The sequence below is a fragment of the Paraburkholderia sp. BR10923 genome, assembly GCF_040948765.1.
GTDB classification, from domain to species: Bacteria; Pseudomonadota; Gammaproteobacteria; order Burkholderiales; family Burkholderiaceae; genus Paraburkholderia; species Paraburkholderia youngii.
Window position 1 is genome coordinate 1 of record NZ_JBFPKO010000042.1, and the last position, 42,307, is coordinate 42,307.

Annotated in this window: 37 protein-coding genes and 5 pseudogenes; 28 read left to right on the top strand and 14 right to left on the bottom strand. The window is 62.5% G+C overall.

Annotation, left to right across the window (positions count from 1 at the left end; all coding sequences use genetic code 11):
* The first annotated feature begins 224 nt into the window (after positions 1–224).
* The 3 genes from AB3X94_RS38095 to AB3X94_RS38105 all read left to right on the top strand — a co-directional run bounded on the left by AB3X94_RS38095 (position 225) and on the right by AB3X94_RS38105 (position 1,491).
* Positions 225–608, top strand: coding sequence for a hypothetical protein (locus AB3X94_RS38095; protein ID WP_176110729.1), 384 nt, complete (start codon positions 225–227; stop codon positions 606–608).
* 10 nt (positions 609–618) lie between these two features.
* Complete coding sequence (locus AB3X94_RS38100) at positions 619–960, top strand: cupin domain-containing protein (protein ID WP_176110728.1); 342 nt, start codon at positions 619–621, stop codon at positions 958–960.
* A gap of 63 nt (positions 961–1,023) precedes the next feature.
* Positions 1,024–1,491, top strand: a complete 468-nt coding sequence (locus AB3X94_RS38105) for a PRC-barrel domain-containing protein (RefSeq protein ID WP_368614243.1) — start codon at positions 1,024–1,026, stop codon at positions 1,489–1,491.
* 63 nt (positions 1,492–1,554) lie between these two features.
* Here AB3X94_RS38105 and AB3X94_RS38110 read toward each other — a convergent pair whose 3' ends face one another.
* Complete coding sequence (locus AB3X94_RS38110) at positions 1,555–2,865, bottom strand: NAD(P)/FAD-dependent oxidoreductase (protein WP_368614244.1); 1,311 nt, start codon at positions 2,863–2,865, stop codon at positions 1,555–1,557.
* Between the two features lie 25 nt (positions 2,866–2,890).
* Positions 2,891–4,315 carry a homospermidine synthase gene (locus AB3X94_RS38115; protein ID WP_368614245.1) on the bottom strand — a complete coding sequence of 475 codons (1,425 nt, stop codon included), beginning with the start codon at positions 4,313–4,315 and terminating at the stop codon, positions 2,891–2,893.
* Positions 4,316–4,624: 309 nt separating this feature from the next.
* On the opposite strand from AB3X94_RS38115, the gene AB3X94_RS38120 reads away from it, so the two are divergent.
* The 3 genes from AB3X94_RS38120 to AB3X94_RS38130 all read left to right on the top strand — a co-directional run bounded on the left by AB3X94_RS38120 (position 4,625) and on the right by AB3X94_RS38130 (position 9,145).
* Positions 4,625–4,933: a hypothetical protein gene (locus tag AB3X94_RS38120; protein WP_176110724.1), complete on the top strand. Its 309-nt coding sequence runs from the start codon at positions 4,625–4,627 to the stop codon at positions 4,931–4,933.
* Between the two features lie 259 nt (positions 4,934–5,192).
* On the top strand, positions 5,193–6,326 hold the full coding sequence (locus tag AB3X94_RS38125; protein WP_368614246.1) for a substrate-binding domain-containing protein: 1,134 nt from the start codon (positions 5,193–5,195) through the stop codon (positions 6,324–6,326).
* On the top strand, positions 6,323–9,145 hold the full coding sequence (locus tag AB3X94_RS38130) for an ATP-binding protein (protein WP_176110722.1): 2,823 nt from the start codon (positions 6,323–6,325) through the stop codon (positions 9,143–9,145). Before AB3X94_RS38125 ends, AB3X94_RS38130 begins: the two co-directional genes overlap by 4 nt.
* A gap of 39 nt (positions 9,146–9,184) precedes the next feature.
* Here AB3X94_RS38130 and AB3X94_RS38135 read toward each other — a convergent pair whose 3' ends face one another.
* Both AB3X94_RS38135 and AB3X94_RS38140 read right to left on the bottom strand, forming a co-directional pair.
* Complete coding sequence (locus AB3X94_RS38135; protein WP_176110721.1) at positions 9,185–10,765, bottom strand: response regulator; 1,581 nt, start codon at positions 10,763–10,765, stop codon at positions 9,185–9,187.
* A gap of 213 nt (positions 10,766–10,978) precedes the next feature.
* Positions 10,979–11,296, bottom strand: coding sequence for a hypothetical protein (locus AB3X94_RS38140; protein ID WP_176110720.1), 318 nt, complete (start codon positions 11,294–11,296; stop codon positions 10,979–10,981).
* Positions 11,297–11,553: 257 nt separating this feature from the next.
* Here AB3X94_RS38140 and AB3X94_RS38145 point away from each other — a divergent pair, with 257 nt between their 5' ends.
* Positions 11,554–11,784, top strand: a complete 231-nt coding sequence (locus tag AB3X94_RS38145) for a hypothetical protein (RefSeq protein ID WP_176110719.1) — start codon at positions 11,554–11,556, stop codon at positions 11,782–11,784.
* 108 nt (positions 11,785–11,892) lie between these two features.
* Here the strand turns inward: AB3X94_RS38145 and AB3X94_RS38150 are convergent, their stop codons facing one another.
* Positions 11,893–12,489 carry a TetR/AcrR family transcriptional regulator gene (locus AB3X94_RS38150; protein ID WP_176110718.1) on the bottom strand — a complete coding sequence of 199 codons (597 nt, stop codon included), beginning with the start codon at positions 12,487–12,489 and terminating at the stop codon, positions 11,893–11,895.
* A gap of 293 nt (positions 12,490–12,782) precedes the next feature.
* Here AB3X94_RS38150 and AB3X94_RS38155 point away from each other — a divergent pair, with 293 nt between their 5' ends.
* The 6 genes and pseudogenes from AB3X94_RS38155 to AB3X94_RS38180 all read left to right on the top strand — a co-directional run bounded on the left by AB3X94_RS38155 (position 12,783) and on the right by AB3X94_RS38180 (position 18,174).
* A complete protein-coding gene (locus AB3X94_RS38155) occupies positions 12,783–13,445 on the top strand; it encodes a DUF3313 domain-containing protein (protein ID WP_368614247.1) in 663 nt (220 codons plus the stop codon).
* Between the two features lie 22 nt (positions 13,446–13,467).
* Positions 13,468–13,689 (top strand): hypothetical protein, encoded by a 222-nt coding sequence (locus AB3X94_RS38160; RefSeq protein ID WP_176110716.1) that lies wholly within the window; start codon positions 13,468–13,470, stop codon positions 13,687–13,689.
* A gap of 146 nt (positions 13,690–13,835) precedes the next feature.
* Positions 13,836–15,092 (top strand): paraquat-inducible protein A, encoded by a 1,257-nt coding sequence (locus AB3X94_RS38165; RefSeq protein WP_368614248.1) that lies wholly within the window; start codon positions 13,836–13,838, stop codon positions 15,090–15,092.
* A 76-nt stretch (positions 15,093–15,168) separates the two neighbouring features.
* Positions 15,169–16,709 (top strand): annotated as a pseudogene (locus AB3X94_RS38170) (intermembrane transport protein PqiB).
* A gap of 20 nt (positions 16,710–16,729) precedes the next feature.
* Positions 16,730–17,293 (top strand): membrane integrity-associated transporter subunit PqiC, encoded by a 564-nt coding sequence (locus AB3X94_RS38175; RefSeq protein ID WP_176110714.1) that lies wholly within the window; start codon positions 16,730–16,732, stop codon positions 17,291–17,293.
* A gap of 338 nt (positions 17,294–17,631) precedes the next feature.
* Positions 17,632–18,174 (top strand): hypothetical protein, encoded by a 543-nt coding sequence (locus AB3X94_RS38180; protein ID WP_176110713.1) that lies wholly within the window; start codon positions 17,632–17,634, stop codon positions 18,172–18,174.
* A gap of 86 nt (positions 18,175–18,260) precedes the next feature.
* On the opposite strand, the pseudogene AB3X94_RS38185 reads toward AB3X94_RS38180, so the two are convergent.
* Positions 18,261–19,282: pseudogene (locus AB3X94_RS38185) on the bottom strand (sigma 54-interacting transcriptional regulator).
* Between the two features lie 163 nt (positions 19,283–19,445).
* Here AB3X94_RS38185 and AB3X94_RS38190 point away from each other — a divergent pair.
* The 7 genes and pseudogenes from AB3X94_RS38190 to AB3X94_RS38220 all read left to right on the top strand — a co-directional run.
* Positions 19,446–20,342 (top strand): annotated as a pseudogene (locus tag AB3X94_RS38190) (FAD/NAD(P)-binding oxidoreductase); the annotation flags it as partial.
* Positions 20,342–20,740, top strand: a pseudogene (locus AB3X94_RS38195) (TSUP family transporter); the annotation flags it as partial. The pseudogenes AB3X94_RS38190 and AB3X94_RS38195, both read left to right, overlap by 1 nt.
* Before the next feature lie 40 nt (positions 20,741–20,780).
* Positions 20,781–21,212: a YeeE/YedE family protein gene (locus AB3X94_RS38200; protein WP_368614249.1), complete on the top strand. Its 432-nt coding sequence runs from the start codon at positions 20,781–20,783 to the stop codon at positions 21,210–21,212.
* A 1-nt stretch (position 21,213) separates the two neighbouring features.
* Positions 21,214–21,651: a DUF6691 family protein gene (locus tag AB3X94_RS38205; RefSeq protein WP_368614250.1), complete on the top strand. Its 438-nt coding sequence runs from the start codon at positions 21,214–21,216 to the stop codon at positions 21,649–21,651.
* A 63-nt stretch (positions 21,652–21,714) separates the two neighbouring features.
* Positions 21,715–22,245 carry a cytochrome b gene (locus AB3X94_RS38210; RefSeq protein ID WP_176110710.1) on the top strand — a complete coding sequence of 177 codons (531 nt, stop codon included), beginning with the start codon at positions 21,715–21,717 and terminating at the stop codon, positions 22,243–22,245.
* A 307-nt stretch (positions 22,246–22,552) separates the two neighbouring features.
* Positions 22,553–23,938, top strand: a complete 1,386-nt coding sequence (locus AB3X94_RS38215) for a cytochrome C (RefSeq protein WP_368614251.1) — start codon at positions 22,553–22,555, stop codon at positions 23,936–23,938.
* Between the two features lie 91 nt (positions 23,939–24,029).
* On the top strand, positions 24,030–24,686 hold the full coding sequence (locus AB3X94_RS38220; protein ID WP_368614252.1) for a cytochrome c: 657 nt from the start codon (positions 24,030–24,032) through the stop codon (positions 24,684–24,686).
* Between the two features lie 23 nt (positions 24,687–24,709).
* Here the strand turns inward: AB3X94_RS38220 and AB3X94_RS38225 are convergent, their stop codons facing one another.
* Positions 24,710–25,279 carry a cytochrome b gene (locus AB3X94_RS38225; protein ID WP_368614253.1) on the bottom strand — a complete coding sequence of 190 codons (570 nt, stop codon included), beginning with the start codon at positions 25,277–25,279 and terminating at the stop codon, positions 24,710–24,712.
* Positions 25,280–25,617: 338 nt separating this feature from the next.
* Between AB3X94_RS38225 and AB3X94_RS38230 the strand changes: the two genes are divergently transcribed.
* Positions 25,618–28,371: a putative bifunctional diguanylate cyclase/phosphodiesterase gene (locus AB3X94_RS38230; protein ID WP_368614254.1), complete on the top strand. Its 2,754-nt coding sequence runs from the start codon at positions 25,618–25,620 to the stop codon at positions 28,369–28,371.
* Between the two features lie 39 nt (positions 28,372–28,410).
* Here AB3X94_RS38230 and AB3X94_RS38235 read toward each other — a convergent pair whose 3' ends face one another.
* On the bottom strand, positions 28,411–30,444 hold the full coding sequence (locus AB3X94_RS38235) for a glycoside hydrolase family 28 protein (RefSeq protein ID WP_368614255.1): 2,034 nt from the start codon (positions 30,442–30,444) through the stop codon (positions 28,411–28,413).
* 403 nt (positions 30,445–30,847) lie between these two features.
* On the opposite strand from AB3X94_RS38235, the gene AB3X94_RS38240 reads away from it, so the two are divergent.
* The gene (locus tag AB3X94_RS38240) at positions 30,848–32,569 is read left to right on the top strand and encodes a ShlB/FhaC/HecB family hemolysin secretion/activation protein (protein WP_368614258.1); all 1,722 of its coding nucleotides are present in this window, start codon (positions 30,848–30,850) and stop codon (positions 32,567–32,569) included.
* A gap of 49 nt (positions 32,570–32,618) precedes the next feature.
* Here AB3X94_RS38240 and AB3X94_RS38245 read toward each other — a convergent pair whose 3' ends face one another.
* The 3 genes from AB3X94_RS38245 to AB3X94_RS38255 all read right to left on the bottom strand — a co-directional run bounded on the left by AB3X94_RS38245 (position 32,619) and on the right by AB3X94_RS38255 (position 34,522).
* A complete protein-coding gene (locus AB3X94_RS38245) occupies positions 32,619–33,188 on the bottom strand; it encodes a hypothetical protein (protein ID WP_176110704.1) in 570 nt (189 codons plus the stop codon).
* A 151-nt stretch (positions 33,189–33,339) separates the two neighbouring features.
* Positions 33,340–33,789, bottom strand: coding sequence for a CBS domain-containing protein (locus AB3X94_RS38250; protein ID WP_176110703.1), 450 nt, complete (start codon positions 33,787–33,789; stop codon positions 33,340–33,342).
* A gap of 55 nt (positions 33,790–33,844) precedes the next feature.
* On the bottom strand, positions 33,845–34,522 hold the full coding sequence (locus AB3X94_RS38255) for a phosphoribosyltransferase (RefSeq protein WP_176110702.1): 678 nt from the start codon (positions 34,520–34,522) through the stop codon (positions 33,845–33,847).
* Between the two features lie 161 nt (positions 34,523–34,683).
* Here AB3X94_RS38255 and AB3X94_RS38260 point away from each other — a divergent pair, with 161 nt between their 5' ends.
* Positions 34,684–35,013 (top strand): hypothetical protein, encoded by a 330-nt coding sequence (locus tag AB3X94_RS38260; protein ID WP_176110701.1) that lies wholly within the window; start codon positions 34,684–34,686, stop codon positions 35,011–35,013.
* Between the two features lie 20 nt (positions 35,014–35,033).
* Here AB3X94_RS38260 and AB3X94_RS38265 read toward each other — a convergent pair whose 3' ends face one another.
* The gene (locus AB3X94_RS38265) at positions 35,034–35,723 is read right to left on the bottom strand and encodes a CBS domain-containing protein (protein ID WP_176110700.1); all 690 of its coding nucleotides are present in this window, start codon (positions 35,721–35,723) and stop codon (positions 35,034–35,036) included.
* A 312-nt stretch (positions 35,724–36,035) separates the two neighbouring features.
* Positions 36,036–37,016, bottom strand: a complete 981-nt coding sequence (locus AB3X94_RS38270) for an acetyltransferase (protein WP_368614256.1) — start codon at positions 37,014–37,016, stop codon at positions 36,036–36,038.
* Positions 37,017–37,174: 158 nt separating this feature from the next.
* Here AB3X94_RS38270 and AB3X94_RS38275 point away from each other — a divergent pair, with 158 nt between their 5' ends.
* From AB3X94_RS38275 to AB3X94_RS38290, 4 genes are all read left to right on the top strand, one after another.
* Positions 37,175–37,318 (top strand): hypothetical protein, encoded by a 144-nt coding sequence (locus tag AB3X94_RS38275; protein WP_176110698.1) that lies wholly within the window; start codon positions 37,175–37,177, stop codon positions 37,316–37,318.
* Positions 37,315–39,006 (top strand): bifunctional aminoglycoside phosphotransferase/ATP-binding protein, encoded by a 1,692-nt coding sequence (locus AB3X94_RS38280; RefSeq protein ID WP_176110697.1) that lies wholly within the window; start codon positions 37,315–37,317, stop codon positions 39,004–39,006. The genes AB3X94_RS38275 and AB3X94_RS38280 overlap by 4 nt, the downstream gene beginning before the upstream one ends.
* Positions 39,007–39,217: 211 nt before the next feature.
* A complete protein-coding gene (locus AB3X94_RS38285) occupies positions 39,218–39,865 on the top strand; it encodes a response regulator transcription factor (RefSeq protein ID WP_176111918.1) in 648 nt (215 codons plus the stop codon).
* A gap of 82 nt (positions 39,866–39,947) precedes the next feature.
* Entirely contained in the window at positions 39,948–40,979 is a 1,032-nt protein-coding gene (locus AB3X94_RS38290) for a nitroreductase family protein (RefSeq protein WP_368614257.1), read from the top strand.
* 41 nt (positions 40,980–41,020) lie between these two features.
* On the opposite strand, the gene AB3X94_RS38295 is transcribed toward AB3X94_RS38290, so the two are convergent.
* Positions 41,021–42,010: a zinc-dependent alcohol dehydrogenase family protein gene (locus tag AB3X94_RS38295; RefSeq protein ID WP_176110695.1), complete on the bottom strand. Its 990-nt coding sequence runs from the start codon at positions 42,008–42,010 to the stop codon at positions 41,021–41,023.
* A 170-nt stretch (positions 42,011–42,180) separates the two neighbouring features.
* On the opposite strand from AB3X94_RS38295, the pseudogene AB3X94_RS38300 reads away from it, so the two are divergent.
* Positions 42,181–42,307, top strand: a pseudogene (locus tag AB3X94_RS38300) (1,2-phenylacetyl-CoA epoxidase subunit A); the annotation flags it as partial.

A 42,307-nucleotide genomic window follows, 5' to 3' on the forward strand; every position in this document is an offset into this window, starting at 1 on the left:
GCAGCACGGAAACGAACCGGCCTACGCGCTCCAGTCCGTCTGCCGGGCTGCGGCAAACAAATCGAAACACGCAGCGCGCCGCATGGCCGGCGCGACTGCCTGAGCGGAATTTAGAATAGTATGCACGGAGAAAATTTCAAGGTGGGTAGCGCAAAATTTTGTTCTTGAATTCGGCCCAGTGAGCACTATTTTTACGACACTCCGACGAACCGTGCGAGGTCTTCATGGAATTCGAACATGACTGGCTCACCCTTGGGCGGCACCGAATCCGGTTGCGCTCAACGAAAGGTTTTCCAAGCGAGACGATGCGCTCGGCGGCCGAAGTCATCCGGCTGGCGATCGACAACAATATGAGCGCCCGCGCGCGGCTGGTCGAAGTGGTATTCCGGCAGGAATCGGCTTACGAAATCTCTGTCGGCACCACTTTCCCGGACGATCGGCTTTGCGCGCCGCAGCTGGAAGCGGCGATCGCCACGGTGTTGGGTTTGCAGCTGGACCAGATCAATGTCTTCGTGACGGTGGTGACGCAGGAAGAGGTCGATCTGCACTTCGGCGTCTACGAAAGAATGCTGGCCGAAAAACTCGGCGTCGTGCCGCCGATCCAGTAGGGAGAGATGGATGATCGAACCAGTCGAATTTCTCACCACGATAGATACCGCTTGCGACGGTTACCGAAATGAAGTCCTGACGACCGTCAATGATCACGACGTCCATATTAGCGTGATGAATGCGCCATATTTTTGGCATATCCATCCCGACTCCGACGAAACGTTCATCGCGATCGACGGAACATTGATCATTGACTTCGACGACGGCCAGGTCGAGTTGCGGCGAGGCCAAATGCTCACGGTTCCAGCCGGCATGCGCCACCGTACCCGTCCTGCCACGGAACGCTCGATCAATCTGACGGTAGAAAGAACCAACGCCACGACGGTCCGCTGCGACTCACCTGCCGACTAGCTCGTTTGGGCGGGCATGGCGGTTGCGACCCCGCTGATACCATCAGAAACGAGGGAGGACATCATGACCAGGCTTGATCCACATCGAACGACCGGCGAAGCGGGCGCGCGGATAGTTGGCGGTGGCGTAGGAGAAGGACCGGGGCCGGATGTGATGTCCGCCGACACACTGGACGGCAACAAGGTAATCACCACCGACGGCGAACATGTCGGCAAGATTTCCGACATCATGCTCGACGTCCGGGGTGGTCGCGTCGCCTACGCCGTCCTGTCGGAAGGAGGTTTCCTCGGTATGGGCGACACGCTGCACGCGATTCCGTGGAATGCACTCACTCTCGACACGGCGGAAAAATGCTTCCGTGTCGACATCACCGCGCAACGGATCAAGGACGACCCAGGGTTCGACAAGGATCATTGGCCGTCCATGGCAGATCCAGCATGGGGAACCGAGTTGCATAAGTACTACAACCGGCGACCATACTGGTCGGCGCCTGACACCGGAGACATGCCGCTTGGTCCGATGGACGTATGAGGACATAAGCGGAGGCGGCTGCCCGCGAACATCAGCGGGCACCGGCCCCATCACATGCGCCGGTCAGATGAGTTCACGGAGCTTGTAATACCACATGCCCAGAACCAAAGCCTGTGTGCGTAGCCTCTTGCCGCCCGGGAACCGTCGATGCCTGATGCGGCTGAATACGTCGAAGCGGGACGCATCGCCGCCGATCGCGTCCGCCAGAATCTTGCCGGCCATTCCCGCGAACACCAGCCCATGTCCGGAGAAGCCTTGCACATAGTAGAGGTTGTCGCCGATACGACCGAGATCCGGCGCGCGGTTCATCGTGACGTCGACAAAGCCGCCCCATGCATATTCGATGTTCACGTCGGCGAGTTGCGGAAAAACGCCCGTCATGCGTCTGCGCATACGGTCGATCAGATTGCGCGGTGTGGTGGCGTCATACGTTTCGCCTGCACCGAACAGCAAACGGTGATCCGCGCTCAGCCGGAAGTAATCGAGTATCAGATTGTTGTCGGACGCCGCGGCGCGGCCCGGCATCAGCGCGTCCGCCCGCGCGCTGGTAAGCGGTTCCGTCGCGATCATGTAGGTGCCCACGGGCATGATGCGGGCCTCGATCTCCGGCGCGGGATGATCGCCGAACTCTCCCAGATAAACGTTTCCAGCCATTACCACACGGTCACACGACACCTCTCCCTCGGCTGTCTTCACCACAGGCCGAGCGCCCCGATCTAGCCGCGACACGGCGGAATTCTCGAAAATCCTGACGCCCGCGCGACGCGCCGCCTCGCCCAGACCAAGGCAATAGAGAAGCGGATGAAGATGGCCCGACCCGGCGTCGTACACGCCCGCGGCGAACCGCTGCGACGCTATATGAGCGTCAAGCGCCGTGCGGCCCAGCCATTCGAGCGGGTAGTCGTACCTGTCGCGCGTGCGCCGCACCCAGTTCATCAGTTGTTCCGCCTTCCGATCGCTGACGGCAAGCGTCAGATATCCGCGCCGATAATGGCAATCGATGCCGAAGCGCACAAGCCGATCTTCCAACAGTCGCATACCCTCCAACGACACGTCCCACGCCCTTCGCGCGACCTCGCGGGAACATTGGTGCTCGATTGCATCTTCACCCTCGTCGCCGAAGCCGACAATCGCGTGCCCACCGTTACGCCCAGACGCCCCCCAGCCGATGCGCTGCGCCTCCAGCAATGCCACGTCGAAGCCACGCTCGGCCAGCTCCAGCGCGCACGAAAGCCCCGCATAGCCAGCGCCGATCACGCACACGTCCGCGTTGAGTTTCTCCTGCAATGGAGGATGAGGCTGCGCACGGGTGACGCTCGCCTCGTAATACGAGTCCTCGACAACGCCCTGTTCCTTGTTCAACAGTGACGACATAAGCCGGTCTCCGAAGGTCTGCCCGCTATGGAACGCGTATGTTGAGAAATTGCCAGGGATCGTCGTCGCACGGCGAATCGTAAAGGAGCGAGCGTTGCGCGAGCGGCGTCCATGAATCATAGACGCCAATCATCTCGCCCAGATAGGGTCGCGCGACCCGCATCACGGTTTGATAGTCGATGTCGTCCGGCTCGACTACGCCGGCGTCCGGATTCCCGAGCGCCCATACGATGCCGGCCAGGATGCCGGCCACCACCTGCAGGCTCGTTGCGTCGTTATGCGGCGCGAGTCGACGGGCTTGCGGCGTGGTCAGACGGGAGCCGTACCAGTAGACTCCGTTGTCGTTTCCCATCAACAGCACGCCGAGTTCGTCGGCGCCATCGACGATCTCATCGCGCATGATCCGCTTTTGGTCCTGCAGGCGCCAGCCTCGTCCGGCGAACTCGTCGATCGAAAGAAATGCATCGTCGCAGGGCCGATAAGCATAGTGCACCGTCGGACGGTAGATCACTTCGCCATCCTTGCGAAGTGTCAGATGGTCGGCGATGGAGATCGACTCTCCGTGCGTAATGAGGAACCCATGATAACTACCGGCGAGCGGCGTCCAACTGCGTACGCGGGTCGCGAGTCCCGGGCGTTGCAGGTAGATCGCCGCATCACTGCCGAATCCGTGCCGACGCGCGTCCGCAGGCCAATGCCGTTCATGCGTACCCCATCCAAGTTCCGCCGGCTGCATGCCCTCTTCCACGAAAGCGTCGACGGACCACGTATTGACGAATTCGTTTCGCGCCTTGCGGCATTTGGCGACCTGGAAGTCCCGCTCCGCTACGTGAATCGCCTTGATGTTCAGCCGGTGTGCGAGCGCAGCCCAGTCCTCGTAGCTGCGCAGCGCTGTTGCCTCGATGCCGCTGTTGGAGGCCATATCGAGCAGCGCCTGTTTTACGAACGCCGAAGCCAGTCCGGGGTTCGCGCCTTGCGTGAGAACGGCGGTCGGACCGTCGCGCTTGTCGAGGCGAAAGGCCAGCAAAGCTTCGCGAAGCGCATAGTTGCTGCGCCTGGAGGCGGAACGATCGGGATCGGTCGACTCTCCTTCCCATGGCTCGATGGATGTGTCGAGATACAGCGCGCCACGAGACCAGCAGAAACGCACGAGCGATTCGCTCGACACGTTCACTGACAGATTCAGCACGAGGTCGCCTCTTTTGACGTAGCCAGCGAGCAGCGCCTCGAAGTTGTTCTCCGACAGCGCCTGCTCGACGACGCTCAGCCCGCATTCGCGAGCGATCGCCGTATCGTTGCCGGGCGGGCAAAACACGGTCACGTGTTTCGGGCAAACATCGATGTGCCTGAAAAGTATCGGTAGCAGCGAACTCGCGATGCTTCCTAGTCCAATGATCACGATATTGCCGTGACAAACGGCGTGCTTTGTCCAATTCACCTGCGCGCTCATCTCTGCTCCCAGCCACAGCGCTTCGGTATGCGCCTGTTCTCGGCCCGGTCTTTGTGATCCATCGTGTCGGTCCGTACCAACCCGCCAGCATTCCGCATTCCGTATTCCGCATTCCGCATGCCGCTGCCCGCCTCCGTCGCAACCCTCGCGAGCGGCGAGGCTCGCGTGCGCATACGGCCGCGCCGGTTCGCCGGGAACGCGGGTTGCTAAAGATGCATCGTCAATACGAAACGCATAACGGAGACAGCCATGGGCTGCGCGCTTTTCGCGGCCGAACGGCGCGACCCGTTCAGTTGCGGGAGAAAAGCGATGTCCATTCAGGAATACGCGCTGTATCGCGGCTGCAATATCGAGGTAAACGTCTCGCTATCGAAGACGCATTGGCTCGGCGGTAAATATCGCCGCTATCGCGTGTCATGGACCGTGAGATTGCCCGGCAATCCGCAACAGGAACGGGTCAGCTTTCCTGAGCAGTTCGATTTTCTGACTGAGCGGGAGGCGTTCAAGTATGGAGAAAATCGGGCGCACACCTATGTCGATTCGATGTTGTCGACACCTTCTCAAAGACGCAGGCTGCGCGACGAGGTCGCGCAGCCCGACACGCGCCATGACGTTTGATGGCTCCAGCTGGCGCGGACCCTTTTGCTGAAGGCCGGCGAGCCGTCGCGTGAGGCGTGCAAGGCCTCCGCGCAACTCGGGAAGGTCGATGCCGAGACTTCTCGCCCGTTCGTGCGCATCCAGCGGCAGCGTGATGTTGCGCGCCGGCGCATGACCCATGCCACGCGGGAATCGGGTTGTAATATGCTAACCAGCAAATGCTCCGCGAGCGGCTTGGGCGACACCAATCGAACTCGACGGAGCCCCGTGGAGGGACAGCATGAGAGGCTTCCTTCTGGCATTGGCATGCGCGTGCGAGCTGTCGGCGGCCACGGCGCAGGATTTATTACCTGCCCCTTCGACTTCAGCGCCGGTCGCCGCGACGGACTTTCTGGCCATGGCGAAGCGAGTGGTCGACGCCGCTTCGCGACCCGCTGCGCCCTGGAGCGGGCCGCGCAATGGCCCGCGCGCGCAATCCGGAAAGCATATCGCCGTGGTCGCCGAGGATTTGCGCAACGGCGGCATCCTCGGGGTGGTCGATGGTGTGCTGGAGGCGGCCAAGGTCATAGGCTGGCGCGTCAGGATCTTCGATTCCGGCGGTACGGCCGAGCTCCGTCTGAAGATGCTCGCGAATGCGCTGGCAGGCCACCCCGACGGTCTGATCCTCGCCGGGGGCGACGCACATGCGCTGCTCCCCGCACTGCGGCAGTTTGCCGACAGCAACATCCCGATCGTCGGCTGGCACGTGGCGGCGCGGGCCGGACCCGTGCCAGGCACGCCCGTCGCGATGAACGTCTCGACGGATCCGCTCGAGGTTGCACGGGTGACCGCGCTCGCGGCCGTCGTGCAGTCTGCCGGACATGCGGGCGTCGTCATCTTCTCCGATACCGGTTTCCGGATCGCACAGGAAAAGGCGGACGCAATGGCTGCTGTCGTTCGCAAGTGCAGTGGCTGTACCCTGCTTGAAGTGCGCGACGTGGCGATCTCGCGCAGCGAGAAGCTGGTGCCAGAAGCGACACGTGCCCTGCTCGCGCGTTACGGCCCGCGCTGGACCTGTGCGCTGGGGATAAACGACATCTACTTCGACTACGCCGTGCCGGTATTGACGCAGGCGGGAATACCAAACGCCGCAATGATCATGCTGTCGGCCGGCGACGGCAGCGAGTCCGCCTTCCTGCGCATCCGCACGGGTACGTTCCAGACGGGGACCGTCGCCGAACCCCTGAATCTGCACGGCTGGCAGTTGGTCGACGAACTGAACCGGCTTTTCGCCGGAGAAGGCGTAACGGGTTACGTGAGCCCCGTGCATCTCGTCACGGCGGACAACATCGCCGCTGACGGCGGCGATCACCTGCTCTACGATCCTGACAACGGCTATCGCGACATTTATCGTAGGATCTGGCAACGCCCGTGAAACTGCCATTCCCACAATCGCTGACCGCTCAGTTTGCGCTCGTCGCCTCGTGCCTTGCCGCGCTGGTGGTCGTGATCGGCGCCACGTCGATCTACTCGTTGGCCACTTCGGCCTACTCGATCCGTCAGCTGGCCGAACAGCGGCTCGCCCGCCTCGTGGATGCGCAGGATCTCGTGCAGCACACGCTGACGATCGAACGCCTCGCCTTGCAGCTGTCTAGCGACGATACGGTTGAAGCCGTGCGCGAGACGCATCGGCAGGTGCTCGAACAGTTGGCATCCTTCGACGGCCTGGTTAGCCGGCTGGCCTCGGCGACCACGAGCGAAGACCCAGGTGTCGACCCGCTGACACTTTATCGGTCGAGCCAACGCTTTCGCAACATCGTCAACATCGAGGCGCAGGTGCGCGAGACCGCGCTCGCCCGCCGGGGTGCCTCGGCGTCGGTGCAACCGGCAGGCGTGTCGCTGGCCAGCCTCGACGCGGATCTGCGCGGCGCGGCCGACGCGCTCGCCGCCGCGGCGCACCGGCAGTCGGATGATTTGACGAGCGAATACCGCGAAGCAGTCCAGGATCTGGCCGCTCGCGCAGATCGCACCCGTAAATGGGTGGCAGGCGGACTCGCTGTCAGCCTGTTGCTCACCTGGCTAATCGCCCGCGAATTCCTCGGGCGCCATGTGGTGGCGCGCCTGCGCCGCGTCAGCCATTTTCTGCGACATGGCGATGCCGGGAACGCGCAAGCTGGCGTCCCCGTGCACGGCGGCGACGAGATTGCCGATATGGCGCGTGCTGTCGAGCAGTTCCTCGAAGACCGACGCCAACGCCGCCAGGCCGAGCAGGCGCTAAAAGAGCTCAACGCCGGACTCGAGGCACGCGTCGCCCAGCGGACGGCGGAACTCAGTACGGCGCTCGCGGGTCAGGCCGCCGAAATCGCCGAACGTCAGCACGCCGAAGATGCGCTTCGGGAAAGCGAGAACTTTCTTAACAGCATCATCGAAAACATCCCGGACATGGTCTTCGTCAAGGAGGCCGAGACCTTCCATTTCGTGCGCTTGAACAAGGCGACGGAGCAACTTCTCGGCTACCGGCGCGAGGAGTTCCTCGGCCGCTCCGTCCACGACCTGTTTCCCGTCGACGAGGCCAATTTCTTCGCGCTGAAGGATCGCGAGGTGCTGGAGTCGCGGCAAATGATCGACATACCGGAGGAGCCGGTTCATACGCGCCATGGACTTCGCCTCGTGCACACGATGAAGATCCCGATCGTCGATGTGCGCGGCGAGCCCCGGTTCCTGCTCGGTATCTCGCGTGATATCACGGAGCAAAAGCATGCCGAAGCGGAGTTGCGGCGCTATCGCGAGCACCTCGAAGACATGATTCGCGAGCGGACAGCGGAACTAGCCGTTGCCAAGGAGCGTGCCGATGCGGCCAATCAGGCGAAGAGTCAGTTTCTGGCACACATGAGCCACGAACTGCGCACGCCACTCAACGGAATTCTTGGGTACGCGCAAATCCTCAAGCGCGACACGACCCTCGATCAGCACCAGCTCGACGGACTTGCAGTGATCCAGCGCAGCGGCGAACACCTGCTTACGCTCATCGACGACATCCTGGATATCGCCAAAATCGAGGCCGGGAGAATGGAACTCAATCTGTCCGACGTCCCGCTCGAACAGTTCGTCTCTTTTATCGCCGAGACGATACGGGTGAAGGCTACGGAAAAAGGTCTGGCCTTCGTTTGCGAGATGCCGCCGGATCTGCCCGCGTGTGTGCGGGCGGACGAAATACGGTTGCGCCAGGCGCTGCTCAACCTGCTGTCGAACGCGATCAGATTTACCGAGCAGGGAAGCGTGCGTCTGCGCGTCGCTTTCACACCGCCGACGCGACTATGTTTTGAAGTCCGCGACACCGGCATCGGCATAGATCAAGGGCGTCTGGAGGAAATCTTCAGTCCTTTCGAGCAGGTCAGCGAGGACCATCATCGCTTTGGCGGTACGGGCCTCGGGCTAGCCATTAGCCGGCAACTCGTGCGCCTGATGGGAGGCGAGATCCATGTCGAAAGTCGCCGCGATATAGGCAGCGCCTTTTCGATCGAGCTGGACGTCGAGGTGGTAGCGCCTTGCGCCGCTGTCGCCACGCCCGAACGGATCGTGAGCGGCTACAGAGGGCCGCGCAAGACTATCCTCGTTGTGGATGACGTAGCGGAGAACCGTGCCGTGATGGTCGATATGCTCGGTCCGCTCGGATTCGACATGGCGCAGGCGGGTAATGGATCTGAAGCAATGGAGAAAATCGAATCCCTGCATCCTGCGCTCGTCCTGATGGACGTGGTCATGCCCGGGACGGACGGCCTCGAAGCCACGCGTCGCTTGCGCCAGATGGCCGAGTTCCGGGACCTCCCGATCGTCGCAGTCTCCGCACGCGCGTCGAGAACCGATGCGGCGCAAAGTCTGGAGGCCGGCGCAAATGCCTTTCTGGCCAAACCGATCGACTTCGGCCAGCTATTGTCCGTCGTCGCGGCGCTCCTGAATGTCGAGTGGATCGATGCAGCTTCAGAGGCGCAAGTCACTGAAGCGGGACCATCTGCTGTACCCGCCGTCGCGCCTCTTCCCGACGACTTGAAGGCGCCCCCGCCGGAGGAAATTCAAGCGCTGCATTACCTCGCGCGACTCGGCGATATGCGTGCCATTGCGCAACACGCGCAACACTTGACCGAGCTCGACGAGCGCTATCGACCCTTCGCGGACCACCTCCTCAGGTTGGCGAAGGCTTACCGGTCCAAGTCGATTCTCAATTTCGTCGAGCAATATCTGGAAGGAAGATAAATCCGATGATTTGCGCCGCGGAACGTGAATCGCTTGGCCTTACCTTCCAACAGCATCGAGCGGAATGTGAATCGAAACCATGGTGCCCGCGCCGGGCGCGCTGTCGATTGAAAGCGATCCGCCGATCAGCCGCGCGCGCTCGTTCATGCCGAGCAGGCCATATGAATAGTCGCGCCTCACGACTTGCTGATCGAAGCCTCGGCCGTCGTCACGCACCTGCAGCAGGAGCTCCGCCGCTGTCGAAACAAGCGTCACCTCGACATGTGTGGCGTCGGCGTGCCGCGCGACGTTCGTCAGCGACGCCTGTGCGATGCGAAACAGGGCCGTCGCATGGGCGTCGGACAACGCGGGGTCGCCGCCTTCGATGCGCAATTCACACGCAATCGCATGGCGGCGGTTGAACTCCTCGACAAGCCATTCGAGCGCAGACACGATTCCGAAGTTGAGCGCGGCAGGCCGCAAATGGCTCGCGACATTGCGCACCATCGAGATCGTGCCTTCGACCAGTTGCCGCATATCATCGGCTTTCTTCGACGCTTCCGCGTCGTGCGCTATGCGCATCTTGAGCAACGACACGTCCATCTTGAGCGCAGTCAGCAATTGGCCCAGTTCGTCGTGAATCTCCATCGCAATGCGCTTTCTCTCTTCCTCGCGGATCGCCTCCATATACGCGGACAGTTCGCGCTGCTGCTCGCGCGATTCGACGAGTTCCTGTTCCATCTGCTTGCGACCCGTAATGTCGTTCAGGCCGACATAGATCGCGGGAGCATCGTCATAAGTCGCGACGCGCGCCGTCGCCATCGCCCAGAACCGTGTACCGTCCGCACGCCGGAACTGTATCTCCCTATCGCGCAAGCTGCCCTCCTTGCGCAGATGCTCGATCAGACGCTCGCGCTCCCCGCGGTCGGCGTAGAAATCCGCGATATTGGCGGACAAGCGTTCGTCCATGCCGAAGAGTTCGCGCAGCGGCTGATTCGTGTACAGGATGTGCCCGTCAGGCATCGAGGTGATGCACAGCGGCACCGGGCTCGTTTCGACAATCGCGCGAAAGCGGGCCTCGCTTGCCTGCAAGCACGCGTTCGCGCGCGCCAGTTCTTCCGTACGCAACGCAACACGCCGCTCGAGATCGTCGCGCGCTTGCGATAACGCAGCCTCCGTTTCCTTGCGCATGGCCACTTCCGCCAGCAGTTGCCGGTTTTGCGCGAGAACCCGCTTATGCATCACCCGCAGCTCGAGATGCACGCCGACGCGCGCGACCATCTCGTCGACGCGCAACGGCTTGGTCACATAGTCGACGCCACCTGCAAGAAAACCTTCGACGCGGTCCTCGTTGCCCGTCAGCGACGTCATGAACAGGACGGGAATATCACGCGTGCGCTCATCGAGCTTGAGGCGTCGACAGGTCTCGAAGCCGTCGATGCCCGGCATCTTCACGTCGAGCAGGATCACATCGGGCTGCGAGAAGACCGCGCGCTCCAACGCTTCGATACCGTCGAGCGCCACCAGCACGCGTATGCCTCGCGCTTCGAGACTGTCGACAACTACGCCGAGATTGCCCGGCGTATCGTCGACTATCAGAATAGTGCCGGTCTGCGCGACCGGGGTGGCGAAATGGCTCATGATGCGGTGTTCCCTTTCCGAGACCGCTCAACGAGTTGCAGGCTGTCCTATTCTGCACTCGATGTCAGAGCCTGGTCTATCGCGCGCTCGACGGTTTTGAAACGTCCGATGAAACAGCTGCACCGCGGCCTCACTGCCGCCGCACGCTGCTCGCCTCTCGCCGCTCGCACGCTTTGCTCCGTTCTTCTGCGTTTTTTGCTGCGTTGCGGCTCGCTATTGCGCCGCCTCGCCCACCACGGCCAGCAGCCGGACTGCGCGAGGCTCGGTCAGTTCGTCGATCAGGTCGGCTACTTCGCACAGCGCGCGAAAGTCATACTCGCTGATCTGCTCCGCGTGATTGCGACGCAATTCGCGCATCGTTTCGCCCAGCCGTTTGAGCGCGTTGGGCGTGCTGTCGATCAGCGGCCAGCAGTGCATCAAATATGCGAGCGATTTCACGCTGCGCGCCTCGCACCACGTGTCGAATAGTCGTAGACATATCGAGTCGATTTGTTCGACGACGTTCTCCCGCTCCGACAGATAGCCCATCATGATCCATCAATTCGACATTGCATTTCGATACCTCATCATCTATGAGCAGAAGTCGTATCGCATTCAGTGCAAGCTGGAAAACCAGGGTGACACATCCTGATTCGCGTGTCAGGAAACCCTTAGGCCATGCCGATTCCGATGGAGCAAATCCTGACGGCTAAAACCAGCCCTTCCTGAGACGACATTCCGCCGGTGCCGATAGGACGCACTCGCCGATCGCCATAGCATCGACGCATCGTGCATCGAGGGGGGAAATCATGGTGGGCAACATATCGCTGCGTTCTCAGGTCGAAAAACTCATCGGCCCGCAGGACGTGATCCAACTGCGCCGGTGGCTCAGCGACTGGTACGACTATGTATTCGCCGTGGGCTACATCCACCCGCCGTTCACACTCGACGAGGCGACAGCCGACCGGCTCGAAGGCTACTTCAAGGCGGGCCTGACGCCAGCCGAAGGTGCGATCCTGTTCTTCGGCATCGTGCATTGAGAGGCGAGCGGCGAGGTTCGAAGAGTTCTACGGATCTGCCGGCAAGCCTTGCCTCACAAGCGCCAGGGGAAACCCCCTTTGATCGCATGAGCGGGTCCGACCGCCAGTTCATCCGGCAGATCGTTTGCGACCTTTTCCTTGCGCGCGAGGACCGTGCCATTTTTCTTCGTCAAGAAGCCGATCGAATAGACGATTACGGACCGTATCATCCAGCGGCGACATGCCCAGCAGCGAGTGAAACGCGAGGCCACTGGCGGCAAAGTAGCGCAGCAACGACAAATCCGCGTCTGCCGCCTCGTCGTGCAACGCCTTCATTTTCGCTTCGTCCGACGTCTTCATTCCGTCCAGCAGGTTCGGGCTCTCGATAATCGCCGCAAGCACGGCCCGTGCGACGGAGTGCGGCTGATTGACCGACTCCCGGTAAATGGCGATCTGGGCCGCCAGGGTCGGTTCGGCTTTCGACGCGCCCTCCTTTGCCACATAGTCACGAGCAATCTGCTCGAACTGTTGCCGCTGATACTCGAGTAACGCACCAAGCACGCCTTGCCTGGTGCGGAATTGATGCAACAGTCCGCCCTTGCTGATGCCGCTTTCGCGCGACAAGGAATCGAACGTCAGTCCGCCCACTCCTTCCCGGGTCAGTATGACGAGAGCGGCATCAATTGCTTTCTTGCGGGATATCTCCGAGCGGGTCTGGTTGTCCATTGTCGATATTGATGACGTCGCAACCGAGGCGTTGCTGGCCCGATTGCTGTCGCGTCGCGATGGTATTGGGTGGGCACCCGGCGTGGCGAATGCGTGTCGGCACACCACCCCCAACCCGTTACCGCAAGGGGGCAGTCGCCGTATTTCGGGAATTGTACCGCCGCGGGCGGCATAAAAACAAACCGGGTAGACGGTTTACATTCAGTTTGGACGATGCTACTGTTCGATCCCATCGGTTCTCGCTCATTCAAGGCCCCGCCGCTCAGTCAGGCCACCTCTTCAAGGAACACAACATGTTCACGCACAAGCTCGTCCCGCTTCTTATTTCGGTCACGGCCGCGTTATCTCTCGCGGCGTGCGCTGGTGTGCAGCCTGTCGCCTACACGGCTATTTCATCGTCGTCGCAATTGAAGCAAAACCGCGATGGCGATTCGGGCAAGGTGCCCTACAAATACGCGGCGCCGGTTAACTGGTCGCGGTACACCCAAGTCATTCTGGAACCCGTCGCCGTGTACCAGGGCACCGACAACCAGTTCGGCGACGTGAAGAACGAGGACCGGACCGAGTTGGCCAATTACATGGCGGAGACTTTCGCGAAGAAACTGGCCAAACGGTTCGACACTGCGAAGCAGGCCGGCCCGAACACGCTGCGAATCAAGCTCACGCTGACCGGTGCGGAAAAAACGACACCGATCGTCGGTCAGGTCATGCATTTCGACATTGCCGGCAATCTCTATAACGGTGTTCAGGCGGTCCGTGGGGGACAGGGCGCATTCGGCGGGTCGGTTTCCTATGCTGTGGAAATCTATGACGGCAGCAGCGGGAAACTGCTGAAAGCCTACGTCTCGAAGCAGTACCCGAACGCAATGAATCTCCCGGCCGCTTTCGGTTCTCTCAGCGCCGCCAGGACGGGCCTTGACAAGGGCGCCGATGCGCTCGTGGATCAACTCCACTGAATTTACGACTCCCGATCCCATCATGTCTGCACTTACCGATGTCGATGCTGCATTCGCGTGCCCGCCTTTGATGGTCGCCATCGTCTTCTCTGTGGCGTACCTGCTGGTTGGCATTCCAGTCCATTTCACGCGCGGTGCGCTCGCGAGGGACGTGCTCGGTACGTTGGCAGGCGTTTTCGCTGCACTCGTCTATATCACGTGGGTTCTCGGGTTCCATGCAAACATTCATTCCCCGCTACGGTGAGTCCGCGGTGTGCCGACCTTGCCCACGAGCGACTGCCGCTTCCCCGTAATACCCGGTCTGCTTACCCACGACCCAGACGCCTTGTCTTTTAGGCACGGCCTGCAGGCTCATACGCTGGCAACCGGACACGGAGAACGGATAAAACCATGTTGAGTGCCTGTCGCGAATGCGACTTTCTTCAAGCGGTCACGCGACTCCCGGATGGCGGTGCGGCGCGTTGTGCACGTTGTGGCGCGGTTCTCTACAAAAGCTCGCCTGCCACATCCGGTCGCGCGCTGGCGTTCACGCTCGCTGCCGCCGTCCTGTTTGCGATCGCCAACTGCTTTCCGATATTCGGGTTCCGGCTTCACGAGACGCTCGTTGAAACCACACTTCTCGGAGCCGCTTCGTCGCTCTACGCAGAGGGCATGTGGCCCATCGCAGGCCTGGTTATTGTGACGACGCTGTTGATGCCAGCACTCAACATTGCCGCAATGATCTATCTGCTTCTCCCGTTGCATCTCGGCCGAATTCCGCAACGGCCGGAACAAGCGCTGCGGGTGCTGCGACACGTCGCCCCTTGGGCAATGATCGAGGTGCTCGTGCTTGCCATGCTCGTTGCGCTCGTCAAACTCCAGCACATCGCAGACGTCGTCCCGGGAGTCGGAATCGCTGCATTCGTCGCGCTGATGGTGTTGCTGGCCGCCGCAACCGCTGCTTTCTCCAGCCCTGAGATCTGGGCGAGTAGCGAGTCTTCCCCGGCGCATGTCGGCATTTCACCCGCTGGGTGGAGCACTTCCACCGGGACCACGGCGGCACGGGTCGGTCTGGCCTCCTGTCAACTTTGCGGCCTGCTCTCAAAGCCGCTCGCGCCTGACCACCCCGGAACCTGCCCGCGTTGCGGCTCGGTACTGCATCTGCGCAAGCCCGACAGTCTCGCTCGCACGTGGGCATTTCTATTGGCCGCCATGGTTCTCTACATACCGGCCGTTCTGCTCCCGGTCATGATGACAAGTACTTTGTTCGGCGCTCAATCGGACACGATCCTCAGCGGCGTTGTCTTTCTGTGGAGCTCCGGATCGCGGCTGCTCGCCGTGATCGTATTCATCGCAAGTATCCTGGTGCCCGTGCTCAAAATCCTGTCGTTGGTTTTTCTCGCCTGGACCACCCAGGCAAGATCTCCGCTCATTCCTGGCAGGCGAACCCGGATCTATCGGCTGATCGAGTTCGTGGGCCGCTGGTCAATGCTCGACATCTACGTCATCTCGATTCTGGTGGCTTTCGTGCAATTCGGCGAAATTGCGACGATCGATGCGGGACCCGGTGCGATCGCGTTCGGGGCGGTGGTCGTGCTGACGATGTTTGCCGCATTGTCGTTCGACCCACGACTCATCTGGGACGCCGTGGAGCCCGAAAGTGAATAACCCGTCTGGAGGGAGCGGCGAGCGGAACGCATTCAACCTACCGGTCGCAGTCGTTGCGCAACCGCCGCGTTGGCGCCTGCAGTTCGTCTGGCTCGTGCCGCTTGTCGCACTCCTGATCGCCGGCGGGCGGTGCAGTCCATCATGCAAAGAGGCCCGACCATCACGATCGGTTTCGCCACCGGTGACGGAATCGAGGCCGGCAAGACAAAGATCAAGTTCAAGAACGTCGATATCGGCGTGATCAAAAGCCTCGAACTTTCCGACGATCACAAAACCGTGATAGCTCACGCGGAGATGTCTCCCGATTCCGCTAGCATGCTCGTTGACGACACCCGCTTCTGGGTGGTTCGACCGCGCATATCGGGCGGCACGGTATCGGGGATCACCACCTTGATATCCGGCGCTCACATCGGTATGGACATCGGTACTTCGCAGACAGCGCGTCGCGCTTTCGCCGGTCTCGAGTCGCCCCCGGTCCTCGCATCCGGGACACCCGGACGCGAGTTCGTACTGAAGAGCGGCACCATCGGTTCGCTGGACGTCGGCTCACCGGTTTTCTTCCGGCGGCTCCAGGTCGGCCGGATCGTCTCCTACGCGCTCGACGCCGACGGGGCCGGCATGACCATCCACGTTTTCATCAATGCCCCTTACGACCGGTACGTGACCCATGACACACGTTTCTGGCAGGCGAGCGGCGTCGATGTAACGCTGGACACGACCGGCGTCAAAGTCAACACTGAATCGCTGGTATCGATCCTGATTGGCGGCCTCGCCTTCGAAACCCCGCCCGATTCGTCCGACAAGGTTGAAGCGCAGGCCCAACATGCCTACGAGCTTTTTGGCAGCCGCGGCGAGGCCATGAAGCGACATGACGCCATCGTCGACAAATACGTGCTGACTTTCAACGAGTCCGTGCGCGGCTTGACCGTGGGTGCGCCGGTCGATTTCCGGGGAATCGTCATCGGCGAGGTGTCGGCGATCCGCGTGCACTTCGATCCGGTCAGGAAGGAATTCAGCATTCCGGTCGAGGTCAGCATCTTTCCCGAACGACTGGTCTCGCGAGAAGACTGGCAAAGAGATGCCGGCAGTACGCCGCCGGAGCGAAAAGCGTTTGCGGGCTACCTCGTGTCGAAGGGATTGCGCGCGCAACTGAGAACAGCGAGTCTGCTCACCGGACAACTTTATGTGTCGATCGATTTCTTCCCGGCTGCGCCCAAAGCGGCCGTCGACTGGAATGAAAAGGTACCGCAATTGCCAACCGTGCCAGGCAACCTGCAGGGCTTACAGGAGTCGATCACGACGCTCGTCGCGAAGCTAAACAGGATTCCGTTTGACGGAATCAGCGCAGATCTGCACAAGACGCTCAGCGATGCGGACACATTGCTGAAAATCATCAATACCGATATTGCGCCTGGGGCAAAAGAAACGCTGAGCGCGGCTCGTGAGGCGCTGACCTCCGCGAACAGTGCGCTGCAAAGCGACTCGCCGTTACAGCAGCAGACGGCCGAAACAATGCGTGAATTATCGCGCGCTGCGGCGTCGATCCGCTCGCTCGCGGAATTCCTCGAACGTCATCCGGAATCGCTGATCCGTGGCAAGCGGGAGGATCCGCCATGAACAGACTGATATCGCTATCCTTGTCGATCATCGTAACCGGCTGTCTGGTGGCGTGCACTGCCCCGCCCGCGTCGAAGTTTTACACATTGAGCCCTGTCCGGATTACCCGCACCTCACCGGCCGTCGAACGCGTTGCGATCGCGTTCGATCCGGTTACGCTTCCCGAACTCGTCGATCGACCGCAGATGGTCGTGCGGCTGGAGCCGAACCGGGTGTCGATCGATGAGTTCGCTCGCTGGGCGGAGCCTCTCAAGAACCAGATTCCGCGCGTATTGGCCGCGGATCTTGAGCAGATCATCCCGGGTGCGATCGTATCCACGTACCCGCAACATGCCGACGATACGGCGTACCGAGTTTCGGTTGACGTGCAGACCTTCGATTTGTCGGCGGACGGGACGGTGAAGCTGGCCGTGCTCTGGTCTGTGCGTGCGCCGAAGCTGGGCGATAGAGTAAGCGGACGCTCTGTCGTATCTGGAAATGCTCGAGGTAGGAGGTACGACGCCTTCGTGAGCGCGCACGACAGGGCGCTCGAATGCGTTGCCTGGGACATCGCCTCAGCCACGTATTCGATGATGCATCCGTGAAAACGCAAGATTTCGGGTTCGCAAGGCGATGCGGCCCTGCGTCACGGATCTCATCATCTCTAGATACAGGCACGCTCTATCTGGCGGGTGACTAGCGGTGTAGACGCTGGTCAGTACCGCACGTAATGGCGAGCGTACTGTTCCAGCGAAACGTCGCAATTCTTCTAGCGCCGGGCCGACGCATGTATTCAAATGACGATGCCCCCGCAGCCTCCGACCCGCGAATGCCAGAGCGGGCCTTGCACTGAATGGAGCATTCTTGAAACCGTGGAGCAGTTTGGCTGGACGCTGAGCCGGCCGCGCGCCGCTCGAATAGTTTTCTGCAGATCGGGATTACCGTGCAAACTTACATTGGACCATCTGAATCCGCAGTTGCTAGCAAAGCGGCTCTGTTCAAGGTTGCTACCGATCGCGGTCATATCATCATGAGCGTGGACTCCGATCAAGACAAGAACGAAGAGCGCGCAATCGTTGAAGTCCGGCGCGATGCTTTGCTGGGGCTATGGCGGAACTGGACCACAACTGAAAACGAACTCGTCTGCTCGTCTCGTGCACCATCGACCCCGCTGAGAAGAAAGCTTGCGTTCGCCGACGAAGCTTTCATGCTGGGCAGGATCGCCCCTATACCGCTGGCTGAAGTTCGATGCCGGGTGCGTCCGCAATCGATTGCTCGATCGACCAATGCATCGTCCTTTGTTCAAACGACGACCCAGCCGTATGTGTGTGTGGCCGATGGCATCGACCGCATGCTCTGGCTCACTTCGACCGGGGCACGCTGCTTTCCGGTCGTGTGCCTGGTACCCGAGGCTCCGTTGCTTTCCCGGCTGGCCGGCACGCCTCGCAGCCAATGGGTCCGGGTTTCAGAACTATTGCGACGCTGAATCGGATGCGCGCGCGTGCGGGCAGTCGGTGAGAACCACCTGCGTGAAGGCGAATACGCATACGTTTCGCTACGACGCCTAAAACGTTAGGCACCCTCACCACCCGCGATCGCTTTAAGCCGGCGATAAAGCGTGCGCTCGCTCAAACCGAGCTGCGCGGCAAGCTCACTGCGCTTCCCGCGGAATTGCGCCGCTGCGCTCGCGAGTTCCGCATCGGTGAGCTTGCGCGGCAAGCCCAGACCCACGACCAGCGATTCCTTCGCCGCGCCGGAAGCCTTTTCGCGGACCGCCTCGGGCAAGTGTTCCGGGCGGATCACGCCGCCGTCGGCGAGCAGATTGGCGCTCGAGCACGTTGCGCAATTCGCGGATGTTGCCGGGCCACGCATAGGCGCGCAACAGCGCCAACGCCTCGGTGCTTACGGCTCGTCGCGCCGGTGAACGCGCCTTTCTCGAAGCCGAACAACTCGCTTTCGAACAGCGTCTCGGTGATGCCCGAGCAATCCACCACGACGAACGGCCCCTGGCCGCGGCTGCTCGCTTCGTGCACCGCAGGCGCGAACAGCTCCTTGCCGGTGCCCGATTCGCCGAGCAGCAGCACGGGCAGCATCGAAGGCGCGACGCGCTGCAAAGCGGAAATCGCCTCGTTGAACGCGGGCGCGCGCCCGACCAGACCTTCGGAGCTTGGCCGCGCGGACGCGCTCCTGACCGTGGCGAGACGTTCGACATAGGCGACGATGCGTGCGTGCCGGTCGAAGATCGGCCGCAATTCGACGTCCACGTGCTCCGGGCCTCTCGGGGTGTGATGGATATGCAGCACGCGATCCGCACTGCGATTTTCCGTCGCGCGTTTCATCGGGCAGTGCTCGCCCGCCTGATCGCACGGCACGTCGTAGTGATGGGAAACCTGATAGCAGCGGCGCCCGATGTGCGCCTGGCCTTCGACGCCGAACTGGCGTTGATACGCGCGGTTCGCGGCCAGAATCTGATAGTGCGGATCGAGCACGATCGCCGGTTGCGGATCGTGCTCCAGATACGACACCAACGTGCTCACGTCGGGTACCACTGCGGCCACGCCGTCAGGCGCGCCAAAGGATTGCGACGGAAGCATCTGCCACCGCCCGAAAGCGATGGCGTGTCGTACATCAAGGTACCGGTCGATGCGCTGTAAGCGCGACGGCGTAATACAAACAGGAGGACCCTACATGCGGAACATGAAACTCACGGACCCTTCGAATCCAGCGGCAGACACGCTCGCCGCCGCATCGCAACGGATGCGGCCGACGCACCGGCACGACGTGGTGATCGTCGGCGCCGGCGCGGCAGGTATCGCGACGGCATCGAGCCTGCTCGCGCGCTGTCCCGATCTCGACATCGCGGTCATCGATCCCGCCGACACGCACTATTACCAGCCCGGCTGGACGATGGTCGGCGCCGGCGTGTTCGCCCCGGAAACGACGGCACGTCCGATGACGACCGTGCTGCCCATGAAGGTGAAGCGGATCAAGACCGCCGTCACGCGCTTCGAGCCGGCGCAAAACCTCGTGATTCTCGACGACTCGCGCGCCGTCGAATACCGCCAGCTAGTGGTGCGCCCCGGCCTCAAACTCGACTGGAACGCGATCGACGGCCTCGTCGACACGCTCGGGCGCAACGGCGTCACGTCCAATTACCGCTACGACCTCGCGCCGTACACGTGGAAGCTGACGCAGCAACTCGAAACGGGTCGAGCCATTTTCACGCAGCCGCCGATGCCGATCAAATGCGCCGGCGCGCCGCAAAAAGCGATGTATCTCGCGTGCGATCACTGGCGGCGCAGCGGTCGGCTGCAACATATCGGCGTCGAGTTCCGCAACGCCGGCGCGGCGCTGTTCGGCGTCGCCGACTGCGTGCCTGCGTTGATGCAATACGTCGAGCGTTACGGCATCGCGCTGAACTTCGGCTCCGCGCTGAGTGCGGTCGATGGCGACGCGAAGATGGCGAGATTCACACACACGTTTGCCGATGGCAGCAAGGAAAGCTTCGAGACCGGCTTCGACATGCTGCACGCCGTACCGCCGCAAAAGGCGCCCGACTTCATCCGCGACAGCGCGCTCGCCGATGCGGCCGGCTGGCTCGATGTCGATCATGCCACGCTACGGCACAAGCGCCACGAGAACATCTTCGGCCTCCGGCGACTGGCCGCTTTCGCTGGACCTGGCCGACCGCAGCCGCGCCCGCGGCCACCGGGTCGCTGACCGGATTGATGACGGGTATGCTCGGCGTCGGCGGCGGCTTCATCATGGTGCCGATGATGCGCAAGCTGATCGACGTGTCGATGCACGGCATCGTCGCGACTTCGTTGATGGTGATCGCGCTCGTGGGCAGTGGCGGCGTTCTCGCAACGGCCACCCACGGCGCAACACTTCCACTCGAAGTCGCGTTGTGGTTCACTGGCGCCACCGCCGCCGGGATGCTCAGCGGACGGCTCGCGTCGCATCGCATCGCCGCCCATCATGTGCAGTTGGGCTTTGCGAGCATCCTCGTGTGCGTGGCGCTCGGCCTGCTGGTCAAAGCGGCGCTGATGTAAGCGCTGCCGCAACCCACCCAACAATCAAACGGAGCGAACCATGATCGATCTCGACCATTTCACCCCGATCGCCTCCCTGTGCGGAGGCCTGCTGATCGGCGTCGCGGCTGCGGCGATGGTGCTTTTGCTGGGCCGCATCGCCGGAATCAGCGGGATAGTCGGCGGCCTGCTGCGCTGGACGAAGCGCGACGGCGCATGGCGCGCCGCCTTCGTCGCCGGCCTGGTCGTTGCCGCGCTGATCGCGCGCGCGGTCGATGCGCCCGTCGCAATCACCGTCGACGCGTCGGGGCCCGCCGTGATCGCGGCCGGCTTGCTGGTCGGCATCGGCACCCGCTACGGCAGCGGCTGCACGAGCGGACACGGCGTGTGCGGCATTTCACGCGGCGCCACGCGCTCGCTGGTCGCGACGGCGACGTTCATGGCGGCCGGCTTCGTCACCGTCTATATCATTCGACATCTTCTCGGAGCCTAGGATGGCAACAGCTATTTCATTCGTATGCGGGCTGCTGTTCGGCTTCGGCCTGCTGTTGTCGGGCATGGCGAACCCCGCGAAAGTGCAGGGCTTCCTCGATCTCGCCGGACGCTGGAACCCGTCGCTCGCTTTCGTGATGATGGGCGCGGTGGCCGTCGCGGCAATCGGCTTCGCGATCGCGAAACGCCGCGACAGGTCGCTGCTCGGATTGCCGATGCAAATTCCCGCGTCGACGCACGTCACGGCAAGGCTGGTGCTGGGCAGTGGCGCATTCGGCGTCGGCTGGGGAATTGCAGGGTTCTGTCCCGGCCCCGCGCTCGTCGCGCTCGGGCTCGGGTCGGCCAAAGCGTGGGTATTCGTGGCGGCGATGATCGCGGGAATGGCCATCTTCGAGTTATTCGAACGGCGCAGACAGGCGGCCTTGGCGACCGGTTCTTAACCTGACCTTAAGGTGCCGCCGTGTAAGATCCGTTTCGACAGAAACCAACTCACAGGCGCCCCTATGCAAGTCTCGACTGAACACCGCTATGACATCGTCGCCCGTTTGCTCCATTGGCTCGTCGTCGGGCTGGTAGCCGCGCAGTTCGTGATCGGCTGGACGATGCCGGACGTGCACCGCGATACCCTGCCGGACGGCGAAATCGCCTGGCACCTTGGCGTCGGCACCGCACTGCTCGCGGCGATGGTGTTGCGGGTGCTGTGGCGCGTGACTCACCCGTCGCCGCCGGACAATCTGCCGCCGCTGTTTCGCGTCGCCTCCAAAGTCACCCACCTGGCGCTGTACGTGCTGCTCGTGCTGGTGCCGCTGCTCGGCTGGATCAACGCTTCGTCGCGCACGTGGACGGTACGCCTCGGCGGACTTGTTTCGTTACCCTCACTGTCGGCACCGGGCTCGTCATTCGGACATGCAATGGGCGATGTGCATGGCGTTCTGGCGTGGGTGCTGTTCGGTGTCATCTGCCTGCATATCGCTGCGGCAATGTTTCATCAGTTCGTCTCCGGCGACCGCGTTCTACAGCGCATGAAGATCTAGCGCGACCCCGAATAACCAAAGCCGCGGCAACTCAACAAGGCCCCTCTCGATCTCCCGCCTTGCGCGTTCAAGCGCATGCGCGGGAATAAATCGGCGTGCGCGCTCGTTCTGGAGTCTGGAGAAAGCGCTTCGCGCAGGCAAGCATCAACCCCAACGCGGCATCAGCTTGCCCCACTACGCCGATGTAAATGCGACGCCGGTCATGCCGAGCGCGAAGTGCGATGCTGTCGCCCAGTTTCCGCAGTGGGCAGGGATTCGTGCGCCCTGCGCATGACCGAATGCGGAACTGGCTGTCGGGGAGACGGACATGTCAAAGGCAATTGCAGGCGACGATGCCGCCCATCGGCTGATGGGTCACTTCTGGATGCTGGCGCTCGCCGTGCTTTGCCTGCTGGTTGCTCCAGTCGTTCGAGCGCTGCCTATATTCGCCCGTCAAACAGGGCAAAGCTGCGTCGCGTGTCACGCGGGCGGACAGTTTCCCGAACTGACGCCGTACGGTCGAATGTTCAAGCTCAATGGATATACCTTCGGCGAACGTACGGTCCCGATCGCCGTGATGGCGATGCTCGACATGACCAGGACGAGGCTCAACCATGATGCCAGCGGCAATATCGTCTCGCCCAAAGACAGTCTGCCGATCTTCGATTCAGCCAGCATCTTCCTCGCCGGCAAGATCACCGACAGGATCGGTGCGTTCACGCAATTCACCTACTCGAACTACGATCATCAGGGCAGCGACGGACACTGGATCGGCCACTGGGCATCGGACAACATGGATTTCCGTTATGTGGACAGGATCATAGGGGACGCCAGCGACCTGATTCTCGGCACCACCCTGCACAACAATCCGACCGTTCAGGATGTGTGGAACAGTTCTCCGGCATGGAGTTATCCGTACGTTTCCTCTTCGATCAGCACGGTCGGCTCACCCCAGTTTCTGCCAATCCTCGAAGGCACACTCGCGCAGCAGGTCGTGGGTGCGGGCGGCTACCTCTACTGGAACCGGACCGTCTATGCGGAGGTGTCGCTGTATAGCACCGCTGATGGCATCTGGTCGTTCATGAGCAAGGGTAACAAGGCCGGCGACCCCAACCATCCGCAGATCTATCTGAAGGGTCAAAATCCGTACTGGCGTCTGGCCCTGACTCATGAGTGGGGGCCGCACAACATCATGGTGGGGACCTTTGGCATCAATGCGAACGTCTATCCGAACGACGCGAACTCGATGCCGATCTTTACCCAGGGTGTCACTCGCTATCGCGACATCGGTGTGGATGCGCAGTACCAGTACATCCTCGACCCGAACACCGTCACCGCACAGGCGCGCTACATCCATGAAAACATCAGCGATCCGAGTAACTTCGTGTTTGGCAACAGCCAGTCAGCGAATCTGAATTCCTTACGCCTGAAAGCCTCGTACATCTATCAGGCCAAATATGGCGTGAGTCTTTCGTTCTTCAACGTGACTGGCACCGCGGATAGTGTTGCGTACGCCGGCAGCGCGAACTCGTCGCCGGCCACGCAAGGGTGGATGCCCGAGATCTTCTGGATTCCGGTTCCGAACATTCGCGTCGGTCTTCAATACACGCATTTCACCAAATACCTCGGCGCCCGGTCGAATTACGACGGCCATGGACGCAATGCGAGCGACAACGACACGCTATTTCTATACCTATGGGCCGCGTACTGGTGACGGTATCGGCTCACGTTCTTTAGAAGGCTCATCGATGAAACATCCAGCGAATTCCATTGAGGATTCAACATGCCGATTCCCACGAGCGCGATTGATCCTCGTCGCCCTATCGCTCGGCGCAACCGGCTGCCACAACCTGGAGCAGTCCAGACAGATCGACAATCCCGCCGTCGCCGGAAAGACGATCGCGTTGCAGGTATGCTCGAATTGCCATAGCGTAAATGGCGTTTCGGTATCTCCCACGTTTCCGAAACTCGCGGGCCAACCACGGGAATACCTCGTCAATCAACTGACGGACTTCAAGGCCCATGTGCGAAGCGACCCGAATGCCAGAAGATTCATGTGGGGCTTCACGCATCTGAGTGAAACGCAAATCGAGCAACTCGCCGCGTACTTCTCCAGCCAGCCGCCTCCGGTACCACGAGCGCCAGCCGATCATCGGCTCATCGATTCGGGCAGGACGATTTTTTTGTTGGGCATTCCGGACAAAGGTGTACCGGCGTGCAGTGCCTGTCACGGCCAGCGTGGGGAAGGGACAGGGGGATTTCCTCGCCTCGCCGGGCAGTACGCGGACTACGTTGAAAAACAGATACTGGTGTTCCGGAGTGCCGGGCTACGCCCCCGTGGCGAAGTGATGAAGACTATCTCCGACAATATGTCGGATCGGGACATCCGAGCCGTTGCTGCTTTCATGGAGGCGTTTCCCGCAGAGACAGAAGCGGCGGCCAGTCCCGCTGTGAATCACTAGGCGTGCGGTCTTGCCATTCGGGTTTATCGGCCAGTACGCGCCCGCCCAGTCGGAAACCAGCGCGGAAGCATGCCGACCAGGACGTCGTCCTTAAGAAAGACATGATGAAAAATAGCCGCGAACGCGTGAAACCCCGCAAGCCACATAATGCCGTCGCCGAGCCACGTGTGCAGCGATGCGATGGCTGAGCCTGCTCCATGTGAAGTACCGAGCAACGGCGGGATATCGCGAGCGCCGATCAGCGTCAGCGGATGCCCTTCTAGCCACGCGCCAGAGATGGCCGTCAGCGGTAATGCAAGGAGAAGCAGATACAGCATCCATTGAACGGTTGCTGACATAACAACCATCCAGCGAGAAATTGGCGGTGTCTCGGGACGCGTGTCGACTAGCCGCCACGACAGGCGGATGAGCGTGAGCGCGAATACGCACAAGCCCAAAGTCTCGTGGAGTCGCCGGTCGAACTCGTGGACCGAAGAGTAGACGCGCTGCTCCGATCCACCTGGACCATAAATGAACGTCACGAGCACGAGAATTGCCGTGCACCAGTGAAGGAATTGGGCAATCGAACCGTAGCTAGTGGCAGAGCTTTTCACTGTGGCGTCTCCGATGTGCGACCTTCGACGAACGCCAGGCACAAGCGCTGGCCGGACACTGGCGTATTGGATTCGTGAATGGATTCTACGCGCAAACTCCGAGCGAACTATCAAGCTGACGGCGGCTCACATTTTGAACGTTCTCCGTCGAACCATCGGTCCGCCAGACTGCGGTCGATCCAGATTGATTCTCAAGTTCTTCGCATTGCTGCCGATACCTTCATTGAGGAGACAATAGCCCGGTTACTGCGCGCAATAACCGGTAAAAGATGCTGACGCACAGCCATGCCGCCGTCGAGTATCAATGTTCTGCACTCACGCGCGCTGATTCTGAATCGATGCAATATATTCCGAGCTTAGGCATCGCTGGCGTCATTGGCCGGTGGAGGCGGCGACATGGTGTCGACCGGCAACTGATCATCACCGTCGCACTGGTGTTGACCGGTCTCGTCATTTTTGCTGTCGGCATCGGTTACACGCTGATATGGCACGAGCGGTCCGTTGCAGAGCGCAGTCACGCCCTGCGTGCCCGCGATGACATCGAGACGCTGCAAGCCGTGCACATTCAGGCGAACGCCGACTTCCTGCTGGGGCTCGACAGTGCACGGGTCGCATCTTTCGCGTGGCCGGTGCAGCGTGTAGTGTTGGCCGCCACCTGCTTCGACCGGCTGGAACAAAGTTACGCAAGCGACCCGCGAAGCCAACTGGTGGTACGGCGTCTGCGCGGTGAGACTGCCGGCTGGGCGTGGCTTCTGGCCGACATCGCGGTACGTGCGCACGTCGCGGATGGCCGCGCCTCGGTCGACAGCCCTGATCTGCTCGCAGCGAACCGCATGCTGGCGAACATCGTCACCCAGTTGGTGACCCTCCGCGACGCGCAGACCGCTTCCCTGAGGGCTGCATCCGACAGCGCGACGCGCCACCTCGTGATAGAACGGACTGTGCTTGCAACCACGGCGCTGGCGGCATGTTTGCTTCTTTGCTATGCGCTGATTGCTCACTATCGCGCCCGTCTCGCGCGGCAACGCGCGCGCGTCATCGCAACAGAAAGCGAGCGCCGGTTCCGTCAGTACTTTGATCATCATCCACTGCCGATGTTGATTTTCGACGTCGAGACGCTATCGATCCTCGCTGCGAACCGCGCGGCCGCATCGCAATACGGACGCACGCGCCGCCAGCTATGTTCGTTCGAGATGGCCGCCCTGTATGCGCAAGCCGACTTGCCGTCGTTTCTGCGCGATCTGCACGCGCTGCTGGCCGCGGCCACCACAAGCGGCTCGGCCGGTGTATGCCGGCATCGACACAGCGACGGCACGCCCGTCTACGTCGAACTCTCGTACCACTTCCTGACCTATGGCCGTCATCGAGCGTGCTTCATCACAGCTGTTGACGTCACGGAGCGAAAGAACGCCGAGCTCGCGCTATTGCTGCGAAGCCGTGCCCTCGACGCGATTGGCAACGGCGTGCTCATCACTCGACCCGATCCGAACGGCGACGTGGTCGAATACGCCAACCCGGCATTCGAGAAAATAACCGGCTATGAGCGCCCGCACAATTCAGGCGATCACTCCGCGCGGCCGGAAACACCCGGATTGTGGCAACAGATCGGTGCGGCGATTGCCGAGAAACGCGACGCCACCACGCTGACGAAAAGCCAACGCGCAAACGGAACAGAGTTCTGGTATCAGCTATACGTTGCACAAGTAAGCGACGAGTCGGAAAAGGTTACGCATCACATCAGCGTGGTGAGCGACCTGACGGAGCTCATCGAGTCGCGCGATCTGCTGGTCAGGCAGGCGCGCCGCGATGCGCTGACGGACTTGCCGAACCGCGTGACGCTGCGCGAACTGATCGACACGGCGATCTTCGAGGGTCACGAGTTCGCGCTGCTGTTCATCGACCTCGATCATTTCAAGGACATCAACGACAGCCTGGGCCACGGCGCCGGCGATCGCCTGTTGCAGGAAGTCGCGCGGCGGCTGTCGGCCTCGGTCGGATCGGATGGCGTGGTCACCCGCTATGGCGGCGACGAGTTCGTGACGATGTTGAAGGGTTCAACCGGCGATGCCGAACTCTGCGCGCTGTTGGCGCGCGTGACGCAAACGCTGGACGAGCCGGTGCAAATCGACGACATGCAACTGCGGGTCCGGATGAGCGTTGGGGTCAGCTGCTATCCGCAGGACGGCACGGACTGCGAAACCCTGCTGAAACACGCCGACCTTGCGATGTATCGGGTCAAGGCAGGCGGGCGCAACGGCGTCGAGCGATTTTCGCCTTCGCTCGCACATGAAGCGGCTCAGCGCATCGCGCTATCGCACAAGCTGCGCAACGCCGTCGAGCAGAACGGCTTCGAGCTGGTGTACCAGCCGCAAGTGGACATACGCAGTTACCGGCTGAGCGGGGTCGAGGCGCTGATCCGATGGCACGACGCGGACTTCGGCACGGTCAGCCCGACGACGTTCATACCCTTGGCCGAAGACATCGGTTTGATTGCGCCAATCGGAGAATGGGTGCTGCAAACTGCCTGTGCACAGGCAAAGCGCTGGGAAGAAGCGCTGCCGGGGCTGCGCATGTCGGTCAACGTGTCGCCGAGCCAGCTTACGTCGAGCGATTTCGGCGCCGTCGTGCGCCGTGCTCTTGCCGCGTCGCAATTGGCCGCGGACCGGCTGGAACTGGAGATTACCGAAGGAGGCCTGGTTGCCCCCGGCGCCCTGCCCACGCTGCGCGCGCTGCACGACATTGGCGTGTCCATAGCGATCGACGACTTTGGCGCCGGTTACTCTAGCCTGGCTTATCTGCGCAGCTTTCACGCTGACCGTCTGAAGATCGACATGTCGTTCATCCGCGGCATTGGCAGCAGTCGTGCGGACGAAACGATTATCGGGGCGATCATCGCACTTGCCCGCAACCTGCGTTTCGAAGTCGTCGCGGAAGGCGTGGAACGAGCGGAGCAGCTGGCTTTTCTTGCCGAGGCCGGCTGCGAGATCGTTCAGGGATACTACTTCGCCGCGCCACAGCCAGCGGGGAATATTCCGGCCTACGCGGCGAGTCTGCTCAGCGAGTTGCACGAGTTGCAAAATGCCTCGTCGTGAGAGCCCCGCGCGCGACGACTTCACTTTGGCCCGTCGCCTTTAACGCGGATCAGACAGCGTCTGATTGAGCGTCTGCCCAGCGATGATCACGTTCTGCAACGTGATGTCGTGCACGTTGTAGAGGTAGATCGGTCCCGGCGTGCTGGCGCTAGCAGGCCCCGCAGCCGCGGGTGTGCCGAAATCACAGTTGGAAATCGTCACTCCGGTGATTGCCGGGACGCTCGGCGCAGGCGCCGGACCATTGTAGTCGAACGCAACTGGACCTTGTGCAACGATGGCCTGGAAACACGAGCCGGTTGTACTGCCCAATGTCACGTTCGAGGCATTGACGTTCGTGATGTTGACGTTGTCAATGAGCGCGGGGCGGGTGCGGATGGCATCGGCAGCAGGCTGGTAATCGCAATCGAACGTGATCAGGCCGCCTTGAGACGCGGACGGATTAGCGGCGGTTGCGGTGGCCACACCGATGGGCACGGTGCTGTTGATCGGACTGCCTGTCAGCATCTTGCTGCCGTAGCCGCCGCCGGTGAGGCTCACCCCGTGCGGGAGCGTGACACCGTTCACATAGAAGTTCTTGACGTAGCCTCCGCGGTTCATGTTCGTCTTGATACGGATCGCAATGTTCAGCGAATTCGTTGCCCAGAACTGGTTGAGCATGGTCAGGTTGCGTGCGTAGATGTTCTGCACGCCGCCACCCATCTCGCTGCCGAGCGTAATGCCGCCGTGACCGCTATTCATCATGCAGTTCTGGATCACATGGTTCTGCGCCGGCCCGTACTCCGTGTCGAGATCCTTGCCTGACTTGATGGCGATGCAGTCGTCGCCCGTGTTGAACGTGACGCTGTCGCACAGAACCGTGTTGCAGGCGTCGGGATCGAAACCGTCGTTGTTCGGTCCGATGCTGTCGGCTGTCACGCCACGGATCACGACGTTCGTGCAGTCCGTCGGATGATGCTGCCAGAACGGCGTGTTGTTGGTTCGGTAGTTTTCCATCAGCACGTTCGTGCAACCGAGGAACTCGACCATGCACGGCCGCAAATAGTGGCCGAGACCGAAGATTCGCTGCGCGACTGGCACGCCCGCTTCGGAGAGCGCCGGCAGGTAGTTCTGGTCCTGCTGCCAAGGCGTAGCCGGATTGGTCAACTGCGCGTACAGCGAGGCCGAAATGGTGGGGACGGCCACCATCAGATCGACGTTGTTCGGGTTGGTATAAGCCTGCGACGGCGTGGACGACCCGGCGCAGCCGTATGCGCCACTGGTACCCTTGTAGGTCCACCAGCAAGTGCTGGTGTTTCCGCTTCCGGCGAACGGCGTCATCGCCTGACCGTTCAGCACCGATGTCGGACCTTCGCCGGTCAGCGCGATATTGTTCGCGTTTCGTGCGTACACGGGCGAGCCGAAGTTCAGGCAGTCGTTTGCCTGCCAGCGGCTGTAGTACAGGTTGCCGTTGGCGCCGCAGTTGACGGGGCCGTCCTTCGCGTAGTCGGCGGGATTCGGGCTGAAATAGATCGTGCAGTTCGCGCTCAGATGGAAGTTGACGTTACTCTGCAGCACGATCGGACCCGCGCAATACCACGTGCCGGCCGGCACCACGACCCGGCCGCCACCGGCGGCACTGCACGCCGCGATTGCCGCGAGGAAAGCGGGACGTGAATCGAACGATCCCGGTGCGTTGGTCGCGCCAGCACCGGTACTCACCGGCGATGAACTGCCCGTATAAGGGCTGGCCTGCGCGATGACCGCGCACGGTTGCGCACCGTACTGTTCAACCGGGAAATCGACGGCCGGGAAAGCGCTCTGGGTGATCTTCTGCAGCGCATTGATGATGTTCGTCGCCGAGCCGTCGGGGCCCCAGATCGGGTCGGCCGCGGCCGTTGACGGCGTGCTTCCGGCCGCTGGCGTCGAACTGCCGCCTCCCCCCGCGGCAGCGGAAACGCCGCCGCCGCCGCACGCCTGCAGGAGTGCGCTGCCCGCCAACGCGCCTCCCAGCCCAATGAAGCCACGGCGCGAAATGCGCAAGGTGTCGCCCGTTGCGGGCGCATTTTTATCAAGATCGCACGACAGCCTGGACATCGGGTCTCCTCCGGACAAATTGCATCAGTTGTATGACAAGTCTGGAAGAGTAAAGACAAGATTCGCGGCAGTACACATGGTGGATACCCTTACTGAATGTTTCCTACACACCCCCGGACGCGGCAGGAAGTGACCGGAGCCGTTTAGAGGGTTCAAGTTTCTTTTGGAATTTCACGCGAGACGGTTCGACTAGAATGATTTCGACGCGCGGCTGCGCATTCGATGAACTACATCCGTCATCAGGTATCGCAATGAACAACGGCAGGCTCGTATTACATGCGCGATGGCATCGTTTGCAGCGCGACGCGCGCGCCTGGTCGTCGCTGCCTGCTGCCGGTAGGCTCAGCGCTTTGCATGAAAGCGATCGATGAAACCGCGATCCGCCGACTGCACTGCCGTCCTGATGACCGCGTCGTGCATCGCGGGCCTCATGCAGACCTCACCCGTAGCCGCACAGGCATGGCGCGATGTCGCGCCTCAACCCGCCCCGCAGGCGCCGCGAAGCGCGCCGCCGCCCTCCTCCCCGGAAACGCAGGCCGAGTCCGCACGGATCGCAGTCGAGCGGCTTGCCGGGCTCGTCTTCGAACCGGCCACCGCGTCCGCGACGGCATCACCGACGCAGCAACAACGCATCGTCGCGCAAGGACTGCCCGTACTCGACGACGCGTTCCTGCAGAGCTTCGCCACGGACCTGGACAAGCCGCTGACTTTCGGCCGCCTCGCCGAGATTCGCCGCGCCGTGGTCGCGCGGTATCGGGCAGCGGGAAAGCCGCTCGTCGACGTCTACGTGCCGGAACAGGACGTCAGCTCGGGGGTCGTTCGTATCGCCATTGCCGAGTTCAAGCTCGGGCGGGTTCATGCCAGCGGCAACACCTACTTTTCGAGCAGCCTTCTCGAACGTGAAATGCCGCTCGAACCCGGCGCACCGATCCCGCAAGCGACGGTCTCGAAGGGACTCGCCGTGCTCAACGCGAATCCTTATCGACGGGTCGATGCTGTTTTTGCACCCGGTGAAGCAGCGGACACGACCGACGTCGTGCTGCAAACCGAAGACCGTCTGCCGCTTCGGGTCAGCGCGGGTTACGACAATGAAGGCGTGCCGGACCTCGGCCGTGACCGGTTCTTTGCAGGCATCGGCTACGGCAACCTGTTTGGGCTCGATCAGCAGATCGCCTATCAATTCACGGCCAGCAACGATTTTTTCAGCGGCAATCCGGATATCGAAGGCCGCCCGAACCGCGCCCGCTTCACCGCGCACGCGCTGAACTACACGGCGCCGCTGCCCTGGCTCGACACGATCGAGTTGTTCGGCGTCTACGCGCAGAGCACGCCACGCCTGCCCGACACGTATGGGCAAACGGGCATTTCCGCGCAGCTTAGCGTCCGTTATGACTTGCGTCTGCCGACCATCACGGACACCACCCAGCTCGTCCAGATCGGATACGACTTCAAGCGGAGCAACAACGATCTGGAATTCGGCGGCTCCCAGGTTTTCAACTCGAATACGCACATCCATCAGTTCGTGTTGGCTTACAGCATCAGCAAACCGACCGACGCGGGCGCGGCGCATGCCGCGGCGACACTCGTCGCCAGTCCGGGTGGATGGGATGGCAGCAATCAGGACGCGGCATTCAACGCCGCGCGGCAGGGCGCGACGTCCCGCTACATCTATATGCAGTTGACTGCATCGCGCGCCACCGCGCTTGGGGCGGGCTTCACACTGATCACGAACGGAACGTTTCAGTGGACGCCGAACACGTTATTGCCGAGTGAGGAGATGGGGCTCGGCGGGGAGTCCAGTGTGCGAGGCTACGACCCATACGTGACGCTCGGCGATCGCGGCTGGAACATCCAGACCGAGGTGCGCACGCCTGCGATCGCTCTCGGCGCGAGCAACGCAGTCGTGCAACCTTTTGTGTTTTTCGATGCCGGCCGCGTATGGACCACCATCGATCAGCCCGCGGAGAATAATCCCGGGCTGCTCGCGGGCGTCGGCGCGGGCGTGCGCTTCCAATGGTCGAGATTCGTGGATTTTCGCTGCACCTACGGCGCGCCATTACGCTCGGCGACGCCAAATGGTTCGAAGGCGCCGATCGTGCTCTTGTACGTGTCGCTCGGAACATGAGCCATCGACACGTCATCTCCCGACCGTCAACGACGCCTGAGCGCTAGTCTCACTGCGCGACCCGTTGCTCGTCGGCGCGGCCGTCATCTAGCCGTCTCGCCCCTTCCACGCTTTCGATCGAATGACCCGCGGCGCCGAAGCCGCGCTCGATGTCCGTCGCGATGCCTCGGCCGGCCGGCGCATCGAATGCCGGCGGGCCGTCGTCCGGAAGCGGCGGCGCCACGTCCGCGACGCGACGCGGCGAGCGCCGCTTCGTCGCCTTCGCATCGAACCACGCGACGTCGCGGCGCAAGCCGACCACATAGGCACGCCAGCCTCGCGGATGGTCACTGAACAGAGACGCGCGCACGGATGCGGCCAGCGCGTCCCTGTCGAGAGGGTCGTCGAGCAACCCTTGCGGCCACCTGCAGAACGCGTGAAGCGCACGGGACCTGAACGCGTCCACGGGCATATCGGGGCGCAGCTGCGCGAGCAGCGGCTCGTCACCGAGAATCGGGTATCGCGCGATCAGCTCGCCAATGGTTGCCGCACTCGGCGCCATTTCGTCGAGCCGAACGATCAATTGCATCACGCGCCCCAGATGAAGCAGCAGCGCGCGCCTTTCGAGAGCGTCTTCCATGATTTGCGGTGCCTTCGATCAAGACAGTCGAATTGCATCCGGTCAATCGCGTCGTCTTGCTGGCCGCTGTCTGACCGGCGTTCCACTTACAAGCCTACGGCGCCTCGCGGCGCGGATGTTGATCCGGGTCAATGCATGCACCGGGTCGGCGTCACGCGCGGTTCTTCTCTTCGATGTGGGGCTGGCGATCCGTCACCAGCGATAGCTCCGACAGAAGCCCAGCCACCGCCTCGAGCAGATCGTCGAGCGTCACGATGCCGGTGAGCGCGCCTGTGGTGTCGACGACCGGCAGGCGCCGCACGCCGTTCAGACGCATTCGCGAGGCGGCAAGCCAGAGATCGTCCCCCTCGGCGACGAGCGCCGGCGGCGACGACATCACGTCGTTCACGAAGATCTTCTCGGGGTTGGCCTGTTTGGCCACGATGGCCAACACGATGTCGCGATCGGTCAGCATCCCGACAGGCACGCTGTGCCCGCCGATCGTCTCAACCACCACGAGGTCGCCGACATGCTGTTCGCGCATCAGCTGCGCGGCCTCGAGAATCGTCGCTTGCCGTCGGCAGACGGTGACGTCCCGCGTACAGATGGTTCCTGTATTCACGATACATGCCCCACGTTCGACACGGCCTGCCGCCGTGTATCCGTTCGCTGCGCCGTCACCCGACCGAGTCAGAGCTCTGCTCGGGCTCCCAACCGCGCGCCGCAGCGAGACACGCGCGGACTTCTTCATCGCTCGTCTGGTCGAAATTCACATAGAACCCGCCGATCCCCATCAGCCAGTCCGGCTGCAACACGCTGACGAACGCGTCCGCGATTCCTTCGAATGACATCGGCGCATCGGATTGCGACACCGGGACCGCCACCACGATCCGGGCAGGATGTCTGTCACGGAGTGCGTCGATCGCCGCATGCATCGACGCCCCCGTCGCGATGCCGTCGTCGACCACGATCACCGTCTTGCCCTGCACTGCCGCCGGGGGGCTGTCCCCACGGTACGCGACTTCCCTGCGCGTGAGTTCCGCCCTTTCGCGGGCGATCACATCGGTCAATTGGGTGTCGCTGATCTGCAGTTCGCGAAGTACCGACCTCTCCAGATGGAGGGCGCCCCCGGAAGCGATGGCGCCCATCGCCAGTTCCTCGTCTTGAGGCGCGCCAAGCTTTCTGACGACCAGAACGTCGAGCTTCGCGCGCAACTCCCGCGCCACTTCGAACGCGACAGGAACGCCGCCGCGCGGCAGGGCCAGCACGACCAGATCGCCGCGACCCTGATAGTCGCGCAGCGCGTGGGCTAGCTGTTTGCCCGCGTCGACGCGGTCGCGAAACCGGTTGCCCATTACCTTTTCTCCCCCGCAACGCCCGAGCGCGTTGCCTCGGTCACTATGCCATCGATCGCTAGCATCAAACGTTCCTCGACGCAGCGCAATCTAAGCGCAGTTCGATTGACTTAGGTCAGTAGTTGGCGTTCGAGACAGCGACATGATCCGCAATAGAGACAATGGATGTCGTCATGAATGGAGAGGTTACCGAACTCCGGGTTCATGCATTCGCCTGCGCCGCGGACGCGACTGCGCGGAACGACGCGGAATCGACGGAGCTGTCCGCGGCGATCCGCTACGAAGCCGCCACTCGGGCCCGGGTCGCCATATCCCATCAACGTCTGCTGCGGCAACGGGCGCTTTTGCATGGCCTTGCCGTTGGCGGAGTCGATCAATCCATTGCGCGACACTGCCTGCAGGGACTGGAAGACTCTTTTCATGTATTGAGCCTGATCTGGGAGATGCGCCTTTACAAGCTCGATGCGCTGCTGGACAGCGAGGCCCAGTGACGTGACCGAAGCGCCCCTGTTCACATCGGCGTGAACGGGACCGGATATTCCAGATGATCCTTTACTTCTTTTACGCCTGGAGCGCGCGCGGCCGCGGCGAGGATCGCCTGGCGCTCTTCCTCGGAGCGTATCGGTCCCCAGCAATGAGCGACGCCATCCGTGACGATCAGGTCGTCGGCGTCCAGCGCCCAACGCTGTCCTTCGAGTTCCTTCATGATCGCGGCGCGAATCTGCTCGTCCGACGGTTGCGAATCGAGCTGTGCGGGTGCGCAACTCGCGAGAGCCCGCACCAGATTAGCCCTGCTGACGATGCCGACGAGCTTGCCGTCGCGCAAGACCGGTAGACGCTTGATGTGCTTGCGCCCGAGCAGTTCGGCGACCGCCGTCAGCGGCGCGGATTCGTCGACGGTGACGGCGGGGGCGCTCATCACGTCACGCACCCGAACCGAACGCTCTTTCAGATACTCGACCGCGAGTTGACGCGTAGGCGCGATGAACTGGGCTAGCCACGAGCGCCGCGGCGTTTCGGTGCCGGTTTCGACGCGCCGGAGCAGATCGCCCTCGCTGACGATGCCAATCACGCTGCCTTTGTCGTCGAGAACGGGCATGCCGCTGATCTTGCTGTCGGCGAGCAACTGTGCCGCGTCGTAGACCGAGCTGTCCGGTGCGATCGACACGACCTGGGTCGTCATGATGTCCGAGGCTTGCATAGTGATCTCCGTATTGAGTGCCCTGCGCTGCCGCACATCGATGCAGGCAGGCACGAGGCGACGCAATGGACAGGCGCTGAAGGACGCGTCGCCGTGCTCCCTTCGGCACCCACTTCGAATCCGCTCGCCCGGCGTGTCGACCAGTCGTTGCAACGCGTCGATTCCGCCGTGCGATGCGCCCATCACAAAGAACCGGCCACTGATGATCGGCCCCCGGTTCCAGTACAGCCCAATGATCGATGCGCAGCGGCCGGCGATCGTTGACTTGCATCAAGCCCGTCCCCGCTGACCAAGCGACGATGCAGCAATCGATTACCGGCCACCCGCCCCCCGAGATTCGCCGCAAAACGCGATGCTGAACGCTGCCGCGAATTCGTCGAGCCGCGCGCGATCGAGCCCGTCTATACCGGCGGCGGCGACCCTGCCGTTTCCGCCGAACTTTCTGCAAAGTACGTCGGCGCCACGCGGGTAATCGAGCGGAGCCCGCACGCTGCCCGTGTATCGGCCATCGGCGCCGGCTGTCAGTACAGCGTGCGCTCGCGCCGGGTCGCGCCGCGCAACGAGATTCGCGAAATCGCCTCGCACGCGCCGCGCCCAAGCCGCGTCGGGGAGAATGTGCAGCGTTCCATTGGCGAGCCGCCGGACTTCCACGAGTCCCAAGGCCATCTCGAGGTCTTCAGTGCGCCGCGCCTGCAGTTCGGGCAGCACGCTGGTCGACGCAATGAACTCGAGCGGGTCCGCATAGGGTTGGATTGCGCGATACATGTCGACGGGATCGACGGCAAGATCGCCGACGCTATCCCCGTACGCGTTGTAGTTGATCGCTTCGCCAAGTTCACGCAGCTTGCGCTCGTCGGACGAGTTCATCGCGCACGCGGTGGCGGCCCGGTGCGCTGCCGGATGCAGGTTGTCGCCATAGGCCGCGACCACCGCCCAGCGCGTGTACCGGCCTTGCAGATGGCGGTCCACGAGCAGCGCCGTGCACGTATCTGGTGACGTATCGATATGCGTCGTCAGCAACGCGTTTGCGGGTATCGGTCCCGAGAAATGATGATCGAAATAGTCGATCTTTACCCCAAGAGCCAGCAACGCGACGAGTGGATCGCGGTTCGCATCGAGCGAAATATCCAGCACGGTCACGCTGTCGCCCGGCTGCGCGTTCGCGCGGTGCAGCAGCGTGACCTCGCGCTTGGCCCCGGTGATCAGGATGGTGTCGGCAGGCTCGGCGAGCCGCAACTGATGCAGCGCGCAAATGCCGTCCGCATCGCCATTGAAAATATCGAATCGCTTCATCCGCTGCTCCACCCGCGCGTCGCTGCCACGATCGCACGCGCTTCGACTGGGGTCAAACGGTGCCCCCGCTCCACTTCAAATGGAAGCGTACGCCGGTATCGTCCGCTTGACCGCCTCGTCGATTCAGATCAAGCCGGTTACCATACCCGATGACTTGAATGAGTAGACGATTTTGGCTCGCGCGCAAGGCGGGCGCCGGCCGTCCCACTACGTGGAGGTCAACCGTGTCGAATCAGACGCTCGTTTTTCTCGATCACGCGCGGCCCGGCGCGCCGCTCGTCACGACATGGAGCCTGGCATGAGTGCGCCGCCGAGCCGCAAGCCTTCCGCGCGCCGAGCCGATGCCACACTTCACGGCAGCCTGCATGTCGCCAACCGATTGCGCGCCGCGCGTCGCAGCCTGCGCGGACTCGACGCGACGCTGCGCAGGCCGGGCACCTACCGTCATCCGGCGGGCGGGATCGTCAGAATCGAAACGCATATATCCGTCGTGTATCTCGCCGGGCGCTTCGCGTACAAGATCATCAAACCCGTCGCACCAGGCTTCGCGGACTTTACCTCCGCCTCGACACGCCAGCGCTGCTGCGAAGCCCAGCTCCGCCTGAACCGGCCACTCGCGCGAGGTATCTACGCCGCCGTGATACCGATTGCGCGCCGTGCCGGCGTGCTGGCGCTCGGCGCCGGCGGCGTCGCCGTCGAGCACGTGGTCAAGATGCGCCGCTTCGACGAGGCGATGCTCTTTTCGAGTCTCGCGGCGAACGGAGCACTGACGCCGCGCGACATCGACGGCGCGGCGAAGCGGCTCGCCGACTATCACCTGAGCGCACCCCGCAACGCGCCCTCGTCGCGCTACGGCAGCGCGACGCTGGTGCGAGCCCAGATCGAAACGATCAACGCACCGCTGCTGGCCAATTGCAGCCATCCCGCGCTGCCCGGCATTGCCGCGTGGTGCGCGCGACAGCTCGACGAACTCGCGCCGCTGATCGAGCGGCGCCGCGCCGAGGGTTTCGTGCGCGGCTGCCACGGCGATCTGCATCTCGACAACGTGGTGCGCTGGCGCGGCGCCATCGCGATGTTCGACTGTATCGACTTCGACGATGCGCTACGCTGGATCGACGTCGCGGCGGATGTCGCGTTTCTCGTGATGGACCTGTGCGCGCGAGCGCAACCTCGTCTCGCCAATCGCCTGTTGAACCGTTGGCTGGAAACGTCGGGCGACTATGCGGCGCTGTCTCTGATGCCCTTGTACATCGCGTATCGGGCGCTGGTGCGGGCGTGGGTCGCGTGCCTGAAAGCGGGGCACGTGGCGGGCCGCAACGTCGCGCTCCCGCAACCGGCCCTGCGCTACCTCGAGGTCGCGCGGGCGCAAACGCAGAAGCCGCGACCCGTTCTGCTGCTGTGTCATGGCTTTTCCGGTTCGGGAAAATCGGTCGCGAGCCGCGCTCTGGCGGACCTGTGCGGCGCGGTGCGCGTGTCGAGCGATGCGGAACGCAAGCGCATGCGGCCAGCGTCCGACGCGCAAATGGCGCTCGGCGCCGAACACTACACGCAAGCTGCGCGTCACGCGATCTACGATCACCTGCTTGGACTCACGCACGGCGTGCTGCAAACCGGCCACAGTGTGATCGTCGACGCGACCTTTCTCGAATCGAGTCAGCGCGGCACGTTTTTGGCACTCGCCGAACGGCTTGGCGTACCGGCCCGCATTCTCGACTTTCGTGCCGACCCAGCGGTGCTCGCGCAACGCATCGAAGCGCGCCGGCGTGGTCCGCGCGATCTCTCCGACGCGGACACCGCCACGCTCGCGCGTCAACTCGCGAACGCCGACGTACTGACGCCGGCAGAACAGGCGCTGACCTTGTCGTTCGACACCGCGGTACCGATGGCAGCGTTCGACTCGCCCGCGTTCTGGCGACCGGTGATCGACTTGATGCAGCCGGGTATCGAAACCGTCGCGGCTGCGTCGCGTGTTACGGATACCGCTCGTTAGCCGGGCAAGCGGTCAGTGGATCGCGGATCGTGAACGAGCCGCCGATCGCGAAACCCCTGGAGCCAACGGTCACGAAAAGCCGACTAAAATCGATTTGCGCGAACACGCGTCGATGCCCGGCGATTCCATGCGCATCGACACAGCGCAAAGCGCGACTTCGCGATTGCTTCAGGTTTTCCTGCCAATGGATGCAACCGGAAGAGATCACCCGATGATCAAGGTGTTGCTGGCCGACGACCACACGCTCGTGCGCGACGGACTGCGCCATATCCTGCAGCAAGCGAACGGCTTCGAGGTAGCCGGCGAAGCGTGCGACAGCGCGACGACGATCGCGCTGATCCGCGCGACCCAGGCACACGTGCTCGTGCTCGACCTGTCGATGCCGGGGCGCAACGGCATTGAACTGATCAAGCAGATCAAGGAGGAAAAACCCGATCTGCGAATTCTGGTGCTGACGATGCACGCCGAGCAGCAATACGCGGTGCGTGCGTTCAAGGCGGGCGCATCGGGCTATCTGACCAAGGAAAGCGCGAGCGCGGAACTGGTCGGCGCGGTGACGAAAGTCGCGTCGGGGGGCGTCTATGTGAGCCTCGCGATGGCCGAACGCTTCGCGCAGAATCTGAACGAGCCGGCCGACACGCTGCCGCACCAGCGCTTGTCCGACCGCGAATTCGACGTGTTCCGGCGCCTCGTCGAAGGCCAGAGCATCACCGGGATCGCCAACGAACTTTGCGTCAGCGTGAAAACGATCAGCACGCACAAGACCCGCATCCTCGAAAAAATGCAGATGCCGAACGAGAACGGGCTGGTTCGCTATGCGATCCGCCATAAGCTGTTCGACGACGAGAACGATTTGTAGTGCTTCCCCGCCGCGGTGCCCGGTGACACGATAACGACACGAACCGCGTGCTTGCGGCCCTGATCCGACAGGAGACTTCGAGATGAGCGATGCCGCGCAACATGATGCCTGGGAAATCGGTGAACCGCACTTCCCCGCCTCCACGCCTGTGGAACAGCAATTGCGCTTTGCGCTGCACTACGCGGTACTCGCGCCGTCGAATCACAACACGCAACCGTGGCGGTTCATCGTCGACGGCGAGACCGTACAGATCTGCGCCGACCGCATGCGCGCGCTTCCCGTGGTCGATCCTTTCGATCGCGAACTTCTGATGAGCTGCGGCGCGGCTTTGTTCAATCTTCGCGTGGCGCTGTGCCGACTCGGCCTCGCTTATGCGATCACACTGTTTCCAGCGGAAGCGGACCCCGACATCGTGGCGCTCGTACGCGTGTCGCGCGACGGGCCTCGCGACCCGCACCTGCATGATCTTTTCGACGCGCTGACGGAGCGCGTGACGACGCGTGCGCCGTTCGTCGATGACCCTGTGCCCGCCGCACTGCAACGCAAGTTCAGCGACGCCTGCGACGACGAGGGCGCGCTTGCCTGCTGCGTGGAGCAGAAAGCCGCGCGCGAGGCGCTCGCGCGCCTGATCGCCGATGCGGATCGAGCGCAGTTCGCTGACCCGCGTTTCAGGCGCGAGCTCGCCAGCTGGATTCACCCGCGGCGACGCGACGATGGCATGCCCGCTTACGGTACCGCTGTCGGCGCGCTGCTCGATTTCGCGGCGCCGCTCGTCAGCATGGCCGTCCGGGTGTTCGATGCTGGCGCGGGCCAGCCGGCCACGCACCAGCACCTCGTGGATGGCTCGCCGCTGATGGTCGGCATCGCGACGATGCGCGACGACCGCGAGGCATGGCTCGCGGCGGGACAGGCGCTCGAACGCATGTTGCTGGTCGCGGCATCGGCGGGATTGACCGCTTCGTACCTGAACCAGCCGATCGAAGTGGACGCGCTGCGCGAGCGGCTCCGGACGCTGCTGCGCACGGACGCGTTTCCGCAGCTTCTGCTTCGCGTTGGGCGCGGCCCGCGCGTCCGTCATGCGCCGAGGCGGCCGCTCGCCGATGTGGTCTCCTGACACGCACGGGAAGTCTGCTCAGGGCAATGCCAGGCCTTGGGCTACACCGTTACCACGATCTTGCCGAACTGCCCGTTGGTTTCGAGGTAGCGGTGCGCGTCGACGATCTCGTCGAACGCAAAGGTGCGATCGATGACCGGCTTCAGCGAGCCGCTTCCGAGGCCCTTGAGCACGAACTCCACCGCGGCCTTCCGGCGCGTCGGATCGCCACTCGTTAGCCAGATGTTGTGCGCCTTCACGGAATTCATCCTGGCGATCATCTGCAGCACAGGCAGCGTCGTAGCACGCTCGTCGAGTGCGCCGTACAGATACGCGATCCCCTGGAACGACAGCGCCTCGATCAGTTTCGCGAAGTTCGGGCCGCCGACCGGATCGAATGCGACGCGAGCCCCCTTTCCATCCGTGATCCGCATGATCTCTTCGACAAGGTCCGACTCGTCCGTCACTATCACGTGGGCGGCACCCGCGTCGAGCAACTGCTGTCTCTTGCCGGCATGGCGCGTGACCGCGATCGACGTCGCCCCCGAGTAATTCGCCAGCTGGATCGCCGCCAGTCCAACGCTGCTCGAAGCGGCCGGCACGACGACATGGTCGCCGGCGCCTACCCTCGCATCTTCGATCAGCGCGCCATAAGCGGTGACGAACATCATCCACACCGAAGCGGCCTCGGCGAAGGAAAGCGACTTCGGATGCCTGACAACCGCATGGTCCGGCACGATGATGACTTCGCCGTAGGTGAAGTACTGATTCATCGAGAACGACGGGATCACACTGACCTCGTCTCCGGGCGCGAAATTGACGACGCCCTCGCCCACCGCATCGACGATGCCGGCCGCCTCGTACCCGAGCCCAGCCGGAAAGCGCACCGGTTCGATGTACCGGTCGGTGCGCCACATCGCTTCCGCGCGATTGAGACCGATCGCCTTCACATTGATCCGAACTTCACCGCGGCCTGGGCCGCGGACCGATTCTTCGACGAATCGAAGCACTTCGGGCGCACCGGCCTCGGTAAATCTGACAGTCCGTGACATCACTACCTCCTGGATGGATTGACGGTAGAGCAATCTCGCCCGCGTGCCCAAGGATGGCCCGAGGGTATCCCCGATCCTATTCCACTTATCGATCGAAAGTAAAATTCAATTGACCGACCGGTCGGTTAATTTATACTGCGTCACATTGCCACTTCTTCTGGATGGTGCAGATGTACACCCAATCCCTCGATATCCCCGGCCACGTCGCCCCGCTGGACGCGGACGCGAATTCGCCCGAACAGGCGCGCTTCGACGCGGTCATGGCCGCCGACGGCAAGATCGAGCCGCAGGACTGGA

Coding starts and splice junctions, on each gene's coding strand:
- AB3X94_RS38095 (WP_176110729.1), top strand. CDS start 225: ATGGAATTCGAACATGACTGGCTCACCCTTGGGCGGCACCGAATCCGG.
- AB3X94_RS38100 (WP_176110728.1), top strand. CDS start 619: ATGATCGAACCAGTCGAATTTCTCACCACGATAGATACCGCTTGCGAC.
- AB3X94_RS38105 (WP_368614243.1), top strand. CDS start 1,024: ATGACCAGGCTTGATCCACATCGAACGACCGGCGAAGCGGGCGCGCGG.
- AB3X94_RS38110 (WP_368614244.1), bottom strand. CDS start 2,865: ATGTCGTCACTGTTGAACAAGGAACAGGGCGTTGTCGAGGACTCGTAT.
- AB3X94_RS38115 (WP_368614245.1), bottom strand. CDS start 4,315: ATGAGCGCGCAGGTGAATTGGACAAAGCACGCCGTTTGTCACGGCAAT.
- AB3X94_RS38120 (WP_176110724.1), top strand. CDS start 4,625: ATGTCCATTCAGGAATACGCGCTGTATCGCGGCTGCAATATCGAGGTA.
- AB3X94_RS38125 (WP_368614246.1), top strand. CDS start 5,193: ATGAGAGGCTTCCTTCTGGCATTGGCATGCGCGTGCGAGCTGTCGGCG.
- AB3X94_RS38135 (WP_176110721.1), bottom strand. CDS start 10,765: ATGAGCCATTTCGCCACCCCGGTCGCGCAGACCGGCACTATTCTGATA.
- AB3X94_RS38140 (WP_176110720.1), bottom strand. CDS start 11,296: ATGATGGGCTATCTGTCGGAGCGGGAGAACGTCGTCGAACAAATCGAC.
- AB3X94_RS38145 (WP_176110719.1), top strand. CDS start 11,554: ATGGTGGGCAACATATCGCTGCGTTCTCAGGTCGAAAAACTCATCGGC.
- AB3X94_RS38150 (WP_176110718.1), bottom strand. CDS start 12,489: ATGGACAACCAGACCCGCTCGGAGATATCCCGCAAGAAAGCAATTGAT.
- AB3X94_RS38155 (WP_368614247.1), top strand. CDS start 12,783: ATGTTCACGCACAAGCTCGTCCCGCTTCTTATTTCGGTCACGGCCGCG.
- AB3X94_RS38160 (WP_176110716.1), top strand. CDS start 13,468: ATGTCTGCACTTACCGATGTCGATGCTGCATTCGCGTGCCCGCCTTTG.
- AB3X94_RS38165 (WP_368614248.1), top strand. CDS start 13,836: ATGTTGAGTGCCTGTCGCGAATGCGACTTTCTTCAAGCGGTCACGCGA.
- AB3X94_RS38200 (WP_368614249.1), top strand. CDS start 20,781: ATGATCGATCTCGACCATTTCACCCCGATCGCCTCCCTGTGCGGAGGC.
- AB3X94_RS38205 (WP_368614250.1), top strand. CDS start 21,214: ATGGCAACAGCTATTTCATTCGTATGCGGGCTGCTGTTCGGCTTCGGC.
- AB3X94_RS38210 (WP_176110710.1), top strand. CDS start 21,715: ATGCAAGTCTCGACTGAACACCGCTATGACATCGTCGCCCGTTTGCTC.
- AB3X94_RS38215 (WP_368614251.1), top strand. CDS start 22,553: ATGTCAAAGGCAATTGCAGGCGACGATGCCGCCCATCGGCTGATGGGT.
- AB3X94_RS38230 (WP_368614254.1), top strand. CDS start 25,618: ATGCAATATATTCCGAGCTTAGGCATCGCTGGCGTCATTGGCCGGTGG.
- AB3X94_RS38235 (WP_368614255.1), bottom strand. CDS start 30,444: ATGTCCAGGCTGTCGTGCGATCTTGATAAAAATGCGCCCGCAACGGGC.
- AB3X94_RS38240 (WP_368614258.1), top strand. CDS start 30,848: ATGACCGCGTCGTGCATCGCGGGCCTCATGCAGACCTCACCCGTAGCC.
- AB3X94_RS38245 (WP_176110704.1), bottom strand. CDS start 33,188: ATGGAAGACGCTCTCGAAAGGCGCGCGCTGCTGCTTCATCTGGGGCGC.
- AB3X94_RS38255 (WP_176110702.1), bottom strand. CDS start 34,522: ATGGGCAACCGGTTTCGCGACCGCGTCGACGCGGGCAAACAGCTAGCC.
- AB3X94_RS38260 (WP_176110701.1), top strand. CDS start 34,684: ATGGATGTCGTCATGAATGGAGAGGTTACCGAACTCCGGGTTCATGCA.
- AB3X94_RS38265 (WP_176110700.1), bottom strand. CDS start 35,723: ATGCAAGCCTCGGACATCATGACGACCCAGGTCGTGTCGATCGCACCG.
- AB3X94_RS38270 (WP_368614256.1), bottom strand. CDS start 37,016: ATGAAGCGATTCGATATTTTCAATGGCGATGCGGACGGCATTTGCGCG.
- AB3X94_RS38275 (WP_176110698.1), top strand. CDS start 37,175: ATGAGTAGACGATTTTGGCTCGCGCGCAAGGCGGGCGCCGGCCGTCCC.
- AB3X94_RS38280 (WP_176110697.1), top strand. CDS start 37,315: ATGAGTGCGCCGCCGAGCCGCAAGCCTTCCGCGCGCCGAGCCGATGCC.
- AB3X94_RS38285 (WP_176111918.1), top strand. CDS start 39,218: ATGATCAAGGTGTTGCTGGCCGACGACCACACGCTCGTGCGCGACGGA.
- AB3X94_RS38290 (WP_368614257.1), top strand. CDS start 39,948: ATGAGCGATGCCGCGCAACATGATGCCTGGGAAATCGGTGAACCGCAC.
- AB3X94_RS38295 (WP_176110695.1), bottom strand. CDS start 42,010: ATGTCACGGACTGTCAGATTTACCGAGGCCGGTGCGCCCGAAGTGCTT.